Below are 46,860 nucleotides of genomic sequence, written 5' to 3'. Positions count from 1 at the left end.
TTGGTAACTCAATTAGAGGGCTGCGGTCTTCTTTTGTCAACTTTATCTTTAAATAATTTATTCTTTGACATTGACCTCCCGAGTAAAACTTTACACTAAGTCTGATCTGGTCCAAAAAATCAGGCCAGTCGTACCTCGTATGAGGTACGTGGATTGAAATAGGTTCGGGTTAACGTCCAACATTACGGTCAGCGTCGTACCTCGTATGAGGTACGTGGATTGAAATAAAACAGCTTTTAATTGAACGTCAACATTTTTGTCGTACCTCGTATGAGGTACGTGGATTGAAATAGGCATATCTGTCGCCTCCCTATAAAGCCGCCAAGTCGTACCTCGTATGAGGTACGTGGATTGAAATTTAGCGAATTATGATGTGCACAAAATGTGCACAGTCGTACCTCGTATGAGGTACGTGGATTGAAATTTCCATACTAAACTCAGGCATTGGCTTTACCTTGTCGTACCTCGTATGAGGTACGTGGATTGAAATTCGGGATCTTGGCTAGCCTCAAGGGATCCATCTGTCGTACCTCGTATGAGGTACGTGGATTGAAATATTAAGAAATAACTAATAAAATCAAAAACAGATGTCGTACCTCGTATGAGGTACGTGGATTGAAATGGTCAAGTCAGTTGCACTTAGTCCTGATGTTGAGTCGTACCTCGTATGAGGTACGTGGATTGAAATCAAATAATTACAAAATTGGCGTTGGTAGTTATGTCGTACCTCGTATGAGGTACGTGGATTGAAATCAGCCGTGCGTGGGCTTGATCAATTAGGTCACGTCGTACCTCGTATGAGGTACGTGGATTGAAATGTAGCCAATGCTCGTTTCATCAACACCTTCAAGGTCGTACCTCGTATGAGGTACGTGGATTGAAATGCGCAGCGGTTTAGTCACTCGTGAAAAGACCTGTCGTATCTCGTATGAGGTACGTGGATTGAAATGAGCAGATCGGGGCAAGTCCAGTCTAGGGCTTGGTCGTACCTCGTATGAGGTACGTGGATTGAAATAAGCGGGGATGACGAACTGTCTTTAGGACAACGGTCGTACCTCGTATGAGGTACGTGGATTGAAATGATTCGTGACGGCAAAGCCACCAACGTTATTAAGTCGTACCTCGTATGAGGTACGTGGATTGAAATACCGAATAGTCGGCCTCGTCCTCGGAAAAAACGTCGTACCTCGTATGAGGTACGTGGATTGAAATGCGCTAACTTGATAATTTTCTTGACCTGATTAGTCGTACCTCGTATGAGGTACGTGGATTGAAATAACCATGGAAGCATGGGAGAAGGCTGTTTTACACGTCGTACCTCGTATGAGGTACGTGGATTGAAATAGGCAATCTTTACGCAAAACACGCCTGCAATCGTCGTACCTCGTATGAGGTACGTGGATTGAAATGAGAAATCATTATGCGTTACGGCTCGACCAGCCCGTCGTACCTCGTATGAGGTACGTGGATTGAAATCGACAACCCAACGATTTTTCTTTGGCAATAGCGTGTCGTACCTCGTATGAGGTACGTGGATTGAAATAATGCGTCTTAGTCCTTTACTGGCCGCTGAAATGTCGTACCTCGTATGAGGTACGTGGATTGAAATTTAAAGTCTAGACTGCCGTTTTGTCGGGGCATAAAGTCGTACCTCGTATGAGGTACGTGGATTGAAATTCAAACCGTGGAATTGTCAGGACGTGGTCAGTAGTCGTACCTCGTATGAGGTACGTGGATTGAAATAGCGAACAAAATATTGTACGTATGAGAAAGATGTCGTACCTCGTATGAGGTACGTGGATTGAAATAGTTTCTGGGTTTGATGCTGAGGCAGAAATCGGTCGTACCTCGTATGAGGTACGTGGATTGAAATATTGACGTACCGCCAATGTTCGAGACTTGTTTGTCGTACCTCGTATGAGGTACGTGGATTGAAATCGGGTCTAGATGAAGAAGCTACGATTAATCAAGGTCGTACCTCGTATGAGGTGCTTGGATTGAAATAACAGAACACACCTTCTCCCAAGTCGTTGAGGTCGTACCTCACATGAAAAATGCGGATTGAAATGTTTGCCCATATAATCCCACACCATGCCGCTCACCTGTCGTACCTAAGTACGTGGACTAAAATACGAAAGTAATCAAAATTAGAAAGGCTGCTAATACTTAGTCATACTATACCAAGTGAAGCTCGAATAGTAAGGTGCGCTATCAGTTGAACAAGGCAAACAGAAACGTCAGTTGATATTGCCTTTTATCACTATATTAAAATCTTTTATTGTCAGTGAACCTGTTGCGCAGTTGGCCCTCTAGTAAAATTTTGGAAAAGACAACAAATGGTTTTGTATAGGCAGCAGACGTTGTTTCATGCTATTCTATTGCGATTGGAAAACTAATAACCTACCCCAGGAGGCACCAATGAAGCTAGCTATTTCCAGTGATGAACATTTGGATATCAATCGGCAGGATCTGATGGAGTTGATTCCGCGACAGGCCGAGTTTTTACAAGAGGCGGGTGTGGATCATTATTTATTGACCGGTGATCTGTTCAATGATTTTGAACAAACATTTGCTTATGTAGAGCGGCTTCAACGAGCCTTGGGACGATCGATGCGGGTTTATTTTGTGGCGGGCAATCATGATATGTTGCGGGGGGTCACGTATGATCAACTGGAGCAACCAGAATTGTTGGGGCCGCATTATTTGCATCATCGCGTGATCCATTTGCCGGGAACAAAGGTGAGTTTGGTGGGGAATAATGGCTGGTATGACTACTCTTTGGCCGATTCGTTGGCCACTGCTCGCACGGCTGCCGATTTTCAGCAATGGAAAAACACGTATTGGATCGACCGTCGGATCGCCATGCCGCTATCTGATCAGGAACGAATGGCACGGGTGTTACAGCAAGTGGAGCTAGATTTAAAAATAGCGCGGGAGCGTGGTGATGAGATTTTATTTATAACTCATTTTGTACCACGGCGTGATTTTATTTTTGATCAATTAGATCATCCACGCTGGCAAAATATCAATGGTCTATTAGGAAGTCAGGCATTGGGCCAGCTTTTGCAGCAATATCAGGTCGAGCGCGTAGCCTTTGGGCATTTGCATACGCGTCAGCGACCGGTCACGATCGCCGGAACCACTTATTTTCACGCGCCGGTTGGTTATGGCTTACGCCGTTTGAATGAATGGCGGGAGTCTAATTTTCTAGCGGAGTGGCAACGTGATTTGAGCATGATCGAGTTTCCATCTATTTAGCGGGAGTCAATTGACTTTCATTATTCTAATTTGAAAGATAACATCATTATAAAATAGATTGATTAGTAAAATCTAAAGATGATTAAATTTTTTTATTAGTCGGTCAAATACGATCAATAGGGCTTTAGGCATCATGAATTACAATGCAGAAAAAGACGAATCAGCTCCGAGCTAAGCAGGCGCTGATTCGTCTTTTTGATAAGTGTCGAATTTAATAGGGATTTGATTTGAGTTATGATAAAGGATTTAATTCAGATCATCAGATTCTTGGCCGATCCAGTAGGCTGTAAACTGAACTCTTATTTTTCTTTATCATAAATAAAGCGATCATTATAGAATTTTGAACTCTGTGAAAGCTCGCTATTCAATTTCTTGCGACCATATTTCTCGGCCAGCGTCTTTTCGTTGGAGAAAAGATTGGTGCCTAGACCCAAACGATTTCCTTTGATATCGACACCTAGGGCTGCCAAAGTTGTTGGGAACATATTAAATGTACCGTAAGTACGATTTCTGGTTTTGACTGTACTCTTATCAATTGGAGCATTCAAAATAAGATTAAAAGTATGACGTTTACTACTACTGATTTTTTTCTTGGCATAATAATCAGCATCCATAGAAAGATGATCACCATGGATGATAACCGTGGTATTATTGTAAAACGGTTGTTGCTTGAGCCAGTTCACGAAAGTCACAAGTTGGGTATCCGTGTAAGCAATCACATTTGAATATTGCTCTGAGTATGTCTTGGGCATGTCCTTTTCGGGGTATCCGCCAATATGATGAGTGTTAGCTGTCAACATTGTAAAGTTAAAAGGTTTGCTACTGGTCGATAATTGGCTCAGATCCTCTTGAGCATAGTCGAACAATTTAGAATCTTCGTAACCCCACCAAACTTTATAATTTTTGGGGATTCGGTTTTCCTTCTTGGCGGCAAGATAATCATCGATCGTTACTTTGCCATGTTGGGTGAAGTAGGAGCGGCGGCCACCAAATGTTGCGTCAGAACCAAGCAAAAAAGTTTGTTGATAACCTTCTTCGGCTAAAATATCATTTAAAGTTGTTGCGCCAGGTAAAAATGAATCGCTTTTACTGGTGGCATATGAATTGCCGTCAATGGGAACTTTTAGAGGGATTCCGGCAGTTTGTGCAACCATACCAGCGATCGTCCAGCCGGTACCATAGAATTGATAGGCACCACCGAATGGTTTGTCAGAGTTAGAAAAGTGAATACCTTCACTGGATAGTTCGGTCAATTCCGGTAATAAATTAGTCGACATTTCACCGCCTTGAAGTTTATCGATACTAGTAGATTCCAAAGATTCAACATAGATATAGATTAAATTTCTTTTTTTCTTGGGAAAGGTAAGTTTGGTAGTCGCTGGGTCAACATAATTCTCCTCGATAAAAGTTGATGAAGAAGTGAAATATTTAATGAACCCCTTAGCGTCGATGTTGACCGCACCGGAATAGATCAAAGCGCCTGAAGCTAAGATAGTCATGGCTGCTACGCCCCAATGTACTAGCTTGGGGCGATGAATGATTTGAAATTCACAGTGGCTCAAAACAAAGAACAGAGGGAGCAAACAGATCAGCACAAGAATCGTATCAAGAAGGGGACCATTCAGAAAAGAGATAATAAAACTTGAATCTGCTCCCTCCATCGGTTGTTTCAAATTATAGATCACTTGTTCAGGATTCAATAGACCAAAATTCTTAGTGGCCCAATAACTACCCTCATAAATAAAGACACTTAGGGCGGCCAGCAAACTCAAAAGAATCGCTAAGATCACTCTTTTAGGTGTAACTTTAGTCAAATTGATTATCTTTAAGTGTTGATCAAGATGTAAATAACGGTTGAGCAAGAAGGAAATCAGTACGCCAAGAATGATCAAACCAAGTAATTGCATTGAGAAGATCAAGTTGTAGCTGGTAGCAACGAATAGATCGCGGTGGAGCAGAAAACGGGAAACTAGGTAGAGTGAACCTAAAAGGACAATGAAACGGAGAAGCTGAGTCCAAAGGAAGTTAAGGATATCTAATTTCTTTTGAAGGAACGCGATCGTGAATGGTAAAATAAAAGCCAGTAGAACGATTAATATAGAATAAACAATCATTGAAGACTCTCCTCTTTTGGATACAATGACTTTTATTATATTTTCTTTTTCAAAAAAAGTCACATAAAATGATTGTTTATTCCTTATCATACCTATAAACTGATAATTAATTCGCTTTTTGGGATTTTATGAGCAAAAAAGAAAGATTCAGATTTAACTCTTTTGTTATCGCCATTTTTTATAATAAAATTCAGTTGAACGCTGGTTTTAGTTGTGTGGAGTCGATTCGACAAATCAATTCACAGTGAATGAGGATTACTGATGGTCATTGGGAGTTGGGGAGTGTTAGCAGATGTTGATCATAGACTGTTAGGCGGTTAAAAATCCTGTTGTAAAAAAGTGCGTGGCACAAAATACTTTTTTTGGGTTTAGGGCTTGAAAAATATCACTTTTTTCGGTAAACTATTTGAGTTGGCTATTAAGCCGACCAGCCTTAATGGAGGAGTAGCGAAGTGGCTAAACGCGGCGGACTGTAAATCCGCTCCTTCGGGTTCGGTGGTTCGAATCCACTCTCCTCCATATTATTGGGTTATAGCCAAGCGGTAAGGCAACGGACTTTGACTCCGTTATGCGCTGGTTCGAATCCAGCTAACCCAATTTGGATTTAGCGAATAAGTAAGTGAAGTGTCTTGGTTCGTTTTTGAACCAAGGCCTTTTTTTGTACTCGTTTTAGTGGAATCGCTTGGTTATCTTGATAAAGTTATTTGAAACTGGGAGTTAGCGGACAAGGTTCGATTTGGGTAAGTTCAGTTTTGACGAAAGTTGAGATAGTTTGATTTTTGCGTTAAAATTGGTCTAGTTGAAATCTTGAGGAGGAAATCTTGGTGAAATTAGGGTTTATTGGCGTTGGTCACATGGCGCAAGCGATCATTTTGGGGCTACTGGAAAAGGAGACGGTTCCGGCTGCGGATATTTTGGTCCATAGTGCGCATCCTCAGAACTATGAATCATTTGCAAATAAGTATGGTTTGCAGGCAATTGCTAGTAATCTGGCCGTCGTTCAACAGGCCGATGCGCTTATTTTGGCGGTGAAACCGCAGCAAAAAGATAGTGTTTTGGCGCCATTGGCAACGGAACTTGCGCAACGCGAGTTACCAGTGTTTTCATTGTTATCTGGGGTCGATCTGGCTACCTTGGAGGCGTTGCTTGGCGCAAACGTACCGATAGTGCGTGTGATGCCTAATTTAAATGTCCGGATCGGTCAGGGAATGACAGCGTTAGCAGCTAACGAGGCTGCTGGAAAAACTGCCTATCCCTTAGCTCAGCGGCTTTTTTCTGCATTAGGCACGACTGTTGATCTACCGGAAGCAGACTTTAGTACTTTTGTTGCTCTGGCCGGCAGTGCGCCAGCGTTTGTTTATTTATTTATTGATGCATTGGCCCATGCTGGGGTTAAGTATGGTTTGACGAAGCAGCAAGCTCAGGCGATCGTCAGCCAAATGGTGGTCGGCAGCGCGCAAATGGTCCAGCAAAGTGATCAGGTGCCTTGGGAATTGATCGACGCGGTCGCCTCGCCTGGAGGCACAACGATCGCGGGGATATTGGCGTTACAAGCGGCCGGCTTTGAAACGGCGCTAACTAAGGCGGTGGATGCAACGATCGCCAAAGATCAAGGTGAGGGTGCCTGAACTGGACCAAGGCAAACTGCTTTTTGACAGTCTGACGAAGGCGTACTTAAATCCCGCTTCTTTCCCGAAATTGGTCGAGAAAAAGCTTGAATTCGTTTGCTTTTTTGGTCTATACCACCTATACTGGATGGTGGATAGAATAATAAGGAGATGTCTTTATGGGTGTAAAAGTCTTAAAACATGCAAAAATCTATACAGGGGATCAAGTTATCGATGATGGCTATATCCGTTTTGATCAAAAAGTTTTAGCGGTCGGGCCAGTTTATGAATATGTTGCTCAGGCCGGCGATGAAATCGAAAATGTCCAGGGTTTGACGATCGTTCCTGGATTCATCGATGTTCATGCCCATGGTGGTTACGGGTACGATGCGATGGACGGCGATCCAGAGCAGATCGATACGATGGCGACTAAAATGATGCGCAATGAAGGTGTCACCACCTTATTCGCAACGACGATGACGCAGTCTAATGAAAATATCGCCCATGCCATGCGTGGGGTCAAGGTTGCTGCGGCGAAGAACCCGATCATCCAAGGCGTACATTTGGAAGGTCCGTTCATTTCTGCTGTTTATAAAGGCGCGCAACCAGAACAATATATCAAAGACCCCAATACCGAGTTATTGGGTGAATGGAACGAGCTTTCTGGCGGTTTGGTCAAATTGATCACTTATGCTCCTGAAGATGAAGGCGCTGCAGCTTTTGAAGACTATTGCTTAGCTAATGGTATCGTGCCATCAGTAGGTCACAGTAACGCGACGCGGGAACAATTATTGAACAGTAAAGCGACCCATGTGACCCATCTCTACAACGCGCAACGAGAATTCAAGCATCGTCAACCTGGGGTCACTGGTCATGCCATGTTGGAAGACAATATGCATGCGGAATTGATCTGCGATGGCTTCCATATCGTGCCAGACATGATCCGCTTAGCCTTTGATCAAAAGGGACCAGAACGGATCGAATTGGTTACCGATTCGATGCGCTCTAAAGGTATGCCTGAAGGCGAAAGTGAATTAGGTGGTCAGAAGGTATTCGTTAAAGATAAGCAGGCACGTTTGGCCGATGGTACTTTGGCCGGCTCTGTTTTACAGTTTATTGACGCATTCAAGAATATTCAACGCTTTACCGGTTGCTCAATGTATGAAGCCGTTTTGATGAGTAGTGTTAACCAAGCCGAAGAATTCCACCTAGATTCAAAGGGGATCTTAGCTGCTGGTCGTGACGCTGACTTGAACTTACTAGATCAAAATATGGCCTTACAGGCAACCTACAGCTACGGCACTGAATATCATCCTGAATAGAGAGTTAGAGGTGAACTCAGTGGATTCTCCTGTATATATCAAGATTCATAATCAGCTAAAACGAGATATTGAGTCGGGCGTTTGGAAGGTCGGCGATCGCATCCCTTCAGAACGAGCGCTTTCGGTCCAATTCAAAGTTAGCCGCATGACTTTACGACAGGCCTTACAGACGCTGGTGGAAGAGGGGATCTTGGAACGTCGGGTTGGCGCTGGAACTTTCGTAGCGCGACAAAAGGTCCAGGAAAAAATGTCCGGGATCACCAGCTTCACAGAATTGATGCGTTCTCAGGGTAAATTTCCGTCAAGTCAGACGATCTCTTATCGCACGGTCAGCCCATCCCTTAGTGAGCAAGAACGCTTAAACTTGGGTGAGACTGATAAGGTCGTGCGCATGGAACGGATCCGTTTAGCGGACAGTTTACCGATTTGTTTCGAAGTCGCAACGATCCCCGCCGATATGGTCAAGAATTTTAGCCGCGCCGAAGTGACGGAATCTTTTTATGCGACCATGGAGCAAAAAGGTGGGTTCACGATCGGCCAGGCTAAGCAAACAATCACAGCGACCTTGGCCTCGGAAAGCATTGCCGACTATCTAAACTTAAAGCGTGGAGACGCCATCTTGCGTTTGCGTCAGATCACTTATCTGAGCGATGGTCGGCCCTTTGAATATGTGCGGACTCAATATGCGGGCGAGCGCTTTGAGTTTTTCTTGGAGAAATAGGAGTTTGTTATCAATGGATTCAGCTGATTCCTATGAATATTCGGCTATGGGACGGGATTGTCAGAATATCTTTTAGAAAAAAGTCACGACTTGAGTATTTTGAGCTCAAGTCGTGACTTTTCTTAATAGCAATAATATAACTGATCTTGTTGAGTCAAGTTTCTTCGATCAAGGATTGTCTACTTCAAAGCTGTAGGCATTATTGAGACTACTCACCCACTCTATTCTGCTATATAAATGATTGGATAATATTGGTGGGCAGTTCGATTTAATTAGTATAGATTTTATCAACGATCGTTTTAGTATTTTGGAGAGTGTATATTTCTTCTTTTGTCGAAGGATCAACGAGCTTGACCGTATAGTCAGGATATTTCTGAGAAATGGTAATCAACTTATCCCTTATTTCATCGAAGTTATAGGCTTCTTGATTATGTGAGACGATTCGTGATATTTTGGTGAATAAGTCTGAGTCGTTAGGAGCAAGCGTCAAAACGCGGCCACTTTCGACCGTTGAAACTTGATTGTTGAAGGTCCTTTTAGCAAAGCCAGTAATCGAATCGACCGAACTTGTCGATGTGTTCTCAGCCACTGAAGTTGTAGTATTATCGGTTATACTGGATCGAGAACTATTCGAAGACGGATCAGCATCCTTGTTTGAAGCGCTCTCTGTAGAATCTTGACTGGCGTGTTGGGCTCTCTGAGAGGTTTTGCTACTTTTATTTGTGCTTCGAGTGCTAGAATCAATTTGAGCATCATTTGTTTTTGAGTTTTGCTCAGTGCCTAGGGTGACCCCACCACCAACAAGCAAAGCAACGACAAGAATAGTTAGGATAATTCGTTTTAGTGCAGAAGATCTTTTGAATGAGAAAATGGTATAGCTTAGGAGCAACAATGCTCCGATAAATAGTGCTATTGAAGTTATGATCATTAAAAAAACCTCCTCGTATTAATTGAATTATAACCCATGAGAACGATGAGGTAAATTTTTAATGAACTGTAATATTGGGGATTAAGGGGATATGCTAAAATAATAAATGTATCATACTTTTTGATAGGAGGTAATAATGTATTGAGAAAAAGGGCGAAGCATCACCTAATATCTTTAGTGGTTTTATCTCTATTTGGAATTTTATGCCTGATCAAACCTGGGTCGGTTCAGGCCGCAACTAATTTAGTTGCCGATATCGCAAGTTACCAGTCAAGTGATTTGGCTTTTTTTCAGCAACTTAAGCAGCGTGGTGTCAAGGCAGTCACGGTCAAATTAACTCAAGGTGATTGGTATATCAATCCTAAAGCGGCGGCTCAGATCGTCAATGCCAAGAAGGCCGGTTTATTGGTCAATGCCTATCATTACGCTGAGTTCAATTCTTCAACTACTAGTAATAGTCCAGTGGCAGAGGCAGCTTTTTTTGTAAAGCAGGCCAAATTACTTGGGATCTCAACGGATCGTGTTTTAGCACTAGATATCGAGGATAAAAAGAATTCCGCTAATTCAAGTGTGATTACCAAGGATATCAATACATTCACCGACTACGTTCAAGGTCATGGGTATAGCTATACCAGTACTTATTCGATGCGTTCTTGGTTCAGTAGTAAGTTGATCAAGGTCGCCGATCTACATGATAAGAATCTATGGATCGCGGAGTATGGTGCTGATACGGTAGGTTTTCAACCTTGTGGGACTTGGCAATACACGGATAAATGGGATGTGTCTGGTTATGGTAAAATCGATATGAGCTATGACTATGATGGACGCTTCACTACGATCAATAAAGGCGATCTTAATGAGTTTACTGCCAATCAAACAACGCTCAAAATGCGTGGTTGGCATATCAGTAATGAGATCAGTGACTATAATTACCGTTATCTGATCATTATGGATGCAGAGACAAACAAGGAAATCAAACGGATCCAAATCTCAAGCTTGGCGCGTCCTGATGTTCAGAGAGTGTATCCTAGTGTCGATAACTCTTTGAATAGTGGTTTTGATGAAAGCATAGCTATTGATGCTGGACTCGCGGGTAAGAAAGTTTTTGTGATCGATCGCTATACTAAGGATCCAGCGGGCAGTAAAAATTATCTTGATTTTTGGTTCCGTTCTGATACGATCACAATCCCCAAAAAGGCAGTAAATGTGGCTACTTTGGAGAAATTTACGGCTACGGACGCGACGATCCAAGTGGCAGGCTGGCATGCCAGCGATGAGGCTCAGGGTCGTAATTATCGCTATTTGATTTTTATGGATGCTGATACCAATAAAGAAATCAAACGCGTCCGAATTGCCAATGTTTCGCGTCCAGATATCAAAAATAAGTACCCTAACGTTTACAATTCGGGAAATAGTGGTTTCAACACTAGTGTAGCTGTGGATGCTAGTCTCACAGGTAAACGAGTCTTTGTGATCGATCGTTACACTTCTGATCAGACTGGTAGTAAAGACTATTCGGATTATTGGTTCCGCGCGAATACTATTACTGTTCCCAAAAAATCTGTGAACATCGCGGCATTGGAAAAGTTTATGGCGACAGGTTCTACGATTCAGGTCTCCGGTTGGCATGCGAGTGATGATGCACAGGGGCGGGCCTATCGTTATCTGATTTTTATGGATGCTGATACCAATAGAGAAATCAAACGTGTCCGTGTTACAAGTGGTTCCCGTGCAGATGTCCAAAGCAAATATCCTAATGTTTACAATTCTTTATACAGCGGTTTTGCCACTAGCCTGCCCGTTGATGCTAGCTTGGCGGGAAAAAGGGTTTTTGTGATCGATCGTTACACTTCTGATGCGACTGGTAGTAAAGATTATTCCGATTATTGGTTCCGCGCGAACACGATCGCGGTTCCTAAAAAATCAATGAATGTTGCAACACTTGAGAAATTTTCAGTAACCGGTACAATGCTCCAAATTTCGGGCTGGCATGCCAGTGATGAGGCTCAGGGTCGTAATTATCGGTTTTTGATCATCATGAATGCTGATACGAACAAAGAAATCAAACGTGTTCGGATCTCAAATAATTTGCGTCCAGATGTCCAAAAAGAATATCCTAGTGTTTATAATTCATTATATAGTGGTTTCAGCACCAGCCTATCGGTTGACGCCAGTTTAGCTGGCAGGCATATCTTTGTGATCGATCGTTATGCAATCGATGCAACTGGCAATAAAGACTATGCCGATTATTGGTTTAGAAATCAATCACTCAAAATCGCAAATCAGTAGTAATTTTAAATGAACAATTTTTAAGTATTATAAACAGAGATCCTACTAGCCCAGAATAACGGGCCAGTAGGATCTCTGTGCTTATTGATATTTTGAAATACTCAAGCTCAATGGCGTACTAACTGATCGAACTTCAGCCACTGATTTTATTTATTCAGATACTTTTTCTGTTCAAGGATGTGTTGGATCTTGGTATTATTTCCCCAGATTGCTTTTGAGTCATAAGGTCGATCGGGAAAGGCCCCGTATTTCAATTTAATACTATAATTATTTTCACGGATAAAACGTTCAACTCGGTCGGCTAATTTTTCCGGTCTACCTGAGCAAATCTCAATGATACCATTAACATCATTTTGACCGATCGCAGCAGCTATCTGTTTGCAAAAAACGTCATAATCAATAAAATCAAATTGATCTTGTCCTAAAGTGAATGGGAATTCTTTTTCACCCGAGTTAGCGGCCGCTGTCAGTTTTGAAAAAATCGAACTTCCAAATTCTGAATGGCCGACAATGTAGTAGCCGCGTAACCATTGAAAAACTGTCCCATACTTGCTGGCTAACATTTGTGTTAGTTCACGCAAGGCGTTTTTGCTGATACCATAAGGAGTTACAGGGTTACACGGTGTTGACTCGTTGATACTACCCTCAAAGAAACCGATCTCGTGCATACTGCCCATTACTGCAATCTTTTCGAGTCCAGATTCAATCATTTTTTTTATAAAATGATAGTGCTTGGGTAAATCATCGATATGAGCATCAGAATAGTGTTTAAACCCATCGCGCCAAGCTAGATCCAAAAGAACGTCAGGTTTACCAAACGTGGTATAAGGATCCTCGACTTCAAAAAGATTACCAGCTATTTTTTCCGCACGGTCGTCAATAAATTGTGTCTTAAAATCAGTTGCGATTACTGAATGACCATTGTCGAGAATTGCCTTAACAATACCTTGACCTAAATAGCCATTCGCGCCAGTTACTAATATTTTCATTTTGTCCTCGCTTTCAAATCTAAAAGTACTTCTATGACACTCGGTTAAGCTTAAGCTGAGCGCTTTAACTCAGAGATGTACTGGTGATGTGATCGATCAAGAATGATTAACATTACTGTACTATTATACTACAAAAGAACTGCTTTCCACCTATCTAAAAAATACTGTTCGAATGATGTCAAAACGCCATTTGATTTTTTCACCAAAAGAAGAGTGGTTTTCAACAGTGGTAACAGTGTTGTTATGCCGACGATATAAAACGAGTTTATCTGGGATCAACATAGCTGCATGGTGCTTATTGGCGAGGATCCCCAACCACATATCATGCATAGGAACATTATCGGGAATTGGCAGTAATGGTCGTACAAAACTCTTCCGAAAGGCCATTGCGCAGCCAATATAAGTATTTTTTATGATATTCTTGACGACACCTAGCTTTGTGCCACGGTAAGCGAAGAAGGATGGAATGACCGGATTTAAGTGATCATCGACTACGGTGATGTCTGACATGATCAAATCGATATTAGGGTGCGTCATAAAATTATTTAGCATCACAGCCACTTTGTTAGATTGCCAAATATCATCTTGATCAGAAAGAAAAATGATGTCATTATTGCAATGAGCCAAGGCATTATTGAAATTAGCGATGACTCCGGGCTTGGCACAATGGATAAGTCGGATACGTGGATCCTGATCAAGAGCATCCTGTAATATTTCCAAAGTTTGATCCTTTGAGCCATTATCAGAGATGATCAGCTCATCGGTCGCTGCTAGTTGTGTTAGGATACTTTCGATTTGCTGACGAATATATTTTTCACCATTGTATGTCGCCATCGCAACAGAAATACTTGGTCGATCATTCATGGTAATACCTCACATTCTCTTGATTTAGTCCTAATAACTCAGTTAAAAAAGATGAGATACAATAGTGTTGATAAATTTCTTGAGCAACAGGCTGGTAAGTAGAGTTTAGAAATTCGGCTGGTATCACTACATGGTCGCGATCAATCACGCAAATATTATTAGGATCATAAAAATCATAATGAACAATATCTTGGTTTGTCGTAATCAGTTTTTTATGTGCGCCCAACATTTCGATCGTTCGCATCGTTAAACCAGTTTGAAGTGGGTGTTGAATATCAACGACCACTTGTGCGCTCGTTAACTTTTCTTGGAGAGTGGTCTGTGCGAGTGGGTGATAGTTGAAATCATTTATTTTGGCACCGGGGATTATTTTCTTAAAATATTTGTAGTAGAAGAACATTAATTTTGAAGGAATAAAATAATAGTAAAAAACGTGCTTGTTTTCTCGGAGAAACTCCTGTTTGATTTGCTCAAGGATAAGATACCGATCCGAATGGACAGTTCCCACAAAAAATAAATCTAAATCTTGTGTTTTGTTTTGTGCTAAGGTGGCATAACTTTTATCAAAGAATAGGGGACGAAAGTGCCAACCATAGTGTTGACAGTCCTGAATATCAAAAGATTCCACCTGATCAAAATAAGGTGTCTTCTCGACAGTATTGATTTTATTACGAACAGAATCCCATAGGTAAAGTGTTTTAGGAATATGCGAGAATGTTTTAGTTAGGTAATCAAGGAAAAAGGTAGGCGTGGCTTCGGCTTGACAGATAAGAATATAGTCAAAATGTTGGTCTTTGATCTGGTCGATGATCTGCTCATAGTAATTCTTGATTTTTTGCTTCATGAGCTTTCGATTTATCCGAAGTAAGGCCTTACCAAGAGTCGTATTCGAAGGGCGCTCATCAAAAAAAGTCACTTTGCCCCCCATGGCCTCAAGTTCATTTTTTAAGAGAAGCTCGTAGGAAAAAAATTTGGGACTAAGAAATAGAATCTGTTTTTGGTGTAGGAGAGTTGTCGCTGATGTCATGGGTGTTCTGTCCTTTTCTATAAAAAGCGAAGCTGATTCAGTCTTGGGCAACATCGTTTTTCTTGTTGAATTTAAAAATCACTTTATTTTTAAGTTGGATACATCTTTTTTCAATCAGATGCCAAGAAAGGAAAGCAAAAATCATCGAAATCGGTAGGGCCAGTAAGAAGTTTTCCAATTGGTTCAGGTGATTATTGAACAATGACATGAGTAACTGCTGGATGACGAAAGAATAGATATACATTCCATAAGATAAATCACCGTATTTAGTGAAGTTACTGAATTTATGAACAGGCCCCAAAGCTAGATAGAAAATCAGATATGAGCCACCAATTGATGCGGCAGGAATAAATTGATTAAATTGAACGCCTGCAATCAGAATCAGGATCGCCAGTAAGGCCAGTTTTCCATTCAGAATTATTTTATCGCGCCATTGATAAAAAATCATACCAGCGGAAAAGAAGAGCCCAAAGTAAATGTAATAATAAAAACCTGGGAACTTGATCAAGAGTAAAAACAGGCAAAGAAGGTAAATACCGATACTGGTTTCTTTTCTCAAAAGTTTAGTAACACCTAGAAAGGCCACCATCAGATATGAGACAAACTCAAACCAGAGCGTCCAGATCGAACCATTGATCGCATTGGGATAAATATTGTTTGCAAAGACCCCAGGCAGATTGTAGTGCATGCTCTTCAACGATAGGTTTAAGAAATATTGTTTGGTCAAGGGATGCGTAAAGTATTCCTTTAATGGTAGTGTCGTCAAAAGTGGGCCAAGAACGAAAATCGACAGTAAAATCACGACAATGTATGCTGGCATGATTCGTAAGACTCGCGCCTTTAAAAAACGACCGAGACTCTTACTATGATCAAAACTCATTGTTATCAGGAATCCGCTTATGATGAAGAAAATCATGACACCAACTTCACCCGCAGTGGTTTCCATTTTCGTGATCGAACTAATGAATTCATACTGGTTTCCTCGCCCAGTTAAGGGAAAGGAATGAAACCAGATTACGAGGACGGCCGCAAAAAATCGAATAATGTCGAAGTTGTTGGTTCTTGTTTCTAAACTCTGGTTGATTTGTGATTTCATAATTCCCTATCCCCGCTATTATTAATGGATTGATAGGCCAATAGACCTATTAAAATCAATCATTTTGAATTTTGTGATTTAGTGTTGCGAAGGTTGCTCCGATACACGATCTTAGTATCGCTAGTTAATTTAAGTAGGCCAATAAGATAAATTCTGAAAATGGAAGTAGCGCTGATCGCTATCACGATAATAATTGAATGGAATGACTATCAACCAGTATAAAGTACAATTATTCTATAAACAAGCCTTCTCTGCTAGATGTTATTACATTGAGCGCTAGGATCACTAAAATCGAAATGATGAAGGATATGTGTGGGGATTCTTGATATACGAAATGTGTTTTTAGTGTACTGTTCAGTAGGAACACCCTTTTTTTGCACAAATGTTTAAAAATCATTAATTTTAGGTTGTACGGTATGGCTTTTTGCTGAGCTAACGAAGTATGCTGGAGTAGTATAGTAAATGATTTTTATCACTTATTCAAAGTTCGATCAGGTTGTTGTTTTAGTAAAGCCGTAACAATTGAATGGAATCGGCTTTTTTAATGGGTTCCCAGATATTAGTGAAAAGAAATCATGGTACTATTGGACTGACTTTACGTTATGCGATTGATCAGGAAGAGAGTTTGTGTGTAACTGTGCCATGGAAGCATTCCTTCGCAGTGATTTCCAAAAACTTGTCGTCGAGTAATAATGAAGTCACTGAATCGGTTAGTCTGGAACCAGCTTTTACTATTGCTTTATTTATTGGTATAATTACATTTGCATTCAAGCTGTTACTGTCTTTGCTGATCAGGTACTATTGTTCTTGATCTAATCAATTTATGTGAAGGGAAGTATTGATTAATTATGAAGGGTATTATTCTTGCAGGTGGGTCAGGTACACGTCTTTATCCAATAACACGGGCAATTTCAAAACAACTTATCCCGATCTACGATAAGCCAATGATCTATTATCCACTTTCAACATTGATGTTGGCGGGTATTCAGGATATTCTGATTATCTCAACACCAAAAGATCTACCAAGATTTGAGGAACTTTTTGACGATGGTTCTGATTTAGGGTTACGGATCAGTTACAAGATCCAAGAACATCCTAATGGATTAGCAGAGGCTTTCATCTTAGGGGCTGATTTTATTGGTGATGATTCGGTTTGTTTGATTCTAGGTGATAATGTTTTCTATGGTGGTGGTTTATCAAAGTTACTGCAAGATGCTGCAGCTAAGGAAAACGGCGCGACAGTCTTTGGTTATCACGTTAATGATCCTGAGCGGTTTGGGGTCGTTGACTTTGACGAGCAAATGCATGCCAAGTCAATTGTGGAGAAGCCAGCGCACCCGGCAAGCAACTATGCCGTTACTGGTCTTTATTTCTATGATAATCAAGTTGTTGATATTGCTAAACATATCAAGCCTTCTGATCGAGGAGAACTAGAGATCACGGATGTCAACCAAGAGTATTTACGACGCGATCAGTTAGATGTGAAATTGTTGGGGCGTGGATTTGCTTGGTTGGATACGGGTACACACGAGTCATTGCAAGAGGCATCTAACTTCATTCAGTCGATTCAAAAACGGCAGAATCTTCAAATTTCTTGTCTTGAAGAAATCGCTTATCGAATGGGATATATTACGATCGATAAGATGAAAGAGCTGGCACAGCCGCTTAAGAAAACCGAGTATGGTCAATATCTATTACGATTAGCGGAAAGAGGAAAATAGTATGGTTAAGGTTTTAGATACAAAGTTACAAGATGCAAAGATTATTGAAACGGATGTTTTCGGTGATCATCGTGGCTTCTTTACAGAAACGTATACTGAAAATCATTTCTACGAAGCAGGGGTCGATATCAAGTTTGTTCAGGATAATCAGTCGCTTTCCGTTGAACCTGGTGTTCTGCGTGGACTTCATTTTCAAAAAGCGCCTTATGCACAAACTAAGTTGCTCCGCGCGGTGACTGGCGTTATTTATGATGTTATCGTTGATGTTCGTGCTGGCTCACCAACATATGGTCAGTGGCAAGGCTTTATTCTAAGCGAATTTAATCATCGCCAATTGTTGGTTCCTAAGGGATTTGCTCATGGCTTTGTGACTCTGACACCTAATTGTAATGTTGCCTATAAGTGTGACGGTTACTATGTTCCTAATGCTGATGGTGGGATTGCTTTTGATGATCCGGATTTGGCGATCGAGTGGCCAATGCCTATCGAGCATTTGATCCTTTCGGCTAAGGATAAAAATCATCCTAACCTTAAAGATGCTGATTTGAACTTTGTTTATGAAAAGAAGTAGCATAATTCTTTTTTAGAATTAGCAAATCTTACTTTTAAGGAAGAATGGTGCTTAGTATGAAACGTGTAATTACGTATGGGACTTTCGATCTACTTCATTATGGTCATATCAATTTGTTGCGACGTGCAAAAGAGTATGGTGATTACTTGATTGTCGGACTTTCAACTGATGAATTCAACTGGGATGAAAAACAAAAGAAATGTTATTTTTCCTATGAGAAAAGGAAACAGTTGCTCGAGGCCATTAGATATGTTGATCTCGTGATACCTGAACAAAGCTGGGATCAAAAAGTTACAGATATTGCAGAGTACCATGTTGACACATTTGTAATGGGTGATGATTGGCAGGGTAAATTTGATTATTTACGAGACAAGACAAGTGCTGAGGTCATTTACTTACCAAGAACTGCAGAAATCTCAACGACCCAGATCAAAGCTGATCTTCGCCAACGGCGGAAATAAACGATTTTGCTATTATTCGTTGAGACATGAGGGATTAGAATGAATTTCAAGAAAAAAATGCGCTCTGCTTTAGAAACAATTATTTATTTTTGCTGCGGTTTTAAAAAACGAGATAATCAAGTTCTTGTTTTCGGCTCATGGTTTGGTACTAAAGCGGCGGACAATTCATACTATTTGTTGCGATATTTAGTCGATCAGGGCTTTGCAAAGTCATATCGGCTAGTTTGGATAGGTCAAGATAGCTTAAGAAATCAAATCCAGCGAGACTTTCACGGCGCAGTAGCGTTTTATCCTAGAAATTCCTTTGCGGCCTTTCGGATTTTACAAGTGGCGGGATATGGATTTGTATCGAACGGCATGACTGATTTAGGTTCGATAGTTCCAAACAGAAGAATGAAAGTAGTTCAATTATGGCATGGTTTTCCTTTTAAGAAAATTGGTGCGGACATGTCAAGTGATCCGCACGAAGGAAACCATGTTTATGATCAATTCACGGGATATCTTTCGACCTCACCTTTAATGACCACCAGAATTTTATCGGCATTTCGTAATTATGGCATCAGCGAGGCACAAGTAATCAAAGCAGCCCAGCCACGTGATATGGTTTTGGTTGATCAGTCTGTCAAGCCGGATATTTCTAAACGCATCAGGAAAAGCTTAGGCATCCCTGAAAATGCATTTGTGGTTTCATACTTGCCAACTTTTCGGGATCGCAATTCTTCGACATTTGCCTTCGCATCATTAGGCGCAGAGTTTGATCAGAAACTAAAGGATAAAAATATTTACATTATTGAGAAGAGACACCATTTTCGCTTTCGTGAATACGAGGTTCAGAACTACGATCATATTGTTCAGGCATCAGATGAGGTCGATACCCAAGAGCTTTTGATTGCGACTGACCTTTTGGTGACTGATTTTTCAAGCGTTTATGCCGATTTCCTGTATCTAGATCGTCCCATCCTGCATTATTTCTATGACGGTGATTATTATTTGAAAAATGATCGAGGCTTATATGCGAAAGATGTTGCCGATATTGCCGCAGGCCCAATTGTTTATCAAGAAGAAATCCTGATTAAATATTTGATCGATCATGATTCGCAGGATTTTGAAGTAGAGAAACGCCATCAACTACATCGGTTGGTGAATGCCTATCCTGTCGAGGAATCTGGCAAAACGATCATGGATCGTTTAGGATTATTCGGAGGAGATACTGAGTGAAAAAAGTTAGCGTTAATCTCGTCTACAATGCGCTTTATCAATTTCTATTAGTAGCGTTACCTATCCTGACGATACCTTATCTGTCTCGTACATTTAGCACTGAAAACGTTGGTATCAATGGTTATGTTGGCTCGATCGTCGCCTTTGCGGGCAACTTTATGTTATTGGGACTCAATCAATATGGTGTAAGAACGATTGCTCAGGCCAAAGCCGAAGAGCTTGAAGATAAGTTCCGAGACTTATGGATCGTCCAAATAACAGCTGGATTGATCATTCTGATTATTTATAGTGTATTGGTGCTTTTCTTTTTACCATATCGTTTTTACTTCTTGTTGAATATTCCTTATTTGATCGGATATGGTCTTGATATCTCTTGGGCCTATATAGGCCGAGGCAATGTCAGCAAGGTGGTCCTACGAAATAGTGTTATTAAGATTTCGACAGTTATTCTGATTTTTACATTGATCCATTCTTCAGGTGATTTGTGGAAATATATGGTCATCAATAGTGTTGGCATGCTGATCGCCAATTTGATTTTTCTGATCGATTTGAAAAGTTTAGGGATCCGCCTAAAAAGCATTCGGTGGCAGACAGCGAATTTTCGCTATCTAAAGCCATTGCTCTTTTTGGCGATTCCCGTTGTGTCTGCACAATTATATACCAATGTTGATAGTACGATCGTGGGTACGATCGCAGGAGCGACACAACTGGCTTATTATGATCAATCACAAAAAATGGCACGAATAGTTTTGGCGATTTTAACATCGATCAGTACTGTGATCATGCCAAAAATGGCGCAATTGGATCGTGAAGGTTCAGATGATAAGCTGCTGAAGATGTTTAAGGCATCAGCTGATTATACATTGATGTTGGCGTTCTTTTTTGCTTTGATTTTGATGATCAACGCCAAATCATTTATTATCTTTTTCTACAGTAAAAAATTTATACCAATGACATTTAATATGTTTTGGGTGAGCCTGATCATTATTTTTGTTGCGTATGGCGGTGTTTTTGCGACTCAATTAGCCTTAGCAAAAGGACTTTATCGTGAGTATATGATCCCCTACGTGGTTGGCGCGGTCTTTAGTGTTACAGCAAATATTCCGATCGCGAAGGTCTATGGTGCTAATGGTGGGACCGTTGTAATCGTTTTAACTGAACTTTTAGTTTGCTTTCTACGGATTTTCTTTGTTCGCAATTCAGTTGATTTAAAAACACTATTTAGCGAACATATCAAGTATCTATTCGCATTTTTGGTAGTACTATTAGGCTCGCGGTTTGTACAGATCGGGCAAATCGGCACGTTTACAAATTTAGCGATAACTTCGATCATCGGTGCGATTGCTTACTTTGTAATTTTGCTCCTGTTAAGGACGCGTTTCTTTTCTGATATTCATGTTTTTTTGAAAAAGAGAAGGGCACATTAGTTTTCAAGTTACTGATTTAAAACCTTTTTGGGGAAGTGGAGTATTGAATGGTATCTAAACAAATAACAAAATTTGAAAAAAGTTTGTTACTCATTTTCTTTTTTGAATTATTCGCTGGTGGTGGCGGACGACTCTTGGCTGTTGGACCGCTATCTATTCGACAGATTTTATTTTTTCTGGTGATGGCCGTTTTCTTTATCCGGTTTTGTCTCAATGTAGATTCCAGAAATGAAATTCTGTCTTATTTTAAGAAGCCCACGACGGCAGTATTTTGGCTAAGTGTGTCAATGCTTTTGTGGATAATGGTCAGTACGGCTATTGGTTTCTTACATCATCATCCAACTGGTGATGTTTTGCGGGATACCTTTCGGGTGATTTTTGTAGTTGCTGTTATTCCGTTGATCTACTATCTGGGCAAGAATAGGTTTACACTCGCGGATTTTGTTAAGGTCCTATTTATTGCAAGTATTGTTGTTTCTCTTTTGACGATCACCATTAGTTTGATCGGGAAATTTCAGACTGATCGACAGTTCTATTTCTTTTATAAGGATATCAATAAAATATTTCCAGGAGATTTATTTTTTAGGCCATCGCGGGGTGTGTTTTACAAGTCACATTTCCTAGTCCTTTTTACGATGATCATTTCCTCCGTAATGTTAATGGATAAGAAAATCAATTATTTTTATGTGACAACACTGGGCATCAATGCGATTTCAATTATTTTATCAGAAACAAGGGGCCTTTTTTTGGGATATTTTGTAGGTCTGTTGATTTACGTTATTGTGCGAGCCGTCATTGCGCGTTGGGGCAAAGAAAAGTTCTTATGGCCCAAAAAAATAGCAATCAAAAGAATTATTTTTCTTGTTATGGCATGTGGATTAACCTTTTACTTCTATGGGCATTCAACAGTGGCCCGCTTTAGTCAACCCGGCGGCGATATTCCAGAATACCAGAAAGAAAACGAAGAAGATACCATCAAAGATATCAGCATGAACATACGTAATGACCTGATGAAAGCCTCTATTAAAATCATCAAGAAATCAAAGGTTGGTCTTGTTGTCGGGAATGGGTATGGCACTAAAATCGGTAAAAGAACGACTGGGATCGAAATGTCTTTTGTTGATATTTTGGTCGAGCAAGGAGTTATTGGCGTGTTAGCTTGGTTACTGTTCACACTTTTGCCGCTTTTTTACTATTTTAAATCATTTCTAAGGACTGGGTCACTGGCCAGTATCAATATTGGTCTGTTGGCTTGCACGATTTCGATGCTCCTAGTTACAAATATCAATCCGTTTTTAAATAGCCCGATCGGTTTAGGTTTCTTGATCCCAGTTATTGTCTACGCGTATAAGTTGTCTATAAATTCTAAAGAAACAGCCTAAAATCGAGGTGCAAAATGGCGAAGATTGCGATTGTCATCGTTATGTATAAGAAGAAAATACAGGACACGACGATATTTCCTTTTTTGAATCAAGTTTTTGGCATGGGGATCCCTGTGATCTGTTATGATAATAGTCCGAAGGAGAAACGTCCTCAAATCAGCAATGCGCTTTTTGAATATCATCATGATCCAACCAATCCCGGAATCGCTGTTGCCTATAATTATGCTAGTGACGTTGCGGCTACTAAATTTGGGCGTGATGCTTTATTGTTGCTAGATCATGATAGTAAAATCGATCTTGACTTTATTACCGCGATGTCTAAAGAAGTGTTTGAGACGGATGTTGTGGCGGTCGTTCCTCGGGCGTTTTCAGATACTAGACAGTTGTCACCACTGGCTGGGAACAAGTATATCGATCGCGATTCGATTCCACTAGGCCCGGGTGTGTACAAAGAACCAGTTATGGCAATCAATTCTGGTAGCTTGATCAGCTTGGACTTTATCAAAAAAATTGGTGGCTTTGATTTGGAGTTTCCACTAGACTTTTTAGATCATTGGCTTTTTTTTATGATTGGTCGTGCTCAAAAAGCTGTCAAGGTCTTATCACTGACTTTTCAGCATGATTTATCAGTACTTAATTACAAAAAAATGAGCCACGGGCGGTTTGATAGTATTTTAGCCGGTGAAGTATTGTATTATACAAAGTATAGAACCAAGTTTTTGGCTCGTTACAAGCGCCAACTATTAAAGCGGGCCATCAAATTGTTTTTAACAGTCTCGGATAAATATTACTGCAAACGTTCTTTGACGGAATATAGAAATATTGGGAAAACCAATTCATTTTCCAAATGAAATGAAACTGGGCCCGTGGGCTGATTTTTCTGCGACATACTGGCCGGTTTGATAAAACATACTGGAATTGTATGTGTTCTTGATTTTATTGAATAAGTGCGTAAATGTAGGTGGACTAAGTAAGAACTATAGGTTACGTTTAACTAGTTAAGGAGTGTTTTTAATGAAAAATATCATTGTAACAGGCGGTGCCGGTTTTATTGGCTCGAATTTTGTCCATTATGTGGTAAATAATCATCCTGAGGTACATGTCGTTGTGTTGGATAAATTGACTTATGCTGGAAACCGTGCGAACCTAGCTGGTTTGCCAGCAGATCGGGTCGAATTAGTGGTGGGGGATATTTGCGATGCAGAACTTGTTGATCGCCTAGTTAGTAAAGCCGACGCGGTTGTCCATTATGCGGCGGAAAGTCATAATGATAACTCATTGATCGACCCAACTCCTTTTATTCAAACGAATATTGTAGGGACGTATACGTTATTGCAGGCTTGTCGTAAATATGATGTGCGTTTCCACCATATCTCGACAGATGAAGTCTATGGTGACCTGCCATTGCGTGAGGATCTTCCCGGTCATGGAGAGGGTGTAGGCGAGAAATTCACACCTGAGTCGCGCTATAATCCAAGCAGTCCTTATTCCTCATCCAAGGCCAGTTCGGATCTATTAGTCCATGCTTGGGTGCGTTCGTTTGATCTTAAGGCAACGATCTCAAATTGTTCAAACAATTATGGCCCTTATCAACATATCGAAAAGTTTATTCCACGACAGATCACTAATATTTTAAGCGGTATTCGGCCTAAATTATACGGAAGTGGCAAGAATGTTCGGGACTGGATCCATACAAACGATCACTCTCGAGCGGTTTGGACGATCTTGACCAAGGGAAAGATCGGTGAGGTTTATCTGATCGGCGCTGATGGTGAAAAGGATAATAAGGCTGTCTTAGAGATGATCCTTGAGTTGATGGGTCAGCCTAAAGATGCTTATGATCAAGTTAACGATCGTCCTGGCCATGATCTACGCTATGCGATCGATTCAACGAAGTTGCGGGAGGAATTAGGCTGGCGGCCAGAATATACTGACTTTCAAACAGGACTTAAACATACGATCGATTGGTATACTGAGCATGAAGATTGGTGGAAATCAGAAAAGGCTGCTGTTGAAGCGAAGTATGCTAAAAATGGTCAATAACCATTAACGCCTTTTAAAACAGATATCAAAATGGTGTCTGTTTTTTTGTTATGATAATGTAGTATTATTAATATTAGGTAGACTTGTTTTGATGAAAAAAGACTAGGAGTTTGATGAAACCATGAAAATTTTAATTACCGGTGCCAACGGACAATTAGGTACTGAGCTGCGGCAGTTACTAGATGAGCATGATCTGAGCTATACGGGGACGGACGCTCAAGATTTAGATATCACGGATAAAACGGCAGTTGATCGCTATTTTGATGAGAATCATCCGACAATCGTTTTTCATTGCGCTGCTTATACAGCTGTGGACGCGGCTGAGGAGGAGCCAGGCAAGTCGATCGATTACAAGGTGAATGTCTTGGGTACACAAAATATTGCTCAGGCGGCCGAAGCTGTTGGCGCAACGTTGTTTTATATTAGTACTGACTATGTTTTCGATGGAACTAACGATCAGATGTACACTGAGGAAACAGTCCCAGCCCCTAAAAACGAGTACGGTCGAACAAAATTGGCGGGTGAACAAGCCGTTGCCAATATCATGAGTAAATATTATATTATCCGTACTTCTTGGGTGTTCGGTGAATATGGCAAGAACTTTGTTTATACCATGCTGAAGTTAGCTGAAACACATGATCAGTTGACAGTTGTTGATGATCAACAAGGACGGCCAACTTGGACGCGTACTTTGGCTGAGTTTATGCTCTTTGCGCTGAATAAGCAATTACCGTTTGGACTGTATCAATTATCAAATGACAACGACTGCACTTGGTATGAATTTGCAAAAGAGATCCTTAAGGATAAAGCGGTTAAGGTGTTGCCAGTCGATTCTGATCAATTCCCACAAAAGGCATACCGGCCACGACATTCGATCATGGATCTTAGCAAGGTAAAAGCGACTGGATTTGTGATCCCAACTTGGCAAGAGGCGTTAACAGCATTTATGCAGAAAATCGATTCGAAATAAATGAAAAGACTGCGGAATTCAGTTTAGAGATGTCTCAACTGCTGAGCGACAGCCAGCAATTGATGCCCTTTAGAAAATACCTTAGTATGACTCAGTCGATTTTGAGTAGTTTAAATTTGCGGATTTTCAAATTAAGCAGGGGAAGTTACAATCATTTGACTTTCCTTTTTTTATGGTCAGCCGCTTTTTTCTGGTTGTTGGCTGATCAAGCAAACTTGAAGTAAGGACTTAAAAGTATTTTTAACCATAATTCCGGCGGTTATGTTATGATTAGTGCCATAAACAATTCTTCGAGGTGCAGTGATGCAAAAGATATATCCTGATGACAGCTTGATGCTTCACACGGATTTTTATGAGATCAATATGATGTATTCCTATTGGAAGAAGGGGATCCACAAGCGCCATGCGGTTTTTGAAGGTTATTTCCGCAAGATCCCTTTCGAAAATGGGTACGCTATTTTTGCGGGCTTGGAACGAATGGTCCGTTATTTGCAGGGCTTTCATTTTTCGGAAACGGATCTGGCTTATTTGCGGGAACAGACTGATTTTCCGGAAGACTATTTGCAATATTTAGCGGCGATGAAGTTTGAGTGTACGATCCGTTCGGCGCAAGAGGGTGATTTGGTTTTCAATGAGGAGCCGGTGATCCAAGTTGAAGGACCCCTAGATCAATGTCAATTGGTGGAGACAGCTTTGTTGAATATCATCAATTTTCAAATCTTGGTCGCGACGAAGGCGGCCCGAGTCAAATCGGCGGCGAATGGTGATCCAGTGATGGAGTTTGGTTCGCGGCGAGCGCAAGAATTGGACGCGGCTTTATGGGGCACGCGGGCAGCGTACATTGGTGGTTTTGACGCGACGAGTAATGTTCGCGCTGGCAAGATCTTTGGGATCCCGATCAGTGGTACCCATGCGCATTCGTTGGTCCAAGTTTATCAAAATGATTATCAGGCCTTTAAAACTTATGCGGAAACTCATCACGATTGCGTTTTTCTAGTGGATACGTATGACACTTTGAAATCTGGTGTGCCTAGCGCGATCCGAGTAGCCAAGGAAATGGGCGAGCGGATCAATTTCTTAGGCGTACGGATCGATTCTGGTGATATGGCCTATATTTCTAAACGGGTCCGTCAACAATTGGACGCAGCTGGTTTTGTTAATGCGAAGATCTATGCCTCCAATGACTTGGATGAGAAAACGATCCAGAACTTGAAGATGCAGGGTGCTAAGATCGACGTTTGGGGCGTGGGGACTAAGGTGATCACGGCCTTTGATCAGCCAGCGTTGGGCGCGGTCTATAAATTGGTTTCGATCGAGGATACGCAAGGTAAAATGGTCGACACGATCAAGCTGTCCAGTAATGCGGAGAAAGTCAGCACACCTGGGAAGAAACAGGTGTGGCGGATCACCAACCGGCAGAAGCATGATAAGTCTGAAGGCGACTACATCACGTTGTGGGATGAGAGTCCCTTGGCTCATGAAGAGCTGTTCATGTTCCATCCTAAATACACCTATATCAATAAGACAATCAGTGATTTTGACGCGGTGCCGATCTTAAAAGATATTTTTGTGGATGGTCATCTTGTCTATGACCTGCCTAGTTTGGATTCGATCAAGGCGCGAACGGGCAAAAATCTGGATTCCTTATGGGAAGAGTATAAGCGTGATCTGAACCCCCAAGAGTATCCTGTCGATCTGTCACAGAAACTTTATGATCATAAAATGAACCATATCGCGCGGATGCGGCAAATGGTCAAAAATTTAAATCCTCAAGGCGATAGTCATAAACGCCTCTAATCGATATAAACTTCTTGACGTAATTTCAGAAAATAGCAATTAAGAGTAGCAATAGTGAACGGAAAGGGAGTGGGCTGATGCGGCCCTTACAAAAAAAGATCATTGCTGTTGAAAAAACGCAACCGACGATCGATGCGCATGCCGAAGTTCGGCGGTCCGTGGATTTTTTGAAAGATTACTTGCGGCGGCAATCTTTTTTAAAAAGTTATGTCTTGGGCATTTCTGGTGGTCAAGACTCGACCTTGGCTGGCAAGTTAGCGCAAATGGCAATCAGCGAATTACGGGCGGAGACTGGCGATCAAACGTATCAATTCTTCGCGGTCCGCTTACCTTATGGCATCCAGGCCGATGAAAGTGACGCGATGGCCGCGATCGCTTGGATGCAGGCGGATCAGGTCGTCCGGATCGATATCCAGCCGGCGACTGCGGCGATGTTGGCTGCGCTAACGACAGCGGGGCAGTCGATCTCTGATTTTAACAAAGGAAATATCAAAGCCCGCCAGCGGATGATCGCCCAGTACGCGATCGCCGGCGCTCATGCTGGTGTTGTGATCGGGACTGATCACGCAGCGGAGAATATCACTGGCTTTTATACGAAATTTGGTGATGGTGGCGCGGATGTAACGCCGTTATATCGCTTAGATAAACGTCAAGGTAAACAGATGTTGGCTTACCTTGACGCGCCGAAGCATCTCTATGAGAAGGTCCCCACGGCTGATCTGGAAGAAGATCGACCGGCGTTACCAGATGAGGTCGCCTTAGGGGTCACTTACACGCAGATCGATGATTATCTGGAAGGTCGGGAGATCCCAACTGCCGCCGCCGAGAAAATCGAGCAATGGTTTATCAAGACGCAGCACAAGCGTCATTTGCCGATCACGGTTTTTGATGATTTTTGGCGCTGATGATCGTGTCAAATCAAGTTCGGCAGTTTCTTACTGATGGTCAATGCAGCGAGTCGCGGAAGTGATAGAAAATTAGGTGCGATTAAAAAAATATCCTATTTTCGAGGTTTTACTTTGCTTTACCCGCGTATTTCTAGTATAATAGCTTTGAAAACAAGGGAGTAACTGGCAGTGTGACCACTGCGACAAAACCATCAACAAGACATAAGTTCTGGTTTTGTCTTAATTAGTGAGACTTGTGCGTGTATTTGGCGTACAGGTCTCTTTTTATTCCTGAGTGAAAGAGGAGGAATTATTGTTGACAGAGACAAGCAAGGCATCGTCTAAACGGTTTTATGCCCTGAAGAAATCCGACTTGCTGGCCACGCTCAAAACCAGCGAACAGGGTCTCAGCGCTGACCAAGCCCAACAACGGTTAGTGGAGAATGGGCCCAACGCCTTGGCACAGGGGAAGAAACGGACCTTGTTCCAACGTTTCTTCGATCAGTTCAAGGACTTCATGATTTTAGTTTTATTGGTCGCGGCCTTGATTTCCGGGGTGGTTGCTCAAGAATGGGCGGACGCCGGTTTGATTTTAGCCGTGGTGATCGTTAACGCGATCTTCGGGGTCTTTCAGGAATCGAAAGCGGAAGAAGCCATCGACGCCTTGCGGGAAATGTCGACTCCCGAGGCTCATGTTCGTCGTGGTGGTCAAGTCGAGACGATCAGTAGTGAAAAACTGGTCGTCGGCGATGTTGTCTTGCTGGAAGCCGGCGATATCGTGCCTGCCGATGTGCGCTTGATCGATTCTGCCTCGATGAAGATCGAAGAAGCGGCTTTGACCGGTGAATCGGTGCCGGTGGAGAAAGAAGCTGGCGTGTTACCTGACGAAGAAATAGCGATCGGTGACCGCAAAAACATGGCCTATATGAACAGCAATGTGACATATGGTCGTGGTGTCGGCGTGGTTGTTGGCGTGGGGATGGATACCCAAGTGGGACACATCGCCGGCATGATCAATCAGGCCGAAGAAACGAACACACCGTTACAGGATAATTTAAACTCATTAGGGAAAACTTTGACTTGGTTGATCCTGGTCATCGCTGCAATCATTTTTGTTGTCGGGATCTTAAACAATCATGATGGCTTACCAATGAACGAATTGGTTATCAACATGTTACTAGTGGCGATCTCGTTGGCTGTTGCCGCGATCCCAGAAGGGTTACCCGCGATCGTCACGATCATTTTGGCTTTAGGGACAACGCGGATGGCCAAGCGTCAATCCTTGGTCCGTAAATTACCGGCAGTTGAGACTTTAGGTAGCACAGAGATCGTTGCTTCCGATAAAACCGGGACGCTAACTCAAAATAAGATGACCGTTGAAAAAATTTACCAATACGGTCGTTTGCAAAATGCCGCGGACCCGATCTCAGGTCAGGATATGGCTTTGAAGGTGATGACCTTCAGTAACGATACCAAGGTTCAAAATGATGGCAAATTGGTTGGGGATCCCACAGAAACGGCTTTGGTTCAATACGGATTTGATCATGACTATCACGTGGCTACTGAACTAGAAGCTGAACCACGGGTCGCGGAAGTGCCGTTTGATTCAGAACGAAAGTTAATGTCAACGATCCACAAAATGGCTAATGGTAAATTCTTGGTTGCAGTCAAAGGTGCGCCTGATATGCTATTGCAACGGGTCACTCAGATCCAAGCCACACCAACAGAAGTGCGGGCATTGACTACTGAAGACAAGCAGGAAATCTTGAATCAGAATAAAGGAATGGCGACTAAGGCGTTACGTGTTTTGGCGATGGCCTACAAGATCATCGACGCTGTTCCTGAAAAACCAGATACGAATAATGTGGAACAAGATTTGATTTTTGCTGGGTTAGTCGGGATGATCGATCCGGAACGGCCTGAAGCGGCGCAAGCAGTTGCGGATGCGAAAAAAGCGGGGATCCGGCCAATCATGATCACCGGTGACCATCAAGATACTGCGGAAGCAATCGCGGGACGCTTGGGCATCATCAAGCCTGGCGATGACAAAGCGGTCATTACTGGCGCGGAATTGGACCAGTTGAGTGACGCAGATTTTGAAAAGAAAGTGAAACAATATTCCGTTTATGCTCGGGTCTCACCTGAACATAAAGTACGGATCGTCAAAGCTTGGCAGGATCAAGGCAAGGTCGTGGCGATGACTGGTGACGGGGTTAATGACGCGCCAGCGCTGAAGTCAGCGGATATCGGGATCGGCATGGGGATCACGGGGACAGAAGTTTCCAAAGGTGCTTCGGACATGGTTCTGGCCGATGACAACTTCGCGACGATCATCGTGGCCGTTGAAGAGGGGCGGAAAGTCTTCGCCAACATTCAAAAATCAATCCAGTATTTGTTGTCCGCTAACTTAGGTGAAGTCTTGACCTTGTTCATGATGACCTTGATGGGCTGGGATATTTTGCAGCCAGTGCAATTGTTGTGGATCAACTTAGCGACGGACACCTTCCCGGCGATCGCCTTAGGGGTAGAGCCAACGGAACCAGGAATCATGGACCGCAAACCGCGCGGACGGAAATCGAACTTCCTTAGTGGCGGCGTAGGCTCCTCGATCATTTATCAAGGGATCCTGGAAGGCGCGTTGACCTTGGGGGTTTACGGCTTAGCGATCCTCTTCCCTGTGCACGCTTCTAATGACGCGATGCACGCGGACGCATTGACGATGGCTTACGCGACCTTAGCGTTGATCCAATTGTTCCACGCGTTCAACGTGAAGTCGATCCATCAATCGATCTTCAGCGTGCATCCATTTGCCAACCGGATGTTCAACATCGGTGTGGGAACTTCCTTCATCATGGTCGCTTTGACCATTGTGGTGCCAGGCTTCAACAGCCTCTTCCACGTCACCGAATTGAATCTATTACAATGGAGCATGGTCCTTGGCGCCGGCGTTCTGATGGTGTTGATCGTCGAATTGGTCAAATTCTTCCAACGCCGTGCTGGCAAGGAATAAGGACTGATCTTCGTGGGAAAACCCTGATCAGTTTGTCAGGGACAGAGGTTGCCGCGTGTGGCAGCCACAGTTAATGAGTCATTAAAAACTACCGACAGCAATTTTGTCGGTAGTTTTTTGGCTCTTTTTCTTGTTCGTATGCTTAATTGCAGGTATGCCGGGTTTGTGTGGTGACGCAACCGCCTCAGGACGTTTGTCGTGGCTGGAAACGTGCTCACCGACCCAGCTCCTTGCGCTTAGCTACGCAATTGTTCCGGAAGCAAAATACAGCTTCCAAAACAATTGCTAGGCTAATGCTCAGGAGCTACCCGGGTCGGTTCGCACTCTGTTTCGAACGCAGTGGGCATCGTTTTGAGCCAATCCGAAACCCACGGCTTGTCTCAAAATCGAGCCTTATTCTAAGCGATAAATCGCTAAGAATAATCTCACCACTGAGCCACACGTCCTGAGGCGGTTGCTAGGCAGAATTGCGCCTAACTGCAATCGAGGCAAGGATTTGACGAACTGCTTTGGCAAGCTAGAGATCAAACAACTGCCCGCTTTTGGGGTGGTAATGCAGCATAATGGATTCGGATTAGTTGGTTTGAAATCTTTACCCGCTCCATAAACAATTCTAGGTGAACCCAACAGATTCAGTTGATTCATCCAGAGCTTGCCTTAGTTCATCAGACAGACTTCACTGGTGTCACCAATGTAAAAATGCTGACCACTAACCACGGTCGTTAGCCGCGTGGTTCCCCACCAATTGGTCATAGCTTGCCAGTCGGCGTGAGTGCTTAAACGACTGTTAAAACGTTGAGCGGCTGGAGCGGAGAAATTCGGGGTGAGCTCGCCGTGAAATTGTCCTTGGCGGCTTTGCCGCTTAGGACAAGGCTCAGCTTTGAGATTCGCGGGTTTTGCGAAGCTCAAAGTGACGCCCACAGCGAGCTCACCCCGAATTTCGCAGCGCAAGCTGCGGCCGTTATCAAAGCGTGCTCCGCACAACTGCTTTCTGCGCTTAGCTACACAACTATTCCGGAGGCACAAATCAGCCTCCAAAATAGTTGTTAGGCTAATGCTCAAAAGCAAACCGTTGTGCTGCGCACTCTGTTATAATAGACTTATCAATTTTGAAGAGGTAGACAAGATGGCTAATAAAATGCAGCAAAAAGCGATGCACTATGGGCTGACGATCAATCAGGTCGTTGAACGGACAGAGCAGATCCAAGAAGAGTTGGATCCAATGTTTCGGGCGTTGAAGACAGCGCTGGCAGACGATCAGATCGCGGAAATGGCGCCGGTCAAATTTACCGAAACGCGCGAGGTATTCACAACACGATCGGAAGAATATCAAGAATTATGCGCACGTTTAGCCAAGGGAACAGCCCCTGCGCGTTTGATGGGCAATCATAAATTGTTAGTAGCTGCCTATCAAGACTTTGCAGATGGTTGTCAAAAAATGGCGGCCAGTTTACATGAAGATCAAACAGTCGATCAGACGGCTTTTGCGGCAGCTGAAGCGCAACAAGATGACGCGACGGAACGTATGAGTAAATATCTGCAGCGGATCACCGCGTTAGTTTGATCAAGTCAGGACAGCCGAACGAACTTTATTTGGGGAGACAGGATTTTTAATGACGGAGACAATTTTAGAACCAAAAGCGTTAAAACAAGCGCAACAAGAATTAACGTTTAAGCCAGCGGCGGTGACTGCGGTCTTGACCATGTTGGACGAAGGCAACACGGTACCTTTTATCGCCCGCTATCGTAAAGAGCGCACCGGAAATTTAGATGAAGTCCAGATCCGCACGATCGAGACGACTTTTGAACGATTCATGGCCTTGAATAAGCGCAAGGACGAGGTTTTGCGTTCGATCACAGAGCAGGGGAAACTCACGCCAGCATTGCAACAGGCCCTTGAACAGGCTGCCAAACTGCAACAGGTCGAGGACCTTTATCTACCGTATAAGCAAAAGCGGAAAAGCAAGGCGACCGTGGCCCGTGCTCATGGGTTGGCGCCTTTAGCGGAACAGGTCCGTCAACAACCTAATTTTTCGCGGGAACAGTGGGAGAAAACGGCGGCGCAATATTGTGACGCCGAGCAAGAATTACCTGATGTCGCTGCGGTCTGGGCGGGGGTCCACGAGATCCTGGCAGATGAGTTTGGTGATGTGGCTACTTCTCGCGAGTGGACACGCCAATATACTCAACGGCAGGGCGCTCTGACTGCTCAGGTCAAAGATGAGGATGCCGATGAGAAGGGTGTTTATCGGCTCTATTATGATTTTAGCCAGCCTTTAGCTAAATTGGCGCCCCATCAAGTTTTGGCGATCAATCGTGCGGAAAAAGAAGGGATCCTCAAAGTTGCCCTTGTGGTAGATACGAGCGTGATCGTGGCGCACCTAACGCGTCAAACTGATTCGCGGCGAAACCAGTTTGCCTCGGAATTGGTCCAGGCGGCTGTCGCGGATGCTTACAAACGCTTTATTGGACCTGCGATCGAGCGGGAATTGCGGGCCAAGCAAAAAGAGTTGGCGGACGCTCAAGCAATCAATGTTTTTGGTGAAAACCTGCGCCACCTGTTATTACAGCCGCCTTTGAAGGGCAAGGTCGTTTTAGGCTTTGACCCTGCCTATCGAACAGGCTGTAAACTGGCGGTGGTCGATGGTACGGGTAAGTTTTTGGATAAATTGGTTATCTATCCGCACAAACCGGCCAGTCAAAAATTGCGTGAACAGGCGCCACAACAGTTTTTAGATTTTCTTGAAAAATATCAAGTGACGATGATCGCCATTGGCAACGGGACGGCTAGTCGTGAATCTGAGCAGTTTGTCGCAGAAACGATCAAACAAAGTTCGCGCACGATCTATTATGTGATCGTCAACGAGGCTGGGGCTTCCGTCTATTCAGCCAGTGACAACGCGCGGGCTGAATTTCCAGAGCTTCACGTTGAGGAACGTTCAGCGGTCAGTATCGCTCGTCGGTTGCAAGATCCTTTGTCCGAATTGTTGAAGATCGATCCACGGTCAGTGGGTGTTGGCCAATATCAACATGATGTCAGTCAAAAAGCGCTTAGTGAGCAATTGGATATCGTGGTTGAAAATGTTGTCAATAATGTTGGCGTTGACCTTAATACGGCTAGTGTCGATCTATTGCAACATATTTCGGGATTATCAGCGACGATCTCTGCCAATATCGTGGCCTATCGCAATGAAAACGGGCGCTTCGCCAATCGGAAACAGCTGCAAAAAGTACCTCGTCTAGGGCCTAAAACCTACCAACAGGCAGTTGGTTTCTTGCGGATCATCGCCGGGACTGAACCCTTGGATAACACAGATATCCATCCGGAAAGTTATCCAATCGCCGCGCAGATCCTGCAGGAACTCCATCTAACTAAAGCGGATCTGGGTTCAGAACAATTACAAACGTTTAGTCGCTTATTAGACTTGGATCGTTTAAGCGCTAATAATCAAGTGGGCCGCAGTACCTTACGTGATATCATCAGTGGCCTTTGCAAGCCCGGTCGCGATCTGCGTGACAATGTTCCTGCGCCGCTTTTACGGCAAGATGTGATGTCGATCGAGGATCTGCAAATGGGCATGGAATTACAAGGGACGGTGCGCAACGTTGTCGATTTTGGCGCCTTTGTCGATATTGGCGTTAAACACGATGGATTTGTGCATATTTCCCAGTTGGCTGATCATTTTGTCAAAAATCCGAGCGCTGAAGTGGCCGTTGGGGATATCGTTAAAGTCAAGATCCTCAATATCGACTTGGAGCGGGAGCGGATCGGCCTGACGATGCGTGGGTTGTCTCGTGACTGATCAAGAATTGCAGGCCTTGGTCGAACAGGTCTCGTTGAGCGCTTTTCAGCAACCGTTTCGCCACCAAGCACGGTTCAATCGGCGCTTGAAGACAACGGGAGGTCGTTACTTTATCGGCGACCATCACCTTGATTTCAATCCGACTTACGCCGCCACATTATCCCGCGCCGAGTTCATTGGCATCGTCAAGCATGAATTGTGTCACTATCACTTACATTTAAGCGGGCGACCCTATCAACATCGCTCGGCCGCCTTTAAAAATTTGTTGGCGCAGGTCGGCGGTTCCCGTTATGTGCCAGCGACGGCAGCGCCAGTCACGAAGGTCAACAAGCAACGCTATGAGTATGTTTGCCAGAGTTGCGGGCAACACTATCGGCGTCAACGGCGCATCGATCTACGTCGTTTTGTTTGTGGCCGTTGTCAGGGACGGTTACGCCAAGTGCCGCTTTCAGCATCCTAGCGTCCTAATGGTGGGTTGCGTAGTCATAAGTTCGAAAGTAGCAGTGGGGTTTTTAGCTCACAGAAATGGAATGAGAAAAATGAAGTTAGCTTTACTTGCGCAAAATATCGGTGATACGATCAAGGGCCGCCAACAGCGCCCTGTTCAAGCAGAAACTACTTTCCCAGTGGAATTCACCCATGCTTATAAATCGGCTCAAGGTTGTTTGATCGTACGTGTCAGTGCCGATGGTCAGTATCAGATCAAGAAGTTTGAACATCAGTATAAAGATGTCACTGACCCTTGGCGTCAAATCGATCACGCCGCTTTTATGGAATGTGATGCTGATTTCGACGAAGCTGATCAGCTGATCGCCGCGATCGAACAAGTAGTGGGGACGCCAGCGCTCCCGTAAGTGGCTTGGCTTTGAATCAAGCTGGTGACCGCAGTAGCCAGTAGTTTAAAAATTAGAAAAAACCAGTGTCACCACCAGGTCGAACTGTTGATTTTTGTTCTTAGCATCAACAAAGCGGCAATGGTGCGGTGCGCACTGGTTTTTTTATTTTAAAGGCGCCAATATATATACAACAAAGACCCGCCAGTTGAGAGCAACTGACGGGCCTTCCGATCAATGATGATGCGGGCAAGAAGACTCGAACTTCCACGGCCATAAGTGGCCACAAGATCCTTAGTCTTGCGCGTCTACCAGTTCCGCCATGCCCGCGAAACAATGCAACATTCATTATAAGTTATTTTACAAGCTAGGTCAACAAAATTTTGCCACCGGTCTTCGCGCCAGTTTTTACCACTGGTCAATGCCAGCGCCCACTTGGACCGCCGTGGTAAAGACTCAAAGAAGACGATGATCGACTCACTGTATTGCGCGGCGGAATCTTGAGATCAAGCAGCGGTCTAGAGACACGAAACGACATGATCCCGATAAAATAACAGAATCATGTCGTCAAAGAAATCGCCTTGAATCCTTCATGAGTTGGTTTCTCGAGTTGACACGGACCAGATCATGACATCATCGTGCTGAAGTGGTCCTTATGAATTCGTGAACGAACAGCGGTGACACTGCTTTCTACCGCTTAATTACCTTCACCAAATGGAGTACAGCAATCGTCAAAATCAAAAGCAGAACGATCACGATTACAAGCGCCGTTAAAACTACTAATTTATCGCCAATCATTGATGATCCTCCTTAATAAGGTGTTGAACACTTGTCATTCATCAACCACATTTTACTTTTTAACCTAAAAGTATCCTAAACCATACTTGCTTACGGGACACGTGTACCCGACACGTGCCCATGAGAGTAAGGATACCCCTTTAAACTTATACTAGTATAATGGTTAGTACTTGTCAAAAAAAATGAATTTTTTATAAAATAAAAGCGTTATCATTTCCGCGTTTTAGCCTAATGTTATTTTTTATGAATATTCTTGATCACAGGGGCGGTTCTTCAACGGGTTTTCATGCCGTTTGCCCGCAGCTTGCGCTGCGAAATTTGGGGTGAGCTCGCTGTGGGCGTCACTTTGAGCTTCGCAAAACCCGCGCGAATCTCGAAGCTGAGCCTTGGTCTAAGTGGCAAAGCCACTAAGACCAATTTCACGGCGATCTCACCCCGAATTTCTCCGCTCCAGCCGCTTAACGTTATCTTATTCATTTAAGCACTCACGCCGACTGGCAAGCTATGGCCAATTGATGGGGAGCCACGCAATTTACGGCCGTGGTTAGAGATCACAACTTTAAATTGGTGACACCAATGCAGTCTGTCTGATGAAGTAGAGTAGATTCTTGATGACTCAAACAAATTGTCAGATTTCCAATCAACACTCGCTTGAGTTTTGAAGACCCCACTTACAAAATCACTTCGTCAGATACCCAACTTCGATTGCAGATAAGCATATAGCTGCTTAGCAACCGCTTCAGGACGTGTGGCTCAAAACGATGCCCACTGCGTTCGAAACAGAGTGCGAACCGACCCGGGTAGCTCCGGAATAATTGCGTAGCTAAGCGCAAGGAGCTGGGTTGGTGAGCACGTTTCCAGCCACGACAAACGTCCTGAGGCGGTTGCGCTCACGCACACCCCCCAGACCGAGAACCACGCCGAATACTTTTTCGCAAAACTGCGTGAGAAAAAATGCGTTCCAGTCTTGACAAAAAGCCGATTTCGCGGTAAATTGGACTAGACCAAACAAGGAGGACGTAAGATGGAAATCAAAGTAGTTAAAGACAAAATCGCCGGCGGACAGGCCGCATTTGAACTGATCAAAGCGGGCATGGCCCATGGTGCTAAAGTGCTCGGTCTAGCCACTGGTAGCACACCAGTCACCTTGTATGACGCAATGTGCAACAGTGATCTGGATTTCTCACAAATGGTTTCGATGAACTTGGATGAATATGTAGGCTTACAACCTGACAATGATCAAAGCTACCATTACTTCATGAAGGAACATCTTTTCTACAAAAAGCCGTTCAAGGCTAGTTATGTACCTGATGGAGCTAATCCTGATATCGACGCGGCAGCCGCTGATTATGAGAAATTATTGGCAGAGCATCCGATCGATATTCAGATCTTAGGGATCGGGCGCAATGGTCATATCGGCTTCAATGAACCTGGTTCAGATTTAGACGGTAAGACTCAAAAAGTGGCTTTGACGCAATCAACGATCGATGCCAATGCACGCTTCTTTGCTAACGAACAAGATGTCCCTCGTTTTGCGATCTCCATGGGCATCGGTTCGATCATGAAGGGTAAGCAAATCATTTTGATTGCTTACGGTGAAGACAAAGCGGACGCAATCAAGGCGACGGTTGAAGGTCCGGTCACCAATCATGTTCCTGCCAGCGCTTTACAAAATCATGAGAATGTAATCTTGATTTTGGACGAAGCAGCGGCCAGCAAATTATCTAAATAAAGTTACTAAGCAAAAAAGTCAGAGCAGATCGCATTTGCACTGGCTTTTTTTCGTGAGGATCAGTCCAGTTGCTTGCTCTCAATAGTCGAGCAGCTAAAAGTTCTGATCAAGATAAAAGCAATCTTTGCTTCACATTTTACAGTGGTTCAGGTAGAATTAGACCAGTTCATGTCGCGAAAAATGGTCATGAGGTTCGGTTGGATCCCTCTCCACAGAGTAAGTGGACCAAAACGGCAAGAGACAAAGACGGCCAATAAACTGGTTTTAGTATTGTTTAGCAACATGGGACGACCAATTTGATTTGATGAGGTGAACAAAATGGGACGAAGTCAGGGCAAGGCCCGCGAGATCGCGATTTTAGGTATTTTTACAGCGATTTTGATTTTGCAATCAGTGGTACCTTTTTTGGGCTATATTCCTTTATTGCCAGGAATGCCGGTCATTACGCTCTCGGTAATGACGGTGATGGTCGCGGCGGCGATGCTCGGTCCCCGAGATGGCGCGATCCTTGGCTTGATCTGGGGTGTGATCTCGCTGATCCGTGCCTACACTTCGCCAGGTACTGTGACCTTTTTATTGTTCGCTAACCCCGTGATCGCGATCGTGCCCCGATTATTAGTAGGTTGGTTGACTGGTTGGCTACCACGGGTGCTGTCAAAAGCCAAACTACCGCAACCGCTTAGCTATGGGGTCAGTGGGTTTCTCGGTGCGGCCCTCAATACTTTTGGGGTGATCACCCTTTCCAGTTTGTTTTATCTCAATCACGCTAGCACCTTGTTGAATCAAATGGGCTTTCAAGGGGACACACGTAATCTTTTCGTGATCCTTTTGACGGCTTTGGGCGTGAATGGCCTGACAGAAGCTCTGAGCGCGTTGTTTATCGTACCGTTACTGGGGATTCCCTTGACTCATGTTTGGCAGCGGCGCCAAGGTTGAGGCAGCGACGATTCGATCCATCAAAAAGTCAAAGACACGCCCCAAAAGCAATCAGCTTTTGTGGCGTGTCTTGGTTTAGGTGCAGTCGCTATTTATGGGGTGTTGAGGAACTGGGTCAATGCTCAGGAGCTGACCGGGTCGGCTCGCACTCTAAACGTGCTCGCCGACCTAGTGCTTTCCGCTTAGCTACGTCACTGTTCCGGAAGCAAAATACGGCTTCCAAAACAGTGACTAGGCTAATGCTCAAACACTACCCAGGTCGGCTCGCACTTTTTTTAAATTGTATTTAGTATTTTTTTGACTGCGGCTTCTGTGCTGGTTAGGTTGACTTGGAGGATCTCTAGTTGTTGGTCGACGGCGCCGAGGTAGCGGTTGGCGCGGGCGCGGCGTTCGTCAAGGCCGTCTTTATCGGTGCGATAGAGTTCGGGCGCGTCGCGATAAAAGTTGTTCTGGTCTTTCAGGAAGGCGCTCATGAAGTTAGCAAAGCTTTGATGGTCGAGGTCGATAATATGGATGCTCTGCGTCAGCTCCGTCAGTTCTGCGCTGGTAAGGCTGTTGATCCGACTAATGTCGACTTTTTTAAGGCGTTCGTTGATCTGATTGATACTTTTTTGGCTGGCTTTCAGTTTATCGTAACTTTTTTGCGCAGTTTGATTGAGAAGATAGGTTTGGGTGGTGTGGTCCGTCAACAGGTTAGTTTCCGGCGCGTGTTTTTGCTCCTTGGTAAAAACACGCTGGATCTTAGCGTAGTTGGCGTAGATCGTTTTAAGTTCTTGACGTTGAGTTTTGACCTCAGCTTGAAGCGTTCGCGCATCACTTTTCAATTCAGCGGCGCTATCATAGGTTTTCTGGCAACCGGTCAAGATTAATAGGAAGCTGGCCAGTAGCATGAATAAAAATCGGCGTTTTTTTGTCATATGGATTCCCCTTATAGTTATTAAGTTACCATATTCATCTTAACGGTTAAAGCAAAAGTTCCGAAATGCGCAGAAACGAATAAGTCAGTTGGAGCCGGTACCGCTTTAATACCCGTTCGGTGGCGAAAAAATGAACCGATCAGCGATTTCGTGTATGCGTTTTAATTGTTGCTATATTAAAGAAAGTCCGCACAATTTCAGCAAAAACGCTTGTATTCTTTCGTCCTGCATGATAGTATAAGAGTTGTACTTTTTGAATGGTATTGGTTCGATTGTTCGCATAGACTTTCTTCCAACAAGTACCACACAGAAATACACACATACAAATTTTTAGCTTTATCAAGGAGGAAACGTTCTAATGGAACACGGAACAGTAAAATGGTTTAACGCAGAAAAAGGTTACGGCTTTATCACTCGCGAAGATGGCAGCGATGTATTTGTACATTTCTCAGCTATCCAAGGCGACGGCTACAAGACTCTTGAAGAAGGCCAAGGCGTTACTTTCGACATCGAAGAAAGCGATCGCGGACCTCAAGCCGTTAACGTTAACAAAGACTAATTAATTTTTGATTAAAAAGTTTTTTGGATCGGCAAAGTGCCGGTCCTTTTTTGTATATTTAAAGTTACGATAAACTGGTCGTACCAGCAAAATCATTATGATTGGGGATCGCGTTGGGGACCTTTCAAGACTTTTAGCAACAGGTCGGCCCTGATGTCAGGCACTATTTTCGATATTTTTTAGAGATAATTGACTTTATGGTAGGATCTGGCGGCATATTCGCGGAAAAATCGTTATAATAGAACGAAAGACAGTGGTCGCACGTCTTGACCTCACGGAAGGGTTTTGGTCAAATGATAACAGTAAAAAGTTGGCCCAATGGCGTCAGTCTTTGGCAAGTTCCCGCAGCGGATGCGTGGACGCAATTACGACCGTTATTGTTGCTGGCCGACGAAGATGCACGCATGGTCGCTGACTATTTGCCTGACTGTCAGCTGTGGGCGTTGCAGTGGCGCCACACGTTCGTTGCCAGTATTGCCTTGCGCCCGTTGACACCGACAGTTGGGGAGATCATGAATTTAGCGGTGGCCCCAGACCAACAACGGCAAGGCGTGGGTCGTTGGTTAGTCCAATGGGCATTGCTACAAGCGCAGGCCGCAGATCGGCAGCAAGTCACGGTCGGGACCGGCGATGCGTCATTAGGCAATATTAGGTTTTATCTGCAAAATGGGTTTCGTTTCAGCGGCGTTCGTCCACATTTCTTTGACCGCTATGCGGCGCCGATCTATGAAGACGGGTTACGCTTGCAGGATATGGTATTGCTGACGCAAACGCTGACCCCCGCTGTTTTGCAAAACGCTCGGTTGATTTGTCAAATGGCACCAAACATCACGGCCGTGGCCGATCAACTTTAGGTAAATGCTAGCAAAATAGAAATTGCTTGAGCGTGGTGGTGCCAGCGCCATTTTCTCAGTCACATTGATTTAGAGCAGTTCTTGCTTCGCGAAATTTTTTGAAAAGGAGTCGCCACTGTGCCTTATCAGCCCAAGAAAAATAAATATCGTCCGGCACGAAAAAAATCTAAAAGTAAAAGCGCTTATTCACGTTCAAAGATGATCGACACGAATAATTTCTTTTTAGGGGTCATGCTCTTTTTTGTATTGGGGATCGTGGTGGTTTTATTTTTGCATTTTCGGCAACAAGAGAACCTGTCAGCGGAGCAAGCGGCGGCTTCATCCAGTGCTAAAGCAGCCGAGCAACGGGAAAAGCAGGCTTTTATCAAAAAAGTCGCCCCAGAAGCGGTCCAGTTACACAAAACCTACTCGGTATTGCCAAGTGTGACGATCGCGCAGGCCATTTTGGAGAGCAATTGGGGCAAAAGTACCTTGAGCGCCAAATACAACAATTTATTCGGCGTCAAGGGTTCTGACCCGGCCAATACTCAGGAAATGACCACACAAGAGTATGTCAACGGTGAGTGGCAAACAGTGACCGCGCGTTTTCGAGTCTATGCTTCGTATGAGGCGTCGATCCTTGATCACGCGCAATTATTCGTGCGGGGCACGACCTGGAATCCCCAACAATATCAGCATTTTTTGGCGGCGAAGGATTATCAGGCCGCGGCTCAGGCCCTTGAGACAGATGGCTATGCCACCGATCCCGCTTACGCCAAGAAGATCATCGCTTTGGTCGAGGCTTATTCATTGGATCAATATGATAAATAACCGTGTCGTGGTCCAAGCAACTAGGCCATTCACGTTAAAAAATGGAGGAAAGCAAATGCGCGCCTTAGAAGAAAAGATTCGTCAAGATGGTCAAGTTTTACCCGGGAATGTCTTAAAAGTAGATAATTTTTTGAATCATCAGATCGATCCGCAATTGATGTACGCCATTGGTCAAGAGTTTCAGCGTCTGTTCGCAAACAAGCCGATCACTAAGATCTTGACCGTCGAATCTTCAGGGATCGCGCCAGCGGTCATGGCGGGTCTGGCGATGCAGGTGCCCGTTGTTTTCGCGCGGAAGCATAAATCATTGACCTTGAAGAACGATCTTTATACGGCGACCGTCTATTCATACACGAAGAAAACCAGTAATGAGATCTCGATCTCCCGCAAGTTCCTCACAGCGGCTGATCATGTCTTGATCATTGATGATTTCTTGGCCAATGGTCAGGCGGTGGAAGGCCTGATGGCGATCATCGCAGCGGCGGACGCAACTTTAGAAGGCGTCGGCATCGTCATTGAGAAATCCTTCCAAAAAGGACGTCAATTGTTAGACGCCAAAGGAATCCAAACCGAATCACTAGCACGGATCAAAGCCTTCGCAGATGGCCAAGTCATCTTCGCCTAAAAAAACAGAGTGCGAGCCGACCTGCCCAGCTCCTGAGCATTAACCTAGCAATTGTTTTGAAAGCGTCCCTTGCTTTCGGAACAATTGCGTAGTTAAGCGCAAGGAGCTAGGACGGCAAGCACGTTTAAAAACAGAGTGTGAGCCGACCTGGGTAGTGTTTGAGCATTAGCCTAGTCACTGTTTTGGAAGCCGTATTTTGCTTTCGGAACAGTGACGTAGTTAAGCGGAAAACACTAGGACGGCAAGCACGTTTAAAAACAGAGTGCGAGCCGACCTGGTCAGCTTCTGAGCATTAACCTAGCAACTATTATGGAGGCTGGTTTGTGCCTCCGAAATAGTTGCGTAGTTAAGCGGAAGAAGCTAGGTCGGCAAGCACGTTTTGACCCCAGAAGTGTTTTTAGTGGTCAAATTTGCTAGAATGGCATTAGTCATCATGATCCACTTAGTCAGATCGTTTATAAATCAGGAAGTTAGAGGGTAAAGCAGATGAGTTTTGTTTATCCACGTTCTTATATCGGGATCATTGGTGGTGGCCAAGGCAATTGGCAATTGGCCCAAGCCGCGCACAAAATGGGATTTTCCGTGAATCTATTGGTTCCAGATGCCAATGACCTCGCGACCAAAGAGGCGGATCAAGTGATCATCGGCGCCTCCACTGATGTGTTGCGACTACGTCAACTTGCCGCAGCCAGTGAGGTGGTACTTTTTCAAGACGAAAAAATCAATATCAATAGTTTGAATGAGGCGCAGATCAGCGCCAAATTACCGCAGGGGACCGAGCTGCTGGCTATGACGCAAGATCGCTATTTAGAGAAAACTTTTCTGGAAGATCATAATATCAATATTCCGCCTTATGCGATGGTCGTTTCACTGAGTGATATTCGGGCTGCTGTTGATTCGATCGGATTTCCTTGTGTGCTGAAGCCGATCCAAAAAGGAATCGGTCAGGCTCATTATGTTTTGCAAACGGCTGCCGATGTTGAGCAATTGGCCGGTGAGCTTAGTGACGGTAGTTATATTTTGGAGTCTTGGGTACCCGTTAGCAAAGAGTATGCGATCATGGTCAGCAAGGATCGCCGCCAACGGATCCAAACTTTCCCTGTTTTGGAAACGGCCGCACACAATGGGCGCTTCCACAGCGCTTTGGCCCACCAAAAAAACGCGCCCGCTTTGGTACAAGAGATCGAACGTGTTGCTACTCAGATCGCTGAAGATATTGACTTTCAGGGATTATTTGGGGTAACTTTTTTCGCGACAGAAGCGGGGATCTTGTTCGTTGATCGGATATATCCTGGTCCATATCAAGCGGCGGATCTTTATGGTAGCGTTACTAACTTTTCGCAATATGAATTACAGTTACGTTGCTTATGTGAGTGGCCGCTCCCCGAGCTGTACTTGCGCCAAGAAGGGGCTTTGATCAGTTTACCAGCCAGTCAAGAACCGCAAGTTTTTGGCCAGATCCAAAAACGGGTCAATTGGCAGTTCCTATTTTGGCCGGTGATCGTGGGCACGGCCGCCAATGCGACAATCGGTGAGGCGACGATCGTGGCCAATGATTATGAAAGTTTGTTGGAACTGATCGAGCATACTGACCTTTGGTGAGGTCGGTAGTCAGTCCACCGGCTACAACTTGCAAGATGGCCAGAGGACCTTTGTCGTCGTGATAGGACTTTTAAGCAAGGCGATCAAGAAAGCAATCAGCGGATCAGACAGTCAAAAAATGGAGGAGATCAGGCATGATCGATCGATATACGCGTCCCGAAATGGCGCAAATCTGGAGTTTACAAAATCAATATCAATCTTGGTTAGAAGTTGAGGTGTTGGCTTGTGAGGCCTGGTCGACTTTAGGCGAGATCCCAGCCGTCGATGTTGCCAAGATCAAAGCTAACGCGAGTTTTGACACTGCGCGGGTCCAAGAACTGGAAAAAGTGACCAAACATGATGTGGTTGCTTTTACCCGGGCGGTCTCGGAATCATTAGGTGCTGAACGTAAATGGATCCATTTCGGGTTGACTTCGACTGATGTGGTCGATACTGCTCAGGGTTATCGCTTGAAGCAGGCCAATGATCTGATCCGTCAAGATCTGACGAGTCTGTTAGCCACGATCAAGCGCCGCGCAGTTGAGTTTGAAGACACTGTCATGATCGGCCGGACCCATGGTGTTCATGCTGAACCGACTACTTTTGGCTTGGTCCTGGCAACTTGGTACGCGGAATTGAAACGGGATATCGAGCGCTTCGAACACGCAGCTCAAGGTGTCGAAGCCGGTAAAATCAGCGGAGCAGTCGGCACTTTCGCCAATATTCCGCCAGAGATCGAGGCCTTTGTGACTGAAAAATTAGGATTACGCGCTCAAGATATCTCAACGCAAGTTCTCCCCAGAGACCTGCACGCTGAATATTTATCCACGATCGCTTTGATCGCGACTTCGATCGAGCGTTTTGCTTTGGAGATCCGACATTTACAACGTACGGAGGTCCATGAGGTCGAAGAAAGTTTCGCCGCAGGACAAAAAGGTTCTTCAGCAATGCCGCATAAACGCAATCCGATCGGCTCCGAGAACTTGACCGGCCTGGCCCGTGTATTGCGAGGCTATCAGACCCCGGCCTTGGAAGATGTTAGCTTGTGGCATGAACGCGATATTTCTCATAGCTCCGTTGAACGGATCGTTCTGCCAGACGCGACTAGTTTACTGGATTATCAATTGACCCGTTTTGATCGCATTCTAACAGATCTAGGCGTTTTCCCAGAGAAAATGTTGCAAAACCTCAATTTGACCCATGGGCTGATCTTCAGCCAAAGAGTCCTGCTTAAATTGGTTGAAAGTGGCTTGAGTCGTGAGCAGGCCTACGATTTGGTTCAAGGCAAGACGGCTTTGGTTTGGAATGAGGGCGCTGATTTCAAAACATTATTGGCAGAGGATCCGCAAGTGATGGCGCAACTGACGCCAGAGCAGTTGGACGACGCTTTTGATTATCGTTGGCATTTGCGACGGGTCGATCTGATTTTTAAGCGGTTGGGGCTGAAATAGGATTCAGGCTATTGATTTGTGTCGATTTGAAAAGTACCGTTTCTTTGTTTGCTGATTTGCCTGCTTGCAGGTGTGGTTGGGTTTGGGTGTGGACGCAACCGCCTCAGGGCGTTTGTGGTGGCTGGAACGCAGTGGACGCTGTTTTGAGCCAATTCAAAGACCGAATTGTCTCAAAATCAGGTCTTTGTCTAAGTAGCTGCTGGCGCACCTACAAAGACAAATTTCACTGCTGAGCCACACGCCCTGAGGCGGTTGCTGG

The 46,860-nt window shown here is 44.0% G+C and carries 37 protein-coding genes, 3 tRNA genes and 1 CRISPR repeat array; of the genes, 31 read left to right on the top strand and 9 right to left on the bottom strand.

Annotated features, from left to right (window positions below; all coding sequences use genetic code 11):
- Positions 1–127: 127 nt before the first annotated feature.
- Positions 128–2,004: a CRISPR direct-repeat array (repeat unit 33 nt; unit sequence GTCGTACCTCGTATGAGGTACGTGGATTGAAAT).
- Positions 2,005–2,418: 414 nt separating this feature from the next.
- Entirely contained in the window at positions 2,419–3,258 is an 840-nt protein-coding gene (locus OCU21_RS08255) for a metallophosphoesterase (RefSeq protein WP_261806936.1), read from the top strand.
- A 299-nt stretch (positions 3,259–3,557) separates the two neighbouring features.
- On the opposite strand, the gene OCU21_RS08250 is transcribed toward OCU21_RS08255, so the two are convergent.
- A complete protein-coding gene (locus tag OCU21_RS08250; RefSeq protein WP_261806935.1) occupies positions 3,558–5,372 on the bottom strand; it encodes an LTA synthase family protein in 1,815 nt (604 codons plus the stop codon).
- Between the two features lie 438 nt (positions 5,373–5,810).
- Here OCU21_RS08250 and OCU21_RS08245 point away from each other — a divergent pair.
- The 5 genes from OCU21_RS08245 to OCU21_RS08225 all read left to right on the top strand — a co-directional run bounded on the left by OCU21_RS08245 (position 5,811) and on the right by OCU21_RS08225 (position 9,022).
- Positions 5,811–5,891, top strand: a tRNA-Tyr gene (locus OCU21_RS08245).
- Between the two features lie 6 nt (positions 5,892–5,897).
- Positions 5,898–5,969, top strand: a tRNA-Gln gene (locus OCU21_RS08240).
- 227 nt (positions 5,970–6,196) lie between these two features.
- A complete protein-coding gene (gene proC, locus OCU21_RS08235) occupies positions 6,197–7,000 on the top strand; it encodes a pyrroline-5-carboxylate reductase (RefSeq protein ID WP_261806934.1) in 804 nt (267 codons plus the stop codon).
- 158 nt (positions 7,001–7,158) lie between these two features.
- Positions 7,159–8,301, top strand: a complete 1,143-nt coding sequence (gene nagA, locus OCU21_RS08230; RefSeq protein WP_261806933.1) for an N-acetylglucosamine-6-phosphate deacetylase — start codon at positions 7,159–7,161, stop codon at positions 8,299–8,301.
- A 19-nt stretch (positions 8,302–8,320) separates the two neighbouring features.
- Positions 8,321–9,022, top strand: coding sequence for a GntR family transcriptional regulator (locus tag OCU21_RS08225; RefSeq protein WP_261806932.1), 702 nt, complete (start codon positions 8,321–8,323; stop codon positions 9,020–9,022).
- A 268-nt stretch (positions 9,023–9,290) separates the two neighbouring features.
- Here the strand turns inward: OCU21_RS08225 and OCU21_RS08220 are convergent, their stop codons facing one another.
- A complete protein-coding gene (locus OCU21_RS08220) occupies positions 9,291–9,950 on the bottom strand; it encodes a hypothetical protein (protein ID WP_261806931.1) in 660 nt (219 codons plus the stop codon).
- 141 nt (positions 9,951–10,091) lie between these two features.
- On the opposite strand from OCU21_RS08220, the gene OCU21_RS08215 reads away from it, so the two are divergent.
- Positions 10,092–12,239: a GH25 family lysozyme gene (locus OCU21_RS08215; RefSeq protein ID WP_261806930.1), complete on the top strand. Its 2,148-nt coding sequence runs from the start codon at positions 10,092–10,094 to the stop codon at positions 12,237–12,239.
- Positions 12,240–12,385: 146 nt separating this feature from the next.
- Here the strand turns inward: OCU21_RS08215 and OCU21_RS08210 are convergent, their stop codons facing one another.
- The 4 genes from OCU21_RS08210 to OCU21_RS08195 all read right to left on the bottom strand — a co-directional run bounded on the left by OCU21_RS08210 (position 12,386) and on the right by OCU21_RS08195 (position 16,215).
- Positions 12,386–13,228, bottom strand: coding sequence for an NAD-dependent epimerase/dehydratase family protein (locus tag OCU21_RS08210; RefSeq protein ID WP_261806929.1), 843 nt, complete (start codon positions 13,226–13,228; stop codon positions 12,386–12,388).
- A 150-nt stretch (positions 13,229–13,378) separates the two neighbouring features.
- The gene (locus OCU21_RS08205) at positions 13,379–14,092 is read right to left on the bottom strand and encodes a glycosyltransferase family 2 protein (protein WP_261806928.1); all 714 of its coding nucleotides are present in this window, start codon (positions 14,090–14,092) and stop codon (positions 13,379–13,381) included.
- Positions 14,085–15,119: a WaaS/CpsH family glycosyltransferase gene (locus OCU21_RS08200; RefSeq protein WP_261806927.1), complete on the bottom strand. Its 1,035-nt coding sequence runs from the start codon at positions 15,117–15,119 to the stop codon at positions 14,085–14,087. Before OCU21_RS08200 ends, OCU21_RS08205 begins: the two co-directional genes overlap by 8 nt.
- A gap of 37 nt (positions 15,120–15,156) precedes the next feature.
- Positions 15,157–16,215, bottom strand: coding sequence for an acyltransferase family protein (locus OCU21_RS08195; RefSeq protein ID WP_261806926.1), 1,059 nt, complete (start codon positions 16,213–16,215; stop codon positions 15,157–15,159).
- Between the two features lie 848 nt (positions 16,216–17,063).
- Here OCU21_RS08195 and rfbA point away from each other — a divergent pair.
- The 16 genes from rfbA to OCU21_RS08115 all read left to right on the top strand — a co-directional run bounded on the left by rfbA (position 17,064) and on the right by OCU21_RS08115 (position 36,359).
- Positions 17,064–17,936 (top strand): glucose-1-phosphate thymidylyltransferase RfbA, encoded by an 873-nt coding sequence (rfbA, locus tag OCU21_RS08190; protein WP_261806925.1) that lies wholly within the window; start codon positions 17,064–17,066, stop codon positions 17,934–17,936.
- 1 nt (position 17,937) lies between these two features.
- On the top strand, positions 17,938–18,507 hold the full coding sequence (gene rfbC / locus OCU21_RS08185; RefSeq protein ID WP_261806924.1) for a dTDP-4-dehydrorhamnose 3,5-epimerase: 570 nt from the start codon (positions 17,938–17,940) through the stop codon (positions 18,505–18,507).
- 56 nt (positions 18,508–18,563) lie between these two features.
- Positions 18,564–18,968 carry a glycerol-3-phosphate cytidylyltransferase gene (gene tagD, locus OCU21_RS08180; RefSeq protein WP_261806923.1) on the top strand — a complete coding sequence of 135 codons (405 nt, stop codon included), beginning with the start codon at positions 18,564–18,566 and terminating at the stop codon, positions 18,966–18,968.
- 39 nt (positions 18,969–19,007) lie between these two features.
- Positions 19,008–20,186: a CDP-glycerol glycerophosphotransferase family protein gene (locus OCU21_RS08175; RefSeq protein WP_261806922.1), complete on the top strand. Its 1,179-nt coding sequence runs from the start codon at positions 19,008–19,010 to the stop codon at positions 20,184–20,186.
- Entirely contained in the window at positions 20,183–21,613 is a 1,431-nt protein-coding gene (locus OCU21_RS08170) for an oligosaccharide flippase family protein (RefSeq protein WP_261806921.1), read from the top strand. Before OCU21_RS08175 ends, OCU21_RS08170 begins: the two co-directional genes overlap by 4 nt.
- Positions 21,614–21,660: 47 nt before the next feature.
- The gene (locus OCU21_RS08165) at positions 21,661–22,995 is read left to right on the top strand and encodes an O-antigen ligase family protein (protein WP_261806920.1); all 1,335 of its coding nucleotides are present in this window, start codon (positions 21,661–21,663) and stop codon (positions 22,993–22,995) included.
- A 14-nt stretch (positions 22,996–23,009) separates the two neighbouring features.
- Positions 23,010–23,846: a glycosyltransferase family protein gene (locus tag OCU21_RS08160; protein WP_261806919.1), complete on the top strand. Its 837-nt coding sequence runs from the start codon at positions 23,010–23,012 to the stop codon at positions 23,844–23,846.
- A gap of 163 nt (positions 23,847–24,009) precedes the next feature.
- Complete coding sequence (gene rfbB, locus OCU21_RS08155; protein ID WP_261806918.1) at positions 24,010–25,038, top strand: dTDP-glucose 4,6-dehydratase; 1,029 nt, start codon at positions 24,010–24,012, stop codon at positions 25,036–25,038.
- Positions 25,039–25,159: 121 nt separating this feature from the next.
- Positions 25,160–26,008 (top strand): dTDP-4-dehydrorhamnose reductase, encoded by an 849-nt coding sequence (gene rfbD / locus OCU21_RS08150; RefSeq protein ID WP_261806917.1) that lies wholly within the window; start codon positions 25,160–25,162, stop codon positions 26,006–26,008.
- Between the two features lie 303 nt (positions 26,009–26,311).
- Complete coding sequence (locus OCU21_RS08145; RefSeq protein ID WP_261806916.1) at positions 26,312–27,805, top strand: nicotinate phosphoribosyltransferase; 1,494 nt, start codon at positions 26,312–26,314, stop codon at positions 27,803–27,805.
- A gap of 77 nt (positions 27,806–27,882) precedes the next feature.
- Positions 27,883–28,710 carry an NAD(+) synthase gene (gene nadE, locus OCU21_RS08140; protein ID WP_261806915.1) on the top strand — a complete coding sequence of 276 codons (828 nt, stop codon included), beginning with the start codon at positions 27,883–27,885 and terminating at the stop codon, positions 28,708–28,710.
- A 295-nt stretch (positions 28,711–29,005) separates the two neighbouring features.
- Complete coding sequence (locus OCU21_RS08135; protein ID WP_373875479.1) at positions 29,006–31,702, top strand: cation-translocating P-type ATPase; 2,697 nt, start codon at positions 29,006–29,008, stop codon at positions 31,700–31,702.
- A 1,126-nt stretch (positions 31,703–32,828) separates the two neighbouring features.
- A complete protein-coding gene (locus OCU21_RS08130; RefSeq protein WP_261806914.1) occupies positions 32,829–33,266 on the top strand; it encodes a hypothetical protein in 438 nt (145 codons plus the stop codon).
- 49 nt (positions 33,267–33,315) lie between these two features.
- Positions 33,316–35,505 carry a Tex family protein gene (locus tag OCU21_RS08125; protein ID WP_261806913.1) on the top strand — a complete coding sequence of 730 codons (2,190 nt, stop codon included), beginning with the start codon at positions 33,316–33,318 and terminating at the stop codon, positions 35,503–35,505.
- Positions 35,498–35,965, top strand: a complete 468-nt coding sequence (locus OCU21_RS08120; RefSeq protein ID WP_261806912.1) for a SprT family protein — start codon at positions 35,498–35,500, stop codon at positions 35,963–35,965. Before OCU21_RS08125 ends, OCU21_RS08120 begins: the two co-directional genes overlap by 8 nt.
- Positions 35,966–36,044: 79 nt before the next feature.
- Positions 36,045–36,359, top strand: coding sequence for a hypothetical protein (locus OCU21_RS08115; RefSeq protein ID WP_261806911.1), 315 nt, complete (start codon positions 36,045–36,047; stop codon positions 36,357–36,359).
- A gap of 223 nt (positions 36,360–36,582) precedes the next feature.
- Here OCU21_RS08115 and OCU21_RS08110 read toward each other — a convergent pair.
- Together OCU21_RS08110 and OCU21_RS08105 are read right to left on the bottom strand one after the other, a co-directional pair.
- A tRNA-Leu gene (locus OCU21_RS08110) sits at positions 36,583–36,668 on the bottom strand.
- Between the two features lie 741 nt (positions 36,669–37,409).
- Positions 37,410–37,613, bottom strand: coding sequence for a hypothetical protein (locus OCU21_RS08105; RefSeq protein ID WP_261806910.1), 204 nt, complete (start codon positions 37,611–37,613; stop codon positions 37,410–37,412).
- Between the two features lie 547 nt (positions 37,614–38,160).
- On the opposite strand from OCU21_RS08105, the gene OCU21_RS08100 reads away from it, so the two are divergent.
- On the top strand, positions 38,161–38,868 hold the full coding sequence (locus OCU21_RS08100; protein ID WP_261806909.1) for a glucosamine-6-phosphate deaminase: 708 nt from the start codon (positions 38,161–38,163) through the stop codon (positions 38,866–38,868).
- Between the two features lie 318 nt (positions 38,869–39,186).
- On the top strand, positions 39,187–39,804 hold the full coding sequence (locus OCU21_RS08095) for an ECF transporter S component (protein ID WP_261806908.1): 618 nt from the start codon (positions 39,187–39,189) through the stop codon (positions 39,802–39,804).
- Between the two features lie 275 nt (positions 39,805–40,079).
- Here OCU21_RS08095 and OCU21_RS08090 read toward each other — a convergent pair whose 3' ends face one another.
- Positions 40,080–40,721 (bottom strand): hypothetical protein, encoded by a 642-nt coding sequence (locus tag OCU21_RS08090; protein ID WP_261806907.1) that lies wholly within the window; start codon positions 40,719–40,721, stop codon positions 40,080–40,082.
- Between the two features lie 358 nt (positions 40,722–41,079).
- Between OCU21_RS08090 and OCU21_RS08085 the strand changes: the two genes are divergently transcribed.
- The 6 genes from OCU21_RS08085 to purB all read left to right on the top strand — a co-directional run bounded on the left by OCU21_RS08085 (position 41,080) and on the right by purB (position 46,601).
- On the top strand, positions 41,080–41,280 hold the full coding sequence (locus OCU21_RS08085; protein ID WP_125596848.1) for a cold-shock protein: 201 nt from the start codon (positions 41,080–41,082) through the stop codon (positions 41,278–41,280).
- 293 nt (positions 41,281–41,573) lie between these two features.
- Positions 41,574–42,134: a GNAT family N-acetyltransferase gene (locus OCU21_RS08080; RefSeq protein WP_261806906.1), complete on the top strand. Its 561-nt coding sequence runs from the start codon at positions 41,574–41,576 to the stop codon at positions 42,132–42,134.
- 198 nt (positions 42,135–42,332) lie between these two features.
- Positions 42,333–42,944 (top strand): glycoside hydrolase family 73 protein, encoded by a 612-nt coding sequence (locus tag OCU21_RS08075; RefSeq protein WP_261806937.1) that lies wholly within the window; start codon positions 42,333–42,335, stop codon positions 42,942–42,944.
- Positions 42,945–42,999: 55 nt separating this feature from the next.
- On the top strand, positions 43,000–43,569 hold the full coding sequence (locus OCU21_RS08070) for a xanthine phosphoribosyltransferase (protein ID WP_261806905.1): 570 nt from the start codon (positions 43,000–43,002) through the stop codon (positions 43,567–43,569).
- 486 nt (positions 43,570–44,055) lie between these two features.
- A complete protein-coding gene (locus OCU21_RS08065; RefSeq protein ID WP_261806904.1) occupies positions 44,056–45,171 on the top strand; it encodes an ATP-grasp domain-containing protein in 1,116 nt (371 codons plus the stop codon).
- Between the two features lie 134 nt (positions 45,172–45,305).
- Positions 45,306–46,601, top strand: a complete 1,296-nt coding sequence (purB, locus tag OCU21_RS08060) for an adenylosuccinate lyase (RefSeq protein WP_261806903.1) — start codon at positions 45,306–45,308, stop codon at positions 46,599–46,601.
- Positions 46,602–46,860: the final 259 nt, after the last annotated feature.

The sequence above is a fragment of the Lapidilactobacillus luobeiensis genome (assembly GCF_024345205.1).
GTDB classification, from domain to species: domain Bacteria; phylum Bacillota; class Bacilli; order Lactobacillales; family Lactobacillaceae; genus Lapidilactobacillus; species Lapidilactobacillus luobeiensis.
This window is presented reverse-complemented; position numbering and strand designations above follow the sequence as displayed.

What these genes read in the sequence shown, in the direction of transcription:
- OCU21_RS08160 (WP_261806919.1), top strand. Translation starts at nt 23,010, where the DNA reads ATGGCGAAGATTGCGATTGTCATCGTTATGTATAAGAAGAAAATACAG.
- OCU21_RS08115 (WP_261806911.1), top strand. Translation starts at nt 36,045, where the DNA reads ATGAAGTTAGCTTTACTTGCGCAAAATATCGGTGATACGATCAAGGGC.
- OCU21_RS08100 (WP_261806909.1), top strand. Translation starts at nt 38,161, where the DNA reads ATGGAAATCAAAGTAGTTAAAGACAAAATCGCCGGCGGACAGGCCGCA.
- OCU21_RS08065 (WP_261806904.1), top strand. Translation starts at nt 44,056, where the DNA reads ATGAGTTTTGTTTATCCACGTTCTTATATCGGGATCATTGGTGGTGGC.
- OCU21_RS08200 (WP_261806927.1), bottom strand. Translation starts at nt 15,119, where the DNA reads ATGACATCAGCGACAACTCTCCTACACCAAAAACAGATTCTATTTCTT.
- OCU21_RS08075 (WP_261806937.1), top strand. Translation starts at nt 42,333, where the DNA reads ATGATCGACACGAATAATTTCTTTTTAGGGGTCATGCTCTTTTTTGTA.
- rfbD (WP_261806917.1), top strand. Translation starts at nt 25,160, where the DNA reads ATGAAAATTTTAATTACCGGTGCCAACGGACAATTAGGTACTGAGCTG.
- OCU21_RS08070 (WP_261806905.1), top strand. Translation starts at nt 43,000, where the DNA reads ATGCGCGCCTTAGAAGAAAAGATTCGTCAAGATGGTCAAGTTTTACCC.
- OCU21_RS08165 (WP_261806920.1), top strand. Translation starts at nt 21,661, where the DNA reads ATGGTATCTAAACAAATAACAAAATTTGAAAAAAGTTTGTTACTCATT.
- OCU21_RS08105 (WP_261806910.1), bottom strand. Translation starts at nt 37,613, where the DNA reads ATGAATAAGATAACGTTAAGCGGCTGGAGCGGAGAAATTCGGGGTGAG.
- OCU21_RS08250 (WP_261806935.1), bottom strand. Translation starts at nt 5,372, where the DNA reads ATGATTGTTTATTCTATATTAATCGTTCTACTGGCTTTTATTTTACCA.
- OCU21_RS08125 (WP_261806913.1), top strand. Translation starts at nt 33,316, where the DNA reads ATGACGGAGACAATTTTAGAACCAAAAGCGTTAAAACAAGCGCAACAA.
- OCU21_RS08095 (WP_261806908.1), top strand. Translation starts at nt 39,187, where the DNA reads ATGGGACGAAGTCAGGGCAAGGCCCGCGAGATCGCGATTTTAGGTATT.
- OCU21_RS08195 (WP_261806926.1), bottom strand. Translation starts at nt 16,215, where the DNA reads ATGAAATCACAAATCAACCAGAGTTTAGAAACAAGAACCAACAACTTC.
- OCU21_RS08145 (WP_261806916.1), top strand. Translation starts at nt 26,312, where the DNA reads ATGCAAAAGATATATCCTGATGACAGCTTGATGCTTCACACGGATTTT.
- OCU21_RS08210 (WP_261806929.1), bottom strand. Translation starts at nt 13,228, where the DNA reads ATGAAAATATTAGTAACTGGCGCGAATGGCTATTTAGGTCAAGGTATT.
- OCU21_RS08175 (WP_261806922.1), top strand. Translation starts at nt 19,008, where the DNA reads ATGAATTTCAAGAAAAAAATGCGCTCTGCTTTAGAAACAATTATTTAT.
- nagA (WP_261806933.1), top strand. Translation starts at nt 7,159, where the DNA reads ATGGGTGTAAAAGTCTTAAAACATGCAAAAATCTATACAGGGGATCAA.
- OCU21_RS08255 (WP_261806936.1), top strand. Translation starts at nt 2,419, where the DNA reads ATGAAGCTAGCTATTTCCAGTGATGAACATTTGGATATCAATCGGCAG.
- OCU21_RS08130 (WP_261806914.1), top strand. Translation starts at nt 32,829, where the DNA reads ATGGCTAATAAAATGCAGCAAAAAGCGATGCACTATGGGCTGACGATC.
- nadE (WP_261806915.1), top strand. Translation starts at nt 27,883, where the DNA reads ATGCGGCCCTTACAAAAAAAGATCATTGCTGTTGAAAAAACGCAACCG.
- rfbA (WP_261806925.1), top strand. Translation starts at nt 17,064, where the DNA reads ATGAAGGGTATTATTCTTGCAGGTGGGTCAGGTACACGTCTTTATCCA.
- OCU21_RS08085 (WP_125596848.1), top strand. Translation starts at nt 41,080, where the DNA reads ATGGAACACGGAACAGTAAAATGGTTTAACGCAGAAAAAGGTTACGGC.
- OCU21_RS08080 (WP_261806906.1), top strand. Translation starts at nt 41,574, where the DNA reads ATGATAACAGTAAAAAGTTGGCCCAATGGCGTCAGTCTTTGGCAAGTT.
- OCU21_RS08205 (WP_261806928.1), bottom strand. Translation starts at nt 14,092, where the DNA reads ATGAATGATCGACCAAGTATTTCTGTTGCGATGGCGACATACAATGGT.
- tagD (WP_261806923.1), top strand. Translation starts at nt 18,564, where the DNA reads ATGAAACGTGTAATTACGTATGGGACTTTCGATCTACTTCATTATGGT.
- OCU21_RS08220 (WP_261806931.1), bottom strand. Translation starts at nt 9,950, where the DNA reads ATGATCATAACTTCAATAGCACTATTTATCGGAGCATTGTTGCTCCTA.
- OCU21_RS08090 (WP_261806907.1), bottom strand. Translation starts at nt 40,721, where the DNA reads ATGACAAAAAAACGCCGATTTTTATTCATGCTACTGGCCAGCTTCCTA.
- rfbC (WP_261806924.1), top strand. Translation starts at nt 17,938, where the DNA reads ATGGTTAAGGTTTTAGATACAAAGTTACAAGATGCAAAGATTATTGAA.
- rfbB (WP_261806918.1), top strand. Translation starts at nt 24,010, where the DNA reads ATGAAAAATATCATTGTAACAGGCGGTGCCGGTTTTATTGGCTCGAAT.
- purB (WP_261806903.1), top strand. Translation starts at nt 45,306, where the DNA reads ATGATCGATCGATATACGCGTCCCGAAATGGCGCAAATCTGGAGTTTA.